47 protein-coding genes and 1 tRNA gene (2 of these 48 cut by a window edge) are annotated in these 57,671 nt (G+C 64.3%); 25 read left to right on the top strand and 23 right to left on the bottom strand.

Annotated elements, in window-relative coordinates:
* The 5 genes from T31B1_RS06760 to T31B1_RS06740 all read right to left on the bottom strand — a co-directional run.
* Positions 1–472: the beginning of a putative solute-binding protein gene (locus T31B1_RS06760; protein ID WP_353248672.1), read on the bottom strand. The gene continues 575 nt to the left of window position 1, outside the view; 472 of the gene's 1,047 nt are visible here — the first part of the coding sequence; the start codon lies at positions 470–472; its stop codon lies beyond the left edge, outside the window.
* A gap of 293 nt (positions 473–765) precedes the next feature.
* Complete coding sequence (locus T31B1_RS06755; protein ID WP_353248671.1) at positions 766–1,794, bottom strand: hypothetical protein; 1,029 nt, start codon at positions 1,792–1,794, stop codon at positions 766–768.
* A gap of 146 nt (positions 1,795–1,940) precedes the next feature.
* Positions 1,941–2,873, bottom strand: a complete 933-nt coding sequence (locus T31B1_RS06750) for an OmpW family outer membrane protein (protein ID WP_353248670.1) — start codon at positions 2,871–2,873, stop codon at positions 1,941–1,943.
* 76 nt (positions 2,874–2,949) lie between these two features.
* On the bottom strand, positions 2,950–6,777 hold the full coding sequence (locus T31B1_RS06745) for an Ig-like domain-containing domain (RefSeq protein ID WP_353248669.1): 3,828 nt from the start codon (positions 6,775–6,777) through the stop codon (positions 2,950–2,952).
* A gap of 338 nt (positions 6,778–7,115) precedes the next feature.
* Complete coding sequence (locus tag T31B1_RS06740) at positions 7,116–8,183, bottom strand: AraC family transcriptional regulator (RefSeq protein WP_353248668.1); 1,068 nt, start codon at positions 8,181–8,183, stop codon at positions 7,116–7,118.
* 698 nt (positions 8,184–8,881) lie between these two features.
* On the opposite strand from T31B1_RS06740, the gene T31B1_RS06735 reads away from it, so the two are divergent.
* A complete protein-coding gene (locus T31B1_RS06735; RefSeq protein WP_353248667.1) occupies positions 8,882–10,141 on the top strand; it encodes a lipase family protein in 1,260 nt (419 codons plus the stop codon).
* A 17-nt stretch (positions 10,142–10,158) separates the two neighbouring features.
* On the opposite strand, the gene T31B1_RS06730 is transcribed toward T31B1_RS06735, so the two are convergent.
* The 5 genes from T31B1_RS06730 to T31B1_RS06710 all read right to left on the bottom strand — a co-directional run bounded on the left by T31B1_RS06730 (position 10,159) and on the right by T31B1_RS06710 (position 14,442).
* Positions 10,159–10,950, bottom strand: coding sequence for a metallophosphoesterase (locus T31B1_RS06730; RefSeq protein ID WP_353248666.1), 792 nt, complete (start codon positions 10,948–10,950; stop codon positions 10,159–10,161).
* Positions 10,951–11,016: 66 nt separating this feature from the next.
* Positions 11,017–11,499 carry a DUF488 family protein, N3 subclade gene (locus T31B1_RS06725; protein ID WP_353248665.1) on the bottom strand — a complete coding sequence of 161 codons (483 nt, stop codon included), beginning with the start codon at positions 11,497–11,499 and terminating at the stop codon, positions 11,017–11,019.
* 322 nt (positions 11,500–11,821) lie between these two features.
* Entirely contained in the window at positions 11,822–12,229 is a 408-nt protein-coding gene (locus T31B1_RS06720) for a DoxX family protein (RefSeq protein ID WP_353248664.1), read from the bottom strand.
* Between the two features lie 51 nt (positions 12,230–12,280).
* Positions 12,281–13,861, bottom strand: coding sequence for a GMC family oxidoreductase (locus T31B1_RS06715; protein ID WP_502950934.1), 1,581 nt, complete (start codon positions 13,859–13,861; stop codon positions 12,281–12,283).
* Positions 13,862–13,878: 17 nt separating this feature from the next.
* Positions 13,879–14,442, bottom strand: coding sequence for a tat (twin-arginine translocation) pathway signal sequence (locus T31B1_RS06710; protein ID WP_353248662.1), 564 nt, complete (start codon positions 14,440–14,442; stop codon positions 13,879–13,881).
* 180 nt (positions 14,443–14,622) lie between these two features.
* Between T31B1_RS06710 and T31B1_RS06705 the strand changes: the two genes are divergently transcribed.
* On the top strand, positions 14,623–14,946 hold the full coding sequence (locus T31B1_RS06705) for a ribbon-helix-helix domain-containing protein (protein WP_353248661.1): 324 nt from the start codon (positions 14,623–14,625) through the stop codon (positions 14,944–14,946).
* A 21-nt stretch (positions 14,947–14,967) separates the two neighbouring features.
* Here T31B1_RS06705 and T31B1_RS06700 read toward each other — a convergent pair whose 3' ends face one another.
* From T31B1_RS06700 to T31B1_RS06690, 3 genes are read right to left on the bottom strand one after another with little or no spacing between them, the layout of a single operon-like run.
* On the bottom strand, positions 14,968–16,395 hold the full coding sequence (locus tag T31B1_RS06700) for an MATE family efflux transporter (RefSeq protein ID WP_353248660.1): 1,428 nt from the start codon (positions 16,393–16,395) through the stop codon (positions 14,968–14,970).
* 60 nt (positions 16,396–16,455) lie between these two features.
* Entirely contained in the window at positions 16,456–17,013 is a 558-nt protein-coding gene (locus T31B1_RS06695; RefSeq protein WP_353248659.1) for an asparaginase, read from the bottom strand.
* A gap of 43 nt (positions 17,014–17,056) precedes the next feature.
* Complete coding sequence (locus T31B1_RS06690) at positions 17,057–18,061, bottom strand: zinc-dependent alcohol dehydrogenase family protein (protein ID WP_353248658.1); 1,005 nt, start codon at positions 18,059–18,061, stop codon at positions 17,057–17,059.
* A gap of 222 nt (positions 18,062–18,283) precedes the next feature.
* Between T31B1_RS06690 and T31B1_RS06685 the strand changes: the two genes are divergently transcribed.
* Together T31B1_RS06685 and T31B1_RS06680 are read left to right on the top strand one after the other, a co-directional pair.
* Complete coding sequence (locus T31B1_RS06685; protein ID WP_353248657.1) at positions 18,284–19,423, top strand: hypothetical protein; 1,140 nt, start codon at positions 18,284–18,286, stop codon at positions 19,421–19,423.
* Positions 19,424–19,828: 405 nt separating this feature from the next.
* Positions 19,829–20,269 (top strand): MarR family winged helix-turn-helix transcriptional regulator, encoded by a 441-nt coding sequence (locus tag T31B1_RS06680; RefSeq protein WP_353248656.1) that lies wholly within the window; start codon positions 19,829–19,831, stop codon positions 20,267–20,269.
* Here T31B1_RS06680 and T31B1_RS06675 read toward each other — a convergent pair.
* A complete protein-coding gene (locus T31B1_RS06675) occupies positions 20,224–21,123 on the bottom strand; it encodes an EamA family transporter (protein WP_353248655.1) in 900 nt (299 codons plus the stop codon). The genes T31B1_RS06680 and T31B1_RS06675 overlap by 46 nt on opposite strands.
* On the opposite strand from T31B1_RS06675, the gene T31B1_RS06670 reads away from it, so the two are divergent.
* Both T31B1_RS06670 and T31B1_RS06665 read left to right on the top strand, forming a co-directional pair.
* Complete coding sequence (locus T31B1_RS06670) at positions 21,122–21,607, top strand: DUF6314 family protein (RefSeq protein ID WP_353248654.1); 486 nt, start codon at positions 21,122–21,124, stop codon at positions 21,605–21,607. The two genes, T31B1_RS06675 and T31B1_RS06670, sit on opposite strands and share 2 nt — an antisense overlap.
* A 472-nt stretch (positions 21,608–22,079) precedes the next feature.
* Positions 22,080–24,005 (top strand): sigma-54-dependent Fis family transcriptional regulator, encoded by a 1,926-nt coding sequence (locus T31B1_RS06665; protein WP_353248653.1) that lies wholly within the window; start codon positions 22,080–22,082, stop codon positions 24,003–24,005.
* Positions 24,006–24,089: 84 nt separating this feature from the next.
* On the opposite strand, the gene T31B1_RS06660 is transcribed toward T31B1_RS06665, so the two are convergent.
* From T31B1_RS06660 to T31B1_RS06650, 3 genes are all read right to left on the bottom strand, one after another.
* Complete coding sequence (locus tag T31B1_RS06660) at positions 24,090–26,246, bottom strand: PQQ-dependent dehydrogenase, methanol/ethanol family (protein WP_353248652.1); 2,157 nt, start codon at positions 26,244–26,246, stop codon at positions 24,090–24,092.
* A gap of 23 nt (positions 26,247–26,269) precedes the next feature.
* Entirely contained in the window at positions 26,270–27,715 is a 1,446-nt protein-coding gene (gene aldA / locus T31B1_RS06655) for an aldehyde dehydrogenase (protein WP_353248651.1), read from the bottom strand.
* Positions 27,716–28,109: 394 nt separating this feature from the next.
* Entirely contained in the window at positions 28,110–29,741 is a 1,632-nt protein-coding gene (locus T31B1_RS06650; protein ID WP_353248650.1) for a dihydroxyacetone kinase subunit DhaK, read from the bottom strand.
* Positions 29,742–30,001: 260 nt separating this feature from the next.
* Between T31B1_RS06650 and T31B1_RS06645 the strand changes: the two genes are divergently transcribed.
* From T31B1_RS06645 to T31B1_RS06610, 8 genes are all read left to right on the top strand, one after another.
* Entirely contained in the window at positions 30,002–30,361 is a 360-nt protein-coding gene (locus tag T31B1_RS06645) for a DUF427 domain-containing protein (protein ID WP_353248649.1), read from the top strand.
* Positions 30,362–30,454: 93 nt separating this feature from the next.
* Positions 30,455–31,783 (top strand): MFS transporter, encoded by a 1,329-nt coding sequence (locus tag T31B1_RS06640; RefSeq protein WP_353248648.1) that lies wholly within the window; start codon positions 30,455–30,457, stop codon positions 31,781–31,783.
* A 292-nt stretch (positions 31,784–32,075) separates the two neighbouring features.
* Entirely contained in the window at positions 32,076–33,773 is a 1,698-nt protein-coding gene (locus T31B1_RS06635; protein ID WP_353248647.1) for a PilZ domain-containing protein, read from the top strand.
* A 115-nt stretch (positions 33,774–33,888) separates the two neighbouring features.
* Positions 33,889–34,497 carry a rhomboid family intramembrane serine protease gene (locus T31B1_RS06630; protein WP_502950921.1) on the top strand — a complete coding sequence of 203 codons (609 nt, stop codon included), beginning with the start codon at positions 33,889–33,891 and terminating at the stop codon, positions 34,495–34,497.
* A gap of 10 nt (positions 34,498–34,507) precedes the next feature.
* Positions 34,508–34,720, top strand: a complete 213-nt coding sequence (locus T31B1_RS06625; RefSeq protein WP_353248646.1) for a hypothetical protein — start codon at positions 34,508–34,510, stop codon at positions 34,718–34,720.
* A gap of 96 nt (positions 34,721–34,816) precedes the next feature.
* Positions 34,817–37,084, top strand: a complete 2,268-nt coding sequence (locus tag T31B1_RS06620) for an FAD-dependent oxidoreductase (protein WP_353248645.1) — start codon at positions 34,817–34,819, stop codon at positions 37,082–37,084.
* Between the two features lie 61 nt (positions 37,085–37,145).
* Positions 37,146–37,221, top strand: a tRNA-Glu gene (locus T31B1_RS06615).
* Positions 37,222–37,308: 87 nt separating this feature from the next.
* Positions 37,309–37,572 carry a YrhK family protein gene (locus tag T31B1_RS06610; protein WP_353248644.1) on the top strand — a complete coding sequence of 88 codons (264 nt, stop codon included), beginning with the start codon at positions 37,309–37,311 and terminating at the stop codon, positions 37,570–37,572.
* Positions 37,573–37,575: 3 nt separating this feature from the next.
* Here the strand turns inward: T31B1_RS06610 and yccS are convergent, their stop codons facing one another.
* On the bottom strand, positions 37,576–39,738 hold the full coding sequence (gene yccS, locus T31B1_RS06605; protein WP_353248643.1) for a YccS family putative transporter: 2,163 nt from the start codon (positions 39,736–39,738) through the stop codon (positions 37,576–37,578).
* Between the two features lie 154 nt (positions 39,739–39,892).
* On the opposite strand from yccS, the gene T31B1_RS06600 reads away from it, so the two are divergent.
* From T31B1_RS06600 to gfa, 3 genes are all read left to right on the top strand, one after another.
* Positions 39,893–40,621, top strand: a complete 729-nt coding sequence (locus T31B1_RS06600) for a sulfite exporter TauE/SafE family protein (RefSeq protein ID WP_353248642.1) — start codon at positions 39,893–39,895, stop codon at positions 40,619–40,621.
* A 226-nt stretch (positions 40,622–40,847) separates the two neighbouring features.
* Positions 40,848–42,959: a carboxy terminal-processing peptidase gene (locus tag T31B1_RS06595; RefSeq protein ID WP_353248641.1), complete on the top strand. Its 2,112-nt coding sequence runs from the start codon at positions 40,848–40,850 to the stop codon at positions 42,957–42,959.
* A 393-nt stretch (positions 42,960–43,352) separates the two neighbouring features.
* The gene (gfa, locus tag T31B1_RS06590; RefSeq protein WP_353248771.1) at positions 43,353–43,964 is read left to right on the top strand and encodes an S-(hydroxymethyl)glutathione synthase; all 612 of its coding nucleotides are present in this window, start codon (positions 43,353–43,355) and stop codon (positions 43,962–43,964) included.
* Between the two features lie 882 nt (positions 43,965–44,846).
* Here gfa and T31B1_RS06585 read toward each other — a convergent pair.
* Positions 44,847–45,263, bottom strand: a complete 417-nt coding sequence (locus tag T31B1_RS06585; RefSeq protein WP_353248640.1) for a MerR family transcriptional regulator — start codon at positions 45,261–45,263, stop codon at positions 44,847–44,849.
* 73 nt (positions 45,264–45,336) lie between these two features.
* On the opposite strand from T31B1_RS06585, the gene T31B1_RS06580 reads away from it, so the two are divergent.
* Complete coding sequence (locus T31B1_RS06580; RefSeq protein ID WP_353248639.1) at positions 45,337–45,960, top strand: cation diffusion facilitator family transporter; 624 nt, start codon at positions 45,337–45,339, stop codon at positions 45,958–45,960.
* A 56-nt stretch (positions 45,961–46,016) separates the two neighbouring features.
* On the opposite strand, the gene T31B1_RS06575 is transcribed toward T31B1_RS06580, so the two are convergent.
* Positions 46,017–46,442, bottom strand: a complete 426-nt coding sequence (locus T31B1_RS06575; protein ID WP_353248638.1) for a YciI family protein — start codon at positions 46,440–46,442, stop codon at positions 46,017–46,019.
* Positions 46,443–46,655: 213 nt separating this feature from the next.
* On the opposite strand from T31B1_RS06575, the gene T31B1_RS06570 reads away from it, so the two are divergent.
* Positions 46,656–47,276 carry a TetR/AcrR family transcriptional regulator gene (locus T31B1_RS06570; protein ID WP_353248637.1) on the top strand — a complete coding sequence of 207 codons (621 nt, stop codon included), beginning with the start codon at positions 46,656–46,658 and terminating at the stop codon, positions 47,274–47,276.
* On the opposite strand, the gene T31B1_RS06565 is transcribed toward T31B1_RS06570, so the two are convergent.
* Both T31B1_RS06565 and T31B1_RS06560 read right to left on the bottom strand, forming a co-directional pair.
* Complete coding sequence (locus T31B1_RS06565; protein ID WP_353248636.1) at positions 47,221–49,161, bottom strand: MFS transporter; 1,941 nt, start codon at positions 49,159–49,161, stop codon at positions 47,221–47,223. The two genes, T31B1_RS06570 and T31B1_RS06565, sit on opposite strands and share 56 nt — an antisense overlap.
* A gap of 265 nt (positions 49,162–49,426) precedes the next feature.
* Positions 49,427–50,326, bottom strand: coding sequence for a LysR family transcriptional regulator (locus T31B1_RS06560; protein ID WP_353248635.1), 900 nt, complete (start codon positions 50,324–50,326; stop codon positions 49,427–49,429).
* Positions 50,327–50,437: 111 nt separating this feature from the next.
* Between T31B1_RS06560 and T31B1_RS06555 the strand changes: the two genes are divergently transcribed.
* Complete coding sequence (locus tag T31B1_RS06555; protein ID WP_353248634.1) at positions 50,438–51,604, top strand: mandelate racemase/muconate lactonizing enzyme family protein; 1,167 nt, start codon at positions 50,438–50,440, stop codon at positions 51,602–51,604.
* A 15-nt stretch (positions 51,605–51,619) separates the two neighbouring features.
* On the opposite strand, the gene T31B1_RS06550 is transcribed toward T31B1_RS06555, so the two are convergent.
* The gene (locus T31B1_RS06550; RefSeq protein WP_353248633.1) at positions 51,620–52,570 is read right to left on the bottom strand and encodes a D-2-hydroxyacid dehydrogenase family protein; all 951 of its coding nucleotides are present in this window, start codon (positions 52,568–52,570) and stop codon (positions 51,620–51,622) included.
* 224 nt (positions 52,571–52,794) lie between these two features.
* On the opposite strand from T31B1_RS06550, the gene T31B1_RS06545 reads away from it, so the two are divergent.
* The 5 genes from T31B1_RS06545 to T31B1_RS06525 form a co-directional block, all read left to right on the top strand.
* A complete protein-coding gene (locus tag T31B1_RS06545; RefSeq protein ID WP_353248770.1) occupies positions 52,795–53,718 on the top strand; it encodes an AAA family ATPase in 924 nt (307 codons plus the stop codon).
* A 3-nt stretch (positions 53,719–53,721) separates the two neighbouring features.
* The gene (locus T31B1_RS06540) at positions 53,722–55,269 is read left to right on the top strand and encodes a VWA domain-containing protein (protein WP_502950920.1); all 1,548 of its coding nucleotides are present in this window, start codon (positions 53,722–53,724) and stop codon (positions 55,267–55,269) included.
* Between the two features lie 271 nt (positions 55,270–55,540).
* Positions 55,541–56,971, top strand: coding sequence for an MATE family efflux transporter (locus T31B1_RS06535; RefSeq protein ID WP_502950919.1), 1,431 nt, complete (start codon positions 55,541–55,543; stop codon positions 56,969–56,971).
* Positions 56,972–57,038: 67 nt separating this feature from the next.
* Entirely contained in the window at positions 57,039–57,254 is a 216-nt protein-coding gene (locus T31B1_RS06530) for a TIGR02450 family Trp-rich protein (protein ID WP_353248631.1), read from the top strand.
* 124 nt (positions 57,255–57,378) lie between these two features.
* A protein-coding gene (locus T31B1_RS06525) for a hypothetical protein (protein ID WP_353248630.1) crosses the window boundary here: on the top strand, positions 57,379–57,671 show its start. Its footprint extends 514 nt past the window's final position; 293 of the gene's 807 nt are visible here — the first part of the coding sequence; the start codon lies at positions 57,379–57,381; its stop codon lies off the right edge, out of view.

Below are 57,671 nucleotides of genomic sequence, written 5' to 3'. Positions count from 1 at the left end.
GCCGGTCGCGTGCGAACAGAAAGGCCTTGCCCAACGGCACGACGCCGATGACTTCGTAGGGGCCTTGCTTCATGTAATGCGCGGCCTTCGGGCTGGACATCACACGAATGGCGGTCTTTTCTTCATCGTAGGTCTGCAGGCCACCAGCCATATCCAGCGAGCCAGCGAACTTGACGAAGTGGATCGTGCGCACACCGGTCAGCGAGGCGATATCGCACTGGCCGGCCTTCAGATCGCTCGCCGCCACCGCCTCATCGGTATAGGCCCGGGTCTCCAGCTTGTAGCCCCATGCACGCGCCTGCAACACGTAATCCTGCAGCGCCTGATAGATAAAGCCATTGGCCCCGATCGGATCGTAGATACAAAAGGTCCGTGTCTGCACATCGGACTGCGCAAACGCTGACGTTCCGAACGCGCTGCAGGCCAGGACCGCAATCGCGGTCGCGCAGCGCAGGATATTGATTCGTTTCATGACTATTGTTCCTTAACCAACCGATTGTTTTTCGTTGCAGATGCTGGCCGGTCGACGTCCACCACGGTCTGGCGACCACAGCCCGGGCACACACGCGCCACCATGCCGATATCCAGTACAACGGTTTTCAAACCACCCTCACCGCAGCGCACACAGCGTTCGACGTGTGGGCCGTCGGCGCCAGCGCATGGCGGCACCGCGAATGCGGTTCGACGAGATCGCTTCACCGACATGGCTCCAGCCGAGATGGACAACGGGCCGCCGTTCGCGGCGGCCCGTTGCCACGTCAGGCCCTACAGGAAATCCTCCGCATTGAAATCGCTTTCGCTGTTGTCGGAATCGCCCGGAAACGTGCCGAGCGCGAGCAACGGCGTGCGATGGCCGCTGTCGGCCATCCAGAGGCGGTCGCTCAGGTATTGCGCCTGGCTGTAGGCGACCTCATTGAGGATCTGGAACTCGCTTGGCCGGGTATCGCTGTTGTAGGTCCGGGCGACCCGTTCGATACCCACTTTCTCGCGTGCCGTATCGGATTGCCCGTAGGCGGCCAGCGCATACAGCATGGGCGCAAGGGCCATGCCCTGACGCTCGCCGATCGCGGCCGAGCGCTCCAGCTGTGCCCAGGGATCCGCGCCCTCCGGCGCATTGCCTGGCACCGACAGCCACACGATCGCTTCCAGCGCATCCGGCACGCCCCACCACTGCTGGTTGTCCAGACACTGGCTGGCACGTCCGGCGCGGGCGGCGATATCCTGTGGAATACCCACGGTGCTGTTGGCTTGAATATCGCTGAGCACGCCCTGTACCGAGGTCAGCGTCCCGACCAGAAACTGCAGCTTGTCCAGTTCCGTGCCCATCTCGTTGGTCAGGTCCGGACATCCCTGGCCACCCAAATCCCCGTAGGCGCGCTCGGTGTCCTTGAAGACCTGATACCGCCGCAACGCCGTGATGCGCTCCCAACGCTGGGCGATAATACGGTTGTCGCGGGCGGCATCGACATTGCCGTTATGCAGGTTGCGCAGTACTAGCAGGTGCGCGTCCTGCGCCTGGGACTCGGAGCACATCGCAGCCAGCGTATTGGTCGACAAAAGCGTACGTGCCGGGCGGTTGATCACCCTAGAAAAAGAGCCCATGAGCTGGCTCAACGCCAGCCCGGTGCCACAGGTCGTCTTGTTCAAGTCTCCACTGGCCAGGCTGTAGGGCACGGCCTCGTCCAGCGTGTAATGGTTGAGCACATGGCCGGTCGGTTTATAGATGAGCCCACAGCCCGACAGCAGCAACGCGCTCGCCGTGCCCACTGCCGCCCATTTGAATATGTTATGCATGATCTCTCTCCCGACGCGTTGGCGCGTCGATCGCAATTGAAAAGAAGGCCAGCAGCCGACAAACTGAAGACACAAGGGAGACAAGGCCTTCAGTGGTTACACGAGGCGATGTGTCGGTGCCGGCCAAACCGCAGGACCGGTGGAGCCTAGAACTGGATACCGAAAGCGGCCTGATACAGGATCGCTTCGAACTTGTTCTCGCTTGAAATCGTGCCGACGTCGATGGCGCCGAACTGATCCGACAGGTTCGGGGCTCGTACGCTTATATTGTTCAGCTTGGCCTTGACCGTTGCACAGCCGATGTACTCCGCCGACAGGGTGAAGAACAGCTGATCCGTGATATCGACGTCCACGCCGGCTTTTGCAGTACAAGCGACCGGTTTTTCAAGATATAGCTCGGGCTCGTTCTGCGAATTGAGAAATTCGTTCGATATGTCGGTATCGAAGGTGTAGAGATACATGGCCCCCACACCCACGAACGGGCGCACCGGGGTATCGACCCAGGGCCGGTAGACCAGGCTGATATTCGGCGGGAAAGTCTTGAGCGTTCCAATGTTCTTGCCGATCGCCGGCACACCGGTGGCAATGGCGTTGCCGGTACCGTCATCGAGCACCTCGGGCGCGAGCGATTCATTGGCGGCTCGACCGGTGACCTGAAAGTCGAGCTTGATCGGGGCCGAAATCGTGACCTCGGTCGCCAGGTGACGGCCGGTCCAGGGTACGTACAGCCCGATGGTGCCTGCCGGGAAAGTCTTATCGCCCAGCCCCGACCCGGTATTGTCGAGCTTGGATTCGCCCGGCCCGAACGCTTGGGCCGCCAGGCCTTGCGCATTTTCGACCTTGAGCTCGGATGAGCTGCCCTCATACGCCAGATGGCCCACGCCAAGACGGATGTAGGTGTTGTGCTTGATGAAGTCGAGCGCGTCGCCGAACAGGCTGTTGGTCTGTTCTTCCAGCTGCAGGTCGCGCATCGCCCCGCCGCCGCCCTGGGCGAAGACGGGCATCGCACAGCTCAGGCCGATGAGTCCGATGGCCGCCCCGGCGGCCACACGCGTACGTAATGAATGATGGGTCCCCATGGTTCTCCCCTCGTGTCTTGTTAAGGATTATTGAAGGGCCGCCCGGCCGGGCGGCCCTTGTGAGTTGCAGACGCCGCTAGCGCACCGGGAACGACAGACCGCCGTGGATGGCAGGGCCGATGAGTTGCAGGGATTGATCCCCGGCCTGCGTAGGCGCGGGCAACGGGGCCGGCGGGAAGTTGGGGCCCGTCGTGAGATAGGCGACGATCGCGAAGGCATTCGCATTCTTGGTCGAAATCACCAAGCGGCCGTTCTGTTCGAATGCGACAGGTCCAAAAACGCGGACATTCAGGTCCTGTTGCGGGATAGCCAAGTTCGTGCCCTCACTGCTTATACCGTCGTTGCCATTGACCGTGAGGCGCAGATTGGCCACGAAGCAGGGGGCATAATCATAGTCCTCGCCCTGAAAGCTTCCCTGGCATTCCGGCACGATATAACCACTTTGCGGCTTATCGGTCGACTGACCGTTGCCGTCAACGCCGTATGGGAAGCGCAGCAGTGTACGACCGGTCGGTGCGATATTGCCGGCCGCCAGACTCGTGATCGCAGTGAAACCGCCAGGCAACAAGTCGACGGGCAGACACTGGCTCGGCGCGCTATTACCGATCACCGACGTCCCATCGTTGAAGGTGACCTGATTCGCCGGCGCGCAGCTTTCTCCGTCGTTCAACTGCCGGATAGCGACCGGACGACCGCCCGAAAGGAAGCCGGCTTCGGCCCCCGCGCCAGGAAGCAGGCCTTGAAGGGTAGCGCTGAATACGATGTTCGCGGGCTGGGACCGTTCACGCCCGAACGAATCATCGAATACCTGGTTCGCGGCGTACGTGGTTTCATCCGTAAGCTGCCCCCCAATGTCGTTCATGCCCAGGGCGATGCGATCTTGTCCATAGGGCGTGTTATCGAAAATTCCGTTTCCATTCGTATCGGTCTCCGGCAACGCCAGAGTCGTCGCATAGAAATCCCGAGTGGCGGGCGCACCGTCGAACGGCATGACGATGTCGGGTCCGCCCTGGGCCCGGTTATCGTCGTAGCAATAAACGTTACCTCCGCCACTTGGTATATCGGTAATACCGGCGCCGCAAGTACCCGGCGGCGCAGGATTCGGCTGCCCGTTTTGGGTGCCACCAAAGGCACTGACCCGCGTACCGGTACCCAGAAGCGAATTGGTATTCAGCCTCAGGCCGTTTTGGCCTAGGACCGTCTTTCCGGTTGAGCAGTCGCTCGCCCCCGTGCCTTGTGTGTCGTCTGCGCTACCGCAAACGACGATCCAGTAGCGCTGGCCGGGCACGAACGCATCCGTCGGACGGAAACTGAAACCGCGCGTCAACGTGTCGCTTGGCGTCAGCAGTGCGAGAGCACCGGGTACAACGCCAGTACATTGGCCGCTTCCGTCCATGATCTGAACTGCAACCGTAGCGTCGCTGTTCGTATTGCCGCTACCGCCAATCAGACACCCATTGGCCATCTGAATGGTGCTGGCCTGAACCGGCTTGGAAAAATACGCATCGACGGTATTGTTGGCCGGCTCCTTGAATACCGGATACACGACCTTGGCACTGCTCGGCGCCGGATACTGCGTTCCGTCAGGAAAGGGGTTCGGCGTTGGGAAATCTCCCGATGCCGTCGCAGAATCGCCGACACAGCGCCCTGCGATATCCCCGCCACTACGGAAGTCCGATTCCGGCTCGTCCGAGGACTGCATCAACGGGCACGGCATACCGGGCGTCAAAACCGTGAGGAACGGCGCGGCTTGCCGTACGGCACGTCGCTGGGTGAGATCCTGGCTGACATCGGTCGGCTGGCCATCGGCTTCTCGCGGTATCACCATCGGTTCGGTGTTGAAGGTAATGTTCGACACGAGGGTGCTGCCGGGGAAGTTGCCTTCCAGGCCATTGCCCGCCAGATCGGTAATGCCCTGACCGACTTGAACGGTGTACTGCGTATCCGGCTCCAGCGCCTCGACCGGATCGATGACCACACTGGAGCCTTCGCTGCGAAGACGCACGGGTACTTCGGAGCTATCGGCATTGTTGGTGAGTGTGATATTCGCCCCGAGGCTGATCGGGTCGACCGGTTCGGAGAAAGTCAATGACGGGTTCGAACGCAACGGCAGGCTGTCCGCACGCGGCTCGGGGAAGTTAAGTAGCGCGTCCGGCGCCTCCATATCATCCGCGTTGAGAATCTCGCGCTGGCTCAGAACGCTAATGCAGTTGGCTTCGGTGTCGGACAGCGTCGTGGTGCCGTCGATACCGCCCACCACGGAACCGCTTTCAAACAGCGGATTGCCAGCGGCATCCTGCGTATTGAATGTATATAGACAGCCACTCGGATACTGCGCGGTAATGCGCGGCGCGGTGGTATCGGCGTCCACCGTGATCATGTCCGACGCACTCGGGTTCGGCAGGGTCAGCTCCAATTCGAAGTCGACGATCGCGTTACCCGTACGGTTCACCGACACCGGGAAACTGCCGAGCGTAGTGAGCTTGATATCGCCATTGGGCTGCGGCACGGCCAGGCCGGCGGCCACGATATCCATGGCGGTCTGGTTGAAGACGCCATTCGACAGCGCGGCGATCGGATTCCCCTGGGGAACGGCGGTGCTGATGCCGAGATCGAAGCGCAGCAGCACCTGGGTCGGGGCCTCGATGCCGGCCAGCGGCGCGTTGCTCACCAGATAGACATCGGCGTCGTTGGCGAAGCGCACCCGGATGTTGTCGGTGTTGATCGGCGTATCGACGTCGCCGTTGAGCTTGAGCGCCAGCGGCGTGAGGTCGAACTGCTGACCGGCGGGAATCAGGCCCGGGAAGGTGCCGTTGTAGCGCGAGCCGCTGGTGGTGCCCGCCAGACGCGTGAGAAGCCCACCGCGATCGTCGGCGTTCGACGCCGGCTGGTCGTTGCCGCCAATCAGCTGGGAGTTGATCTTGACGAGATTGCGCAAGCCGCCGTTGAGCGGGTTGTCGCCACGGCCACCCGTGATCGACAGCGCCTGAACGGTATCCACGCTGTCGCCTTCGCTGATGGCGACCGGGGTGACCTTGAAGCTGGTCGACAGTTCGTCGCCGAAGGCCGAGCGCACGCCGTCGAAGGCGACGGTGTAGGTCTGGCCGCCCACGAGATCGCTGCTGTCGTAATCGGCTGCATTACGGCTGCTCGGCGTGCCGTCGCCCAGATCGCTGCTGGGGTCGAAGGTCATATCCGAGCCCAGCACAGTCAGGCGGCCGGGTACGGCGCCATCGGGGCCGGTAACCGACACGGTGCAGTCGGTGCCCAGGGTTTCGCCGGCATCGCAGAGTTCGATACTGCCTTCGTCGACGGGGCTGGAAAAGCGAGCCCGAATGGGGTTGAACTCGGTGAACGGCACGTTGCGATCACCGATACGGGAGAGCCGCGCAACGCTGAATGCGCCCTCGCCGGGACGCCCGTCGTAAGCTCGCGTGGTGAACGAAAACAGCGTATCGCCGGCGCCGTTCTGCACGGTGTAGCTGGTGTTGGGCTCGAGGCCCGCGCGCTCGACGTCGCCGCCGCCCGGCACACTCAGGCGGAAGATGTTGGATTGATTGCTATCGCGCTCGACGTTGGTATCGACCGGCGTGCCGTCGACCGCCAGCGTGAGGCCGGGATCGCCATCGACATCGCCGCGATAGGCGACCGCGATCTGCGACTTGACGTAGACGTTGTCCTGGCCGTTCACCGGATAGCTGAATGCAACGCTCGGATCGGCACCGCCGCCGACCACATCGCCCGGATTGGGACCGTCGCCACCCTGGCCGCCGTCGCCACCACCGCCCGATGAGCAGGCGCTTAGCGCGCCCGCAAGACACAGCCCCGTGAATGCGCCGCGCAGCGCCAGGCCTGCGGCGTGACCGATGCCCGAAGCACCGGCTTCCCCTCGTTTAATTGTCATAGCATTGTCGGCCGTCGCAGGCCGCTCCCCGTTGGTTTGTCTTCTGGCCAACGCCCGTTGGACGTGCCCTATAACCAACCGGATTCGTCGCATTGAGAACAAGGACCGTACTGACGCACACGTTTGTCAGCGCGGTCCCCTTTCGTCTAATTTATTGATTTAAAGTTGAATTTATCGACGAAAAATTGGGAATTAATCCCGCGACAAATCAGCGTCCCGGCTTGGAAATACCGTTGAATGATCGTGACAACGCGCGCTGAAAAGTCCTGCCGAGAAACAAAGCCGCGTGGAAATTCGGCCGGCACATCGCGAAACCGATAGGCGATGAACTCGCTCGGTCAGCTGTCGATCTCGATCATCCGCGACAGCAGTTCGTAGGGGTCCTTGAGCGCATGGCGGTCGAGACGCTCCATCTTTCGGTACTCGGACGGCGTCAGCCCCGAAAGCGATTTGAAGGCACGTCGAAAGGCGCGTTCACCGGAAAAGCCGAGCAGGTCCGCGATCGCTTCGGTTGCCGCGCCCGAGTGGGAGAGCAGTCGACAGGCCATGTGGAATCGCACGCTTTGCACGAGCTTGCGAAAGGAGGTGCCGGCTGCAGCCAGTTCACTGCGGACATGGCGGCCGTTGTCGCCAACATCACCGGCGATATCGTCGAGCTCGATATCGACGCCTTCCGATCCGGGAAGTCGTCGCATGATGGCAGAACGCAACCGGTCGATCGTGTCCTGACTCTTCAAATTCGTGACTTCCCGGTCCGCATGTTCACGGTGAATCGCCAACATCTCCGGGTTGTGATACGCACTTTCCAGATCGAAAAGCTCGGCATCGAAGCGAATTTCGCTCGAGGTCTCGCCGAAACTCACGGGGCAGGCGAATGTGCGTTCGTAGTCGTCTCGCGCCAGACCGGGATCGCAGCACAGATGCACGCGTTCGGCTACGAAAGCGCCTTGAGTCATATGAGCGAGAAAATCGATCACGCCGTAGACGAAACAAACCTCCGAGTGGCGCAGGATCGAATCGCTACCATTGGTTCCGGTAATCCGCGCGACACCCACGCCGTCCTCGATATAGACCTCTCCATGAAACGCGTCGCTGATCAGCCGATCGTAGCGCAATGCCAGACGGCAGGCCTGGCCGAACGTCTTACAGCTGAGAAACAGATACTCGATCGCGCTGTTGCGAAAAAGCGGCAAATGCGGACATAGATGCACGCCGATGTCCGGATCACCCGAAACCTGTTCGACTGCGCGCCAGAAGTTGACCTGCCAGACATGACGAGCGCGCCGTGACGGGTCGCTCATCTGCTCGCAAGAAAACTCCAACACCTCGTCTACCGCATCGAGGTCAATACCAGCGCCGACCAACGCGCCATAGATCAGGCGCAATAACTCCTCCGAATCGCGCACGCCCACCTCCACATATTCTCGTTATCGTGGCGTGACAAATATATATCTCCATAAGCGCCGCGGATCAACAGTCTGTATCAAAACCATGTAAAACGGACGACTTTCCGAGCAGACGACGCAAAATGGGAAATTCAGACCAAATTGCATGATTTCTTCTCGGCTAGATCCCATGATCTCCAACCGCGACCTGCACGATAAATCTATTCTACGAGCGATATAACCTGCCCGGTGGTAATGAAATTATCCAGTTCCACAAGAGTCAGTGCCACGCTTGCAGGCTCGCCTGAAAGAAAGACAACAAGCGCGTTAATCGACGATCGGTCGTTCCGGAACCGTCACTTATCGAGTGTCGTAATGCCAACGAAAGGTTTTTTTCGTACATGACGGCGCCCGCACTTTTTATACGTGATCTTCGGCGATTGACACGCTCACTCCATGGTTGGTCTTGCTCGAGTACCAGAGCCAAGCCTGCTCTGTCTGCAGAACGATTCACTCACAGAGTGGCCGCGGGCTAAAATGATGTGGTTGCGCCAAATAGCGTTACTTTGGGTATTTTCCAATTGGCCATCAGCATGCTTATCAACTGCATGTCCGAGAGCCGGCGCGCTTCTGTTCTAGATAAAAATAACGCTAAAAATGAAGTTTGGTTCAATTTGCACTACTCAAACGGTTTGATTAGATCGTATGCCGCGTGTCTTATGGCACTGGCCGCCGGCTGCGCCTGGCAGCCGCCGGTCACCGATCAGGCCGTGCCGCCGGCTACGGTAGCCGATACCGCAGCGCGCTTTTCCGAGCCCGAAGCGCCGTTCGAGCCCCCCGCCGACGATGCCTTTCATGTCCAGCCTTCGGCTGCGGAACTGGCTGCGGTGGCGCCGGGGACGATACTGCGCTACCGGCCGATCGCGCCCGAGGCTTATTACTTTTTCGAGGTGAATGCGCGCGCCTGGCAGGTCGTTTATCGCAGCAATGACACCAACGGCAAACCACAGGCGGTGGTCGCCACGATCCTGGTGCCAGACGAGCCGAAACCGAGGCTTTTGTCCTATCAGGTGGCTTACGACGCGCTCACGCGCCGCTGTGCGCCCTCTTATGAAATCCTGTCCGGGTCGATGGTCGAACACCTGCTGATGAACAAGGCACTGCGCCGCGGCTGGGTGGTGGTGATTCCCGATTACGAGGGCCCGGAAACGCAGTTTCTGGCCGGTCGCAACGCCGGCCAGGGCGTGCTCGATGGCATTCGTGCAGCGCGTCGCTTCCTCCCGGATGCGTGGGTCGATGCGGATACTCCGGCCGCACTGTGGGGTTACTCGGGCGGCGCGTTCGCCAGTTTATGGGCAGCAGAAATCGCCGCCGACTACGCGCCGGAAACCAATCTGGTCGGTATCGCCGCCGGCGGGCCGCCGGCGGATCTGGCCAGCTCGGCCGAGCATGTCGATGGCGGGCTGTTCGCCGGCCTGTATTTCGCCGCCGTCATCGGCCTGTCGCGCGCTTACGACCGTATCGATGTCGATACCCTGCTCAACGAAAAAGGCCGTCGGATGTTCGAGGATCTGGATGCCAGCTGCGTCGGTCAGGAGCTGGCCTGGGTCAAGGATCCGGTGCTGTCGGGCTACAGCTTCGACGACATGCGCGACTATGTCACCGTCGACAACCTGCTGGCCGTCCCGGTGGTTCGACAGGTCATCGCCGAAAACCGCCTGGGCCAACGCGCATTCACCGCGCCGCTGCTGTACTACCACGCCCGGTTCGACCAGATCACCCCGACTAGCGACGCGCGTGCGCTGGCCCGCCGCTACTGTGAGCTGGGTGTGCCGGTAGTGTTCGAATCGGCGTTCGGCGAGCACATCACCGCCGCGATCACCCACGCCTCCCGGGCGGTCGATTTCCTGGCCGACCGGTTTGCCGGCCTCAGTCCCGCCGACGACTGTGCCCAACTGAGCCGCGACCGGAACCCGTGACTCGTCCGGTGCGCGGCTCAGCGCCTGCGATCCGAGACCACGCAACGCCATTGGTCACTGCAATGATCCAGATCGGATGCCAGGGACCATACGCAACCGTCCAGAGCCAGCTCGGCGACGGTGAGCCGGCGACCCATGAATGCACCCGTATCGAGCCAGCGGGTGTTCTCGCAGCGCGTAGGCGCGCTCATCGGCGTATGACCGAACAGCACCAAATCGATGCCGTGGACCACGATCGGCCGCCGGCGCCTGCGCCACAACAGGCCGCGGTCCCGTCGTTCGATCTCCGTAGCGCGTTCTCGTTGCCAGAGCAGCCGGTTGGCCAGTTCGGGCGTGACGGTATCGCCGGTCAGGCCGTCGACGACGTCGGCCCAATCGTCCGGCACATCGGCATGGGCCAGTCCGGCCCGGCGCCCGTCGTGTAACTCCACCTCCGCAGCCAGAGGCAGCGCCGAACAATAGGCCGTGAAGGTTTCCTGGTGCCACGGGCTCAGCTCGGCGAACCACTCGCCCCCGTTGACCTGCCAGAGCCGCTGCAGATCGCCGCCATGGCGGACGCTGTCGAGCAGCATTTGTTCGTGATTGCCGCGAATGGCATGAAACCAGGGCTCGTCGAGATAGGCCAGCGCGCGTTCACTGTCGGGTCCACGATCGATGAGATCACCGAGGCTGAACAAGCGATCGCAGTGCCGGTCGAAGCCGGCCCGGTCGAGCAGCCGGTCCAGCATGTAGAAACAGCCGTGGATATCGCCCACGACCCAATCACGACCGTAGTGATTGCGCTCGAAACTGCGAAACAATGCACTCAAAGACGAACTCCAACACGACCGATTCCATCCCGTCGTTCGTCCTGTCGCCGCGCGCGAGCTGCTCGACTAGACGCGCGGCTCGCCGTCCCGCAGGGCCTGGCGAGAAGCGCGCACCGCCTGAGTGTGCGTCGCACCGGCTGCACGTTGCTCGCGATAGGCGCGTTCGGCCACCAAGGCACAGTGATGGCCCGCCTCGGCAAGACGGCGATCGTCTGCGTCGGTCATGGCCACCAGATCGTCGATATAGCGTCGCAGCACGTGGGCAGGCAGCGCCCGACGGCTGATCAAGGCCAGCCTATCATCGCGGGCGCCGCGAATCAGCGTGGAGAAACGGGCCAGCGGTATCTGGTCCAGTTCCAGCTCGTAATCCGCAGTGAATGCATCCGTGCTGATCTGCTGTGCTTCGAGCGCCGCATAGAGTTCCGGCGAGGGTGCGAGTTCGTAGAAGCATTCGATATCAACCGTGGGGCCGTCGTGCGGCGGCGGATCACCGTCTACCCAGACGTTGACGCCACTGTCCGAGACCAAGCCAGCTTCCGGTTTATTCACTTTGATGATCATCCCAACCCATTACGCTCGCCGGGCCGTCGATCAAGCCGGCCAGAGAAACCCGTCGCTCGTCCAAACGCCCGGAGCCCTGTCTTGTCGTCGCGCCATCGGTGGCTGCCCTCATTCGACGCAGAGGTGCTGGGCACACGAGCGTGTGCATGGGTATTTAACGTTACCGACGGTTGTATGTGCAACAGTCGCCAGCCAACCGTCGACTGTAGGCAGTCGAAAGTCGCGCGAAACGGATAGACCGCACCCCTTGTCGGCTAAAGGGCTCGGCCTGAATGATTCAGCGCACCAGGCCGCACGCTTATGAATCGATCTAGAGGCTGGTGGCCAATCCCGCGCGCCGCATGGCATAGCCAACCCAGGCCAAGAGCACCAGCTGAAGCGGCAATCTCAGGTACAGGGCCCAGAGCGGGAAGACGTCGAACCGTTCGGGATGCTGGGCCATGAAGACGTTGGCAGGGAAGACGGCGACGATCAGCAGGAGCAGACCGATACCGGCAGCGCGCCGCGTACGCGGCATGAGCAGGCCGATCGCGCCCAGAATCTCGCAGGCGCCGCTGACGGCAACGGCCAGCACCGGCGTGGGAATATAGTCCGGCACGATGGCCACGAACCACGGCGACAACCAGAAGTGCGCGACTCCGCCGCCCAGGAAGAACAGCACGATGCCAATCAGGGCAATGAAATGCGCGCGTGAGTAGGTGGCAAGCGGGTATCGCATCCTCCCAGCGTGCCACAAACGCCGTTCGCCCGGCATGCGCCGGGCTTCGAATCAGATCGTGCGCGATTTCATCTGCTCGGCAATATAGTCGGCCTGCCGGATCGCCAGCGTCACGATGGTGAGCGTCGGGTTTTCCGCCGCACTGGTGGTGAACTGGCTGCCGTCGGATACGAACAGATTGGCCAGCTCGTGGGTCTGGCCATGCCCGTTGCACACGCCCTCGCCCGCGTCTGCGCTCATCCGGCAGGTACCCAGATTATGGGTGGAGGGGTATGGCGGGGTGCGATAGGTGCGTACGGCCCCGGCGGCGGTGTATACGGCTTCGCCCTGCGTATAGGCGTGTTCGCGCATGGCGCGGTCGTTTGCATGATCGTCGTAGTGAACATGAGCGACCGGCAGCCCGAAATCGTCCATGGCCTCGCCGCTGAGGGTCACGCGATTGGATTGCTGAGGCATGTCCTCGCCGACCAGCCACATGCCGGCCATGTAACGATACTGATCCATGGCTTCGGTGAAACCGCGGCCCCAGCCTCCCGGGTTGAAGAACGCGGCCATGAACGGCAGCCCGAGCGAAATGGTCTCCATTTCGTAGCCGCCGACGAAGCCACGTTTCGGATCATGGCGAGCTTCATCCAGAATCACGCCCGCCATGGTCGTGCCCTTGTACATCTCGACGGGCTCGTCGAATACACCCCAGACGGTGCCGGTGGTATGACGCATGTAGTTCCGGCCCACCTGATCGGACCCGTTGGCCAGGCCGCGAGGGAAACGAGCGGATTCGGAGTTGAGCAGGAGTCGCGGCGACTCGATCGAGTTGCCGGCGACCGCGACCACGCGCGCTTTCTGGCGCTGGCGGTTGCCGCCGGCATCGAAATACACCACGGCCGTTGCACGATCCTGATCGTCGTGCTCGATCCGTGCCGCATGCACCTGCGTACGCAGCTCGGCATGGCCGGTGGCCAGCGCCTGCGGAATCTCGGTATAGAGCGTCGACCACTTGGCCGCATACCGACAGCCCTGAAAACAGAATCCACGCTGCATGCAATGGTGTCGGCCATCCTTGTTGACGCTGTTGATCGCCATTCGACCGGTATGGCAGGTCTTGTAGCCAAGCTCGGTGGCGCCGGCATACATGACCTTGAAGTTGTTGTTCCCCGGCAATCCCGGCAGACCGTTTGTCCGCGTGACGTTGAGTTTCTTCTCTGCAGCATCGTAGTACGGTGCCAGTTCGTCCAGCGTCACCGGCCAGTCGAGCAGATTCGCGTCCGCCACGTTTCCGTAGGTGCTGCGAGCACGGAATTCGTGGTCTTCGATCCGCAGGCTGGCACCTGCCCAGTGCACCGACGTGCCGCCCACGGTCTTGCATATCCATGCCGGCAGGTTGGGAAAGTCGCGGGCCACTCGCCAATCGCCGGAGGTGGTGCGGGTATCGCTCCAGGCCAGCTGGTTGAACGATGGCCACTCATCGGCGATGAAGTCACCCGTGGTATGCAGATCACCGGCTTCGAGCAGCACCACGTCGATGCCTTTCTGAGCCAGCTCGTTGGCCAGCGTCCCGCCCCCGGCGCCCGAGCCCACGATCACCACGACGTTGTCGTCGTCGTGCGAAAACTGTTTGCGATTGTCGTACATGCCCATGCTCGACCTCCTCAGGCAGTCTCGGGAATCGGCCCGCTGGCCGATGCCGGCGGCTCGGGCAGCCAGTGCAGGTCGTTGAAACCGCGATGGATATACCCGGGATCGCCGCGCCGCCCCGGATACCCGAAATGCGCGAACGCCATGTCGTTGTCATAGAGCGAGACCACTGCCGTGCTGTGGACTTTGGCGAAGAACGGCGTCGGCTCCAACGCCTTGACCTGTACGAACTGCTCGTCAGCGCTGCGGCTCAGCCAATCGCCCTGCCCTGATCCGTCAAGCCGGTCGACCCCGTCGACCAACAGCGCATGCAGCGAGGCGTCGACGGCGGCCTCCCGGTCGAGATCCTTGACCACCAGTGCATAGACGGCGTCGTCGAGTGTCTCGTGCGGGAACACCTGCCGCGTGAAGGCCAGCACCGTCTGGCCCTGATGCCGATTCAGCGTTGTCAGCTCCAACGCCCAGCTGGACGTGGGTGCGAACAGCGCCAGCGCCCCGCTCGAAGCGGCCAGCGTCCCGGTAAGCAATGCACCGCCACCGCGCAGAAACGCGCGTCGGCTGACCATATAATCCGACATCGCCCATTCTCCCTCGACGTTCGCGGCGGGCTGAGCGCCCGTCTGCTGTTGTAGTCACTGCAGGCTAGCGCGCCCAAACCCGGTGCAGGTAACAGTCATTTACTACATTGCCGAGTGCCGGCGTGCGCGGTAGGTTCGTTGTACAAGAACAATCAAGACTTCCAACGATCCGGAGGAGCCATGTGCCAGATTTATGCATCGGCCGACCCTGCGCGCTATCGCAGCACCACCCGTTCGATCCGTCTGCAGGGATGTGTGACCAGCGTTCGACTGGAAAACGAGTTCTGGCAAATACTCGACCGGCTCGCCGCCGAGCAGGGGTATTCGATCGCCGAATTCATCGGCGAGCTCTACAGCGAGGTGCTGATCGATCGCGGCCGTGTAGCCAATCTGGCCTCGATGCTGCGGGTCGCCTGCGCCATCCATCTGGGCAATCGGCCCGACACCAACCGGCCGCGTACCCCAGCCAACCGATCGTTCGAAGCTCTCGCCGGGCAGGCCTGACGCCACAGGCGCCGGGGCGACCTAGCGAAGCGTCGTGTTGGTGATCTCGCCGGGTCGGTAGGTCGAGACCGCGCGCTCGGCGGGCGAGGCCTCGATCACATGTTGTTGTTTCCAGTTGCCACGAGCGAACCATATGGCCGCAATGGCTGCGGTGATGACATTCTGGATCGGATACGCGATCCAGATGCCGACTTCACCGAGCCCTGTGTTGTTCGACAACACCCAGGCAAGCGGAAACTGGAGCATCCATAGCGAGACCAGCGCGATGGCCATGGCCACGAGTGTGTTGCCCGAACCGCGAAACGCCCCGGTGATGACCTGCTGGGCGCCGATCAGGCCATAGGTGAGCGCGGTGATCCGCACGAACAGCGTGCCCTTGTCGATGACGTCGGGCGCATCGGGGACGAACAGCGTCACGATCGGGCGTGCGAACATGAAACCCGCCACCCCGAACGCGGACAGCGCGAGCAGCGCAATCACGGCACTGAGCCAGGCGGTTCGCTCGGCCCGGCCGATCTCGCCGGCGCCGATGTTCTGCCCGACCAGAGCGGAGGTCGCTTGACTGAGCCCCAGCGCGGGAATGATCACGAAACTAAGCATGCGCGTGCCGATCCCATAGGCGGCCAGCGTGACGGTGCCGAAACCGGCAACCAGAATGGTCATCAGCATCAGCCCGAGCGCCCGCGTGGACTGTTCCACCGCCGCCGGCAGCCCGAGCTTGAGCAGGCGCCACAGCAACGCCGGATCGGGCCGTAGATAGCGCGGCCGCAGACGGATGCCGTATCGGCCGGAAAACAGCATGGCCAGTCCGACCAGCGCGGCGAGCCCCTGGGTGATCACCGTGGCCAGGGCTGCGCCGCTCACGCCCATAGCCGGCACCGGGCCATAGCCGAGAATGAACAGCGGATCCAGCACGAAGTTGAGCACCACGGTCCCGGTGACGATGATCAGCGGCGTACGCGCATCGCCTACGCCCCGCATCAACGACTGGAAGATCACATAGGCGAACAAGAACGGCAGGCCCACGAACGACACTTGCAGATACTGCGAGGCCAGCGGCAGAACGTCCGCCGCCGCGCCCAGAAACGCCACGATATGCGGCGCACCGATAAAGCCCGCCACGGCCAGTACCAGCGATATGAGCACTACCCCGATCAGCGCCTGGGCCGAGACCTCGTTGACCGCGCGCGTGTTGCCTGCGCCCTGATACTGGGCCACCAGGATCGTACCCGCCAAGGCCAGGCCGAGCCCGAGCGAGATCAGGAAAAAGATCACCGGAAAACTCAGCGACACCGCAGCCACCGCCGCGGCACCGAGCCGGCCCACCCAGAAGGTGTCGATCAGCTGATAGGCGGTCTGCAACAGATTGGCGAACACGATCGGTACCGCCAGCCGCAGCAGTGCACGGACTATTGAGCCGCTGGTCAGGCTGGGTAGCGCGCGGGCCATCGGATCACCTTGTTCAACTGTATCAATACGAGGCCACGAGGACGGCCGTCGACCGGCCGATCAGGCAGGGGCGTCGGATGCCTCGACCAACGTGAGGCGATCGTAATCCTTGACCACGCGGTCACCGGGAATCACCCGCGAGTGAAATACCGCGTACACACCGGGCTCCACCAGACGGGCGGCCATCAGAGCCTGCGCCATGTTCTGGGCGGCATCGCTATCAGCCACACGCCAGGGCACCATCGCACCAGTGAGCAGTACCGGTATCGCCGGTGCGGACAGACCGTCCACCAGCGCAGCCGCGGTATCCGCCAGGGTATCGGTGCCGTGCGTGACGACAACCGCATCGCTATCGCCGCGATCGAGCGCCATACGAACCGCCTGAACGATCGCCTCGCGATCGCCATCGCTCATGTCGAGGGAGTCCTTGGCCATCACCCGTTCGACGCCGACCCGTATGTCCGGCTGGCGCAGGCCGTCGAGCAGCGATTGGATCACCGGCACATCGAGCGTCAACGCACCGCGCGCCGGGTCATAGGTCTTTTCGATGGTGCCACCGGTTGCCAACAGCCGGACGGCGAACGGCGAGCGGCCGTCACCCGATCGAGGATTGCTCATCGTAGAAATCTCCTGGCCAACGATCGTGCCGGTCCTGGGCGTGCTAGAGGGTGAGACAGATCTTGCCGAAGTGTTTCTGGGCCTTCTGATAAGCAAAGGCCTCGGCCAAGTCGGCAAGCTCGAATTCGGAATCGACCACCGGAACGATGCCGGAGGCCTCGATCGCGCGCACCATGTCCTGCTGCTGACAGCGGCTGCCCACGCTGATGCCCGTCATCGTGAGGTTGGCATAGAAGAACGCCGCCGTCGGGACCTCGCCCTTGACCCCGGTCAGCACGCCGATGAGGCTGATATGCCCACCCATGCGGCAGGCAGCGATCGATTGCCCGAGCGTATCCGGGCCGCCGATCTCCACCACCGCATCCACGCCGCGGCCGCCGGTGAGCTGCTTGACCGTTTTGCCCCACTTGGGATCCTCGGCATAGTTGACCACGTGCTCGGCGCCGAGCTCGGTCAGCCGGTCTGCCTTGGACTGCGAACTGGTCGTGGCGATCACTTTCGCGCCCGCGACCCGTGCGAACTGAAGCGCAAATATCGACACACCGCCGCTACCCAGTACCAGCACGGTATCGCCCGGCTTGATCCGTGCTTCGACCATCAGCGCGCGCCAGGCGGTGAGGGCCGCACACGGCAACGTCGCGGCCTGCACATGGCTGTAGCCGGCGGGTGCATGAGTGAACGCGTTCTCTGCCCCGGCGACGAACTGGGCGGCCATACCGGGGCCGCGGTCGCCGGGCGTGCCCGCGCGCTTGGCCAGGCTGATCGGCCCGTCGACCCAGTTCGGAAAGAATGTAGAGATGACACGATCGCCAACCGCGAATTGGGTAACGTCGTCGCCGATAGCCACCACCTCGCCGGCACCGTCCGACATGAGCACCCGCTGATCTTCGGTGGGAATGCCACCGATGGCCACGACATAATCATGGTAATTCAGCGAGCTGGCATGAACCTGCACCAAAATCTCGTGGGCAGCGGGCTCTGGCCGATCGCGCTCCACGATCTCGATGCGCTCGAGTCCGCCGGGCGCATGCAGTATCGCGGCTTTCATGCGTGTTCCTTGCAACAGTAATACGACACCGACGATAACAGTTTCGTTGCCCGATCGGCGCCGGACTAGGTGAGTTCACGGATCGCAAAACGTCTTTTTAACGTGCCTATAATGGTCGCTTGATCCGTCATCGCTCGATTTTCGCCGCGAGCTTTTATGTCTCGATCCGCTGCTCCCATGCCAGATGCCGGCCGAAGCGAACGACTCGTCTGGCTGCTAGTCGTGACGACGATATCCATCTTTCTGACCTGTCTGCACCTGACCACGACCCACCCGTTCGAACTCGTCACCTTTGAGCGGCTGGTCAACTTCAACGCCGTGGAGCCGTTCCAGCACCGCGTATTGCTGCCGGCGATCGTCGCCGGTATCCAGCACTTCCTGCCCTTGGGTGAAAAACTGCTGTTCGGCATGCTCGAAGTGTTCGGCTGGATCGCACTGATCGTGCTCTCGCATCGGGCACTGGTGATGTTCAACATCGGCCGTGACGATCTCATGCGACGAGTACTGGCCATCACGGTGGTGATTCCGATGGCCATGCATCTGATCGCCCCGGATCTCCAGCTGGCCAGCGCCTTCGTGGCCGAGGATCAACGGCTGGACCTGGGCACCTGGCACCCCGTGCCGCTGTTCTATTATGTTTACGACCTGCCGGCAGCCGTGTTCACCCTGGGCATGGGGCTGCTGTTGATCGGCCACGTGCAGGCGCCGCGGCGCGGCCTGATGCTCGCCTATCTGCTGGTTTTCGCCTTGGCCACGGTCAACCGCGAGACGACCGTTTTCATGCTCGGCTTTTTCGCGCTGCTGTTCGCCGGCCGCATGCCATGGTCGCGTCTGGCCTTGCTGCTGGGCATCCAGCTGCTGATATTCGTCACGATTCAGTGGCCGCTTAACTGGCTGTTCGCCGATCAGGTCAATCCGAACGCGCAGCTGGCCGGCACCCAGTACGAGAATCATCTCTGGGAAAATCTCGGTCTGCTGACCAGCCCGCTCTATCTGATCATCTTCGTTGCCCGCTTCGCGGCCGGACTCCATCTGCCCGTGCTGATGTGGCATCGGTGGCTCGACGTGCGACTGGTCGCCGCGCTGATCGGATTCTCGCTGCCGTTGATCGGGTTCGCGCTGCTGGCCGGTCGTGTCCAGGAGCAGCGGATCTTCATCGAAACGGTACCACTGATCTGGCTTGCCGCCCTGCAGGTGATCGCAGCCCGCAGCGAGGCCGGCGACCGGCGGCCGAACGCCGCGACGGCGACCGCGCCCTTGGGCACGCGGCAGACGTTGGTACCCGAGGCCGAGCCGGCGACGATGTCGAGCCGGCGAAAGCCGACGGGCGCTGAAGGCGCCTGCAACCGTCAACCGGACTAGACGACAACCGTCTCGATTCCGATGGCCCAGAATCGCTGAACATGCGGGTACCCGAACCGGGACCACAGACCGCTCGCTCGCGTAACGGCTGACGGGGACACGGACAACGGGATGCATCGGCTTGCAGGCGCACAGCCGCTGCTCGGACTGGCCTGGCTGCACGACCGACCACCACAGCGCGACGAGGCCGGTCGACCGAGAATCATATGGGCCGGTGTACGCCGCCCTGCCGACCCTCTCCCCGGCGGCGTCAGCGATCTGCACGCCACCTCGCCATCATTCCTATCGATGAATTGGGAAATTTGACCCTAATCTAACTGGTCGGAGCGCCGATACAGATAACGCACCGACAACGAATTGACCGTTTGGTCGGGCAGGCAAGACCTACCAAAGCGCCCCGGGGACATGAACCGCTTGAACGGTACCGCGACAATCAGCTGCACCCACCTGAAGTTGCAATGCGTCAGCCGGGTGGTGGCACGTCATTATGACGCCTATCTGGCCGACAGCGGCCTCCGGGGCAGTCAATATGCGTTGCTTTGCAACATCCAGCGTCACGAGCCGGTCCGGCCGAGCGATCTGGCCTCCCGACTGTTCGTCAATAACTCGACCATCACGCGCACGATACGCACCCTGCGTCGGCGCGGCCTGGTCGCGTGTATCGCCGGAAACGACGACCGTAGCCGCCATGTGAGTCTCACCGAAGAGGGTCGGCGCACCCTTCAGAGCGGCCAGCGCGACTGGCGGCGCGCCCAGCGTGCCCTGGCAGCCCGGCTCGGCACCGCCGACGTCGGCCAGCTTCATGAACTGCTCGATCGGGTGGCCGATCTGCTCGAACAGCCCTGAGATCGTCGTACGACCCACCAGCGGTTGCCGACCAGCGCGAGGGCCATCACCGCCGCACCCAGCGCAAGGCGGGATATATCGGCATCGTGGTTCCAGATCAACAGATTCACGGTCAGCCCGGCTGGAATCAGGGCGTTGTTCATCACGGCCAGGGTGCCGATGTCCACCTGTGTCGCGCCGCGGTTCCAGAAATAGTACCCGAGCCCGGAGGCGACCACCCCGAGCCAGGTCAGTACCCCCCATTGAGTCGCCGTCGTGGGCAAGCCCGAGAGATCACCTAACCCGAGCCATAACAGCGCGCTGATCGGCCAGGCGCCCACGAAGAACCAGCCGAACACGCGCCAACCCTTCACCCGGACGTCCAGCCGGTCGTACACATGCCGATAGGCCACCTGCCCGGCCGCAAAACAGAGATTCGACGCCTGTACGATCAGAAAACCGGTCCAGAAATCCTGGCTGATACCGTCGTAACGAATGATGCCCGCGCCGGCCACCGCCGCGGCGGCGCTCAGCAGATACATCGGTGTCCATCGACGGGCCAGCAGATCCTCGACCAGGGTCACATAGATCGGTGTGAAGATCGTGAACAGCAGAATCTCGGGCACGCTGAGCCATAAAAAGGACTGGTAGAAGAACGTGTACATGAGCCCGATCTGAATCGCACCGACGCCCATCAGCCCGAGCGCGTGGCGAACGGGCAGAGGCTGGCGCCACAACACCGGCGCGAACAGCAGACAAGCCAGCGTGAGGCGCGTGAATACGGCAAAATAGGGGTCGACCACACCGGCCAGATAAACCCCGATCAGGCTGAACGAAAACGCCCAGAGCACAGTCACGCCAATCAGATAGCTCATGAAACGGACGGCCGCCCTCTTATCGGATGAATCCGCGATTATAGATCTCTGGCGGCGCCTGCCGAGCGTGCGTCGTCTAACTTTCTCGGCGACGGCCGGCCCGGATTCGGTCACCGGCTGGACTGGCACCGGACTGGCAGACGTGGTCTGCGAGGAGGCCGGAGACGGTTTACGCTTCATCGAAACCGGACGGTTCACGTTGGTGGATACGACACATCCGCTGACGTTTCACAACGTCTTTCACTGGCGAGCCGCGCCGGGGCGTGTCGCCCTGGCACACGAACGGTTCGGCCGCGATGCGCCGGTCTGGCTGTTCGATCTAATTGCAGCCGCGCCCGGCGAATTGACCGCGGCCGAAAGTCATCTTTGCGGCAACGATCGCTACGACGCTCGCCTGCGGCTGGTCGACGACGGCTTCGATCTGCGCTGGACCATCAGCGGGCCACGCAAGGATGAAACACTGGCCTACCGGTATCGCTTCTAAGCGCTATCGAGCGGTGACTCGATCGACCCCGTCGCGTATCGATACGCGGCGTATGTAAAATTCGACAGCCCTGTCCACGCCTGCGTGCGCTGGGTCCGTCGCTGAATCGGGCGTGCCGTTCCTGGTGGGCCCGAGCGCGATCCGAGACCGTGCCGGCATACCGAAAGATATCCACCGGCGCTGGCCGATGTATACGAATCCGGTCCTGTATGCAGACAACCGTCCCCCGGGGCGATAGCCACGAGCGGACATCGGCTCGCACCGCAGCTGCCGCAGCGACCCTGAACTTCCGGCCTCGGCGGCGCGCCGAGCTCCATTGTCGACCGCCAATTGTTCTTCGCTAAGGGCCGGCTGAATTTGGTCGCGTGCGCACGCGGCCACGCCAGACGGGCCTGTGAGCAGCGGTTGCAGCAAACGCACGCGCCGGCAATAGTATGGCGCTGAATCGAACGCCGGCCGCCGGGACGCCGTAATGACACAGCCGCACAGTGAAACCGTCCGCCAGGTCATCGACTCCGGCCAGGTCGCCGTCCGCGAGAGCAGCGAGCGTCTCATCCGTGAATCGTGGCTGCGCTGTGCCCGCGAGTACGGCCTGCAGCCCGAGCACAACCCCGGCATTCGGGATGTCAGCGCAACCGATCTGCACGAGCGTCGTGAGCGGGTCGGCGAATATCTCGATATCGCGCGCACCGGCATGGACCAGCTCTATGGCCATATCGCGGGCCAGGGCTATGTCACCATGCTCGCCGATAGCGACGGCATCACCCTGGAATGCCGCGGCGGCGAACGCGCCGATCCGGCGCTGAAGGCCGCCGGGCTTCGTGCCGGCACGATCTGGGGTGAAACCGTGGTCGGCACCAACGGCATCGGCACCTGTATTGCCGAACAGCGAACGCTGACCTGTCATCGCACCGATCATTTCTATGCAGGCAATCTCGATCTGAGCTGTACTGCCGCGCCCCTTCACGACCCCTACGGCCGCGTGGCCGCGGTGCTCGATATCTCCGCACTGTCGGTGCCGGGCGCGCGTGAGGGCCAGCATCTGGCCTGGCACCTGACCTCGCTGTATGCGCGTCTCATCGAGGACAGTTATTTCAGCCATCATTTTCGCGATCACTGGCTGCTTCGCCTGGGCCGCAGTGCCGCATTCGTCGACAGCCATGCCGACCTGATCCTGGCCCTCGACGAAGACGGCACGATCGTGGGCGCGAATACCGGCGCGCGCCTGACACTCCAGCCACCCAGCGGCCAAAGCCCCGTGGGGCATGGCATCGGCGCTTTCTTTCGCGACGGCAACGCGCGCGTTCACGCACTCAAACAGGACCACGACGGCGTACGCCTGCGCAGCTGGTCCGACGCCACATTCCATGCGGCGTTGTCCCAACCGCGCCGCCCAAGCAAAAGCACCACTCGCCGACTGCCCGCTCCGGCACGCACGGGCACGCTGCAAGCCATGGCCGGCAACGACGCCACCATGCAGCGCCTGATCGCCCAGGCAGCACGCCTGGCAGGCAAGCCGATCGATCTGCTCATTCAGGGCGAAACCGGCAGCGGCAAAGAAGTGCTCGCACGCGCATTGCACGCCGCCAGCAGCCGATCGAGCGCGCCATTCGTGGCGATCAACTGCGCCGCCCTGCCCGAGTCGCTGATCGAAAGCGAGCTGTTCGGCTATGCGCCCGGCACGTTTACCGGCGCGCGCCAACACGGCATGAAGGGCCTGCTGCAACAGGCACACGGCGGCACACTCTTTCTGGACGAGATCGGCGACATGCCGGTCGCGCTACAAACGCGCCTGCTCCGCGTGCTGGCCGAACGCGAGGTATTGCCGCTGGGCAGCGATACGCCGGTCGCGCTCGACGTACGCGTCATTACCGCGACCCATCGTGATCTCACCACGCTGATCGCGGCAGGGACTTTTCGCGAGGATCTCTACTACCGCCTGGCCGGCGGTACGCTATCGCTACCTGCGCTGCGCCAACGCAGCGACGTCGACTGGCTGATTGACCGCCTGCTTGAAAGCGAAGCCGGGGCGCTGGGTTGCTGCGCCCGCCTCAAGCCGGACGTACGCGAGCGTCTGCTGGCCCACGACTGGCCCGGCAACATACGCGAGCTGCGTAACGTGCTGCGCTTCGCGCTTGCGCTGGCCGACGACGACGGCATCGAGATGGCCGACCTGCCGGCCTCGCTAGCGACGACCGATACAGCCGTTGCGCCCGAGGAACGGGCCGCGCCGCCGGCCGACGAACAAACCGCTACACCGCGTGAACATCTGCTTGCCCATCTGCGCAAGCGCGACTGGAATATCGCCCAGGTAGCGCGTGATCTGTCAGTTGCCCGTTCGACCGTCTATCGACGCATGGCCCGGCTGCAAATCGTCGACCCAAAATACCGGCACTAACGACAGCAGCAACCGCCGTGCTGTACGCATGAAAAAGGCCGCGTCGGATGACGCGGCCTTTGTTGCTACCACAGAAACAAGCGTTTACTGGTCGTCGCTGTATTCCTCGTCGAGCAGGTCGTTCGCCCGCTTGATGAGGTAGGCATGGATCTTATCGATCTGTGCCGGTTCGAGCACCCCGGCATAGGACGGCATGCCCTTGGTCAAGCGCGCGCCCATCACGATCGCCTTGAACTGATCGTGGGTATCGGCCGACAGACGACGCAGATCCGGTGTCACGCCGCCGCTCGCGGCATTCATGCCGTGACATTGGCTGCAATGGCCGTTCATCAGGTCCTTGCCTTCGGCAATATCCGCCGCACTTGCGGTCTGCTCCGGCGGTTCCGGCTTGGCCAGCGGCGGGAAATCAGGCTCGGCCAGCTTCTCGTCGCCGCCGATCTTGAAGGTCAACACCTCGGCATACGGGCGCACACCGGCGTTCTTGGACTGACCGCCCGCAAACGTGGAGAACGCGCCGCCCCAGCCCACCATGAAGGTGACGTACTGCTCGCCCCCGGCCGTATAGGTCACCGGCGCGGCCATCACGCCGCTGTTGGCAGGCGATTCCCATAGCTTCTTGCCGTCAGTGGCGCGATACGCCACGACGCGCCCGTCGGCCGTGCCCTCGAACACGAGATTGCCCGCGGTCGAGAGTGTGCCGCCGTTGAAGATGGTCTTGTACGGTACTTCCCAGACCTTTTCCTGCTTGACCGGATCCCATGCCAGCAGGCCGCCGGTCCAGCGATCCGCCCAGGACTGCATCTCCTCGGCATCGTCGGACATCGCCGCGGCCTTGGTGCCAAGCTGGTAGAACCCCTTCTGCGGTGTCCATTCCGGGTCCCGCACGTCTTCGTAGGTCACCTCGAAGTAGTGCTTGGGGATATAGACCAGTCCGGTGTTCGGGTTGTAGGACATCGGCTGCCAGTCGTGACCGCCCCAGAAACCGGGCTGCACGACGACCGGGCCGTCCTGCTCCCAGTACTTGGCATGGTCGGTGAACACCGGACGTCCGGTTTCCAGGTCCACCTTCTCGGCCCAGTTGACCGGCGCATATTTCTCGGCCGAGATCACCTTGCCGGTCTTGCGGTCGAGCACGTAGAAGAAGCCGTTCTTGGGCGCCTGCATGATCACTTCACGTGTCTTGCCGTCGATGTCGAGATCGGCAAGGATCATGTGCTGGGTCGCGGTGTAGTCCCAGGCATCGCCCGGCGTGGTCTGGTAGTGCCAGACATAGTCGCCGTTGTCGGGGTTGATGGCCACGATCGACGACAGGAACAGGTTATCGCCCTTGGCATCGGAGCGCGCCTTGTAATTCCACATCGAGCCGTTGCCGACACCGACATAAAGCAGGTTCAGGTCAGGATCGTAGGCCATGGAATCCCAGGCCGTGCCGCCGCCGCCCTGCTCGATCCAGGCATCGCCGTGCCAGGTCTTGGCAGCCATTTCGAGGGCTTCGTTTTCCTGCGGCTTGGCCGGATCGCCGGGCACGGTGAAAAAGCGCCAGGCCTGGTCGCCGGTTTCGGTATCGTAGGCCGTGATATAGCCGCGTACGCCGAACTCGGCGCCGCTGTTGCCGATGATCACCTTGTCCTTGACGATACGCGGCGCACCGGTGATGCCGTAGCTGCGATCGTGATCAATGATCGTATCGGCCGACCAGACTTCCTTGCCGCTGGCGGCATCGATGGCCACCATGCGCCCGTCCAGCGTGCCGAGAAAGACCTTGCCTTTCCACACGGCCACGCCGCGGTTGACCACGCCGCAGCAGAAACTGGCCGCCTTGGTGCGATCGACCTTCGGGTCGTGCTTCCACAACAGTTCGCCGGAGGCGGCATCAAAGGCATAGACGATGCTGTAGGCACCGGTGGTATACATCACGCCGTCGACCACGATCGGGGTGGCCTCGACGCCGCGATCGACATCCAGCTTGTATTGCCAGGTCAAACCCAGCTCATCGACGTTCTCGTCGTTGATGTCGTCCAGCGGGCTGTAACGCTGTTCGTCATAGGTCCGGCCGGTGCTCATCCAGTTGCCGGGTTCCTTGTCGGCATTGATGATGCGCTCGCCGTCGACATCGGCCGGCCCGCGGGTGTCACTGCCGGTTTCGGCGAACGCCCCGGGCTGGCAGAACGCGAACAACGCCAGGGCGAGCCCGGTGTGACGTCGCCAGGCATGCGGCGGGTGGAATCTCTGCGTATTCATAATTATTGCTTCTCCTGGCTACGTTAGCCGTGCTGCATGTAGACGACATGCGTCTCCATGAACTCGTAGAGGCCGTGCTTGCCGTCGGCACCGCCGATACCCGACTTGCGCCGGCCGGCATGAAAGCCCTGCATGGCTTCGAAATTCTCGCGGTTGATATAGGTCTCGCCGTATTGCAGTCCGCGTACCGCCTGCATCGCCGCGTTGATGTTCGTGGTGTAGATCGACGAGGTGAGGCCGTAGTCGGAATCGTTGGCGAGCGCGATGGCTTCATCCAGCGAATCGACGGTCTGCATCGGCAGAACCGGGCCGAAGATCTCGTCGCGCATGATCGCCATATCGGCCCGGCAATCGGTCAGCAGTGTGGGCAGATAGTGATAGCCCTGACCCAGATTGGCGGTCGTGCCGCCGGTGACCACGGTGGCGCCATCGGCCTTGGCCTGCTCGACCATGTCAGCGACCTTGTCCAGCCCCGCCTTGTTGATGAGCGGGCCCATGTCGAGCTCGTCTTCGGCCGAGGGGTCGCCGTAGCGGGTGGCCTTCAAATGAGCCGCAATCCTCTCGGCCAGCGGCTCGGCAACGCTTTTCTCGACATAGACCCGCTCCGCGCAGTTGCAGACCTGGCCGGTGTTGATGGTGCGCGAATCGCAGATCGCTTTCGCAGCCAGATCGAGATCGGCGTCGGCCAGCACGATCGCCGGCGCCTTGCCGCCGAGTTCCAGATTCACCTGCGTCAGGTTCGTTGCCGCCGTGGCCATGATCCGCGAGCCGGTCGCCACGCTGCCGGTAAAGGTGATCAGGCGCACGTCCGGGTGGGCACACAGCGCGTTGCCGGTCGTCGCGCCACGGCCGCCCACGAGATTGAACACACCGGCCGGCAAGTCGGTTTCGGCGACCAGCCTGGCAAACGCATACGCATTGAGCGGCGTTTCCTCACTGGGCTTGATGACCACGGTATTGCCCGTGACCAGCGCCGGCGCCATCTTGCGTGCGATCAGAAAGAACGGGAAATTCCAGGGCAGGATGCCGGCCACCACGCCCACAGGCTTGCGCAGCAAAAAGATGCTTTCACCGGCACGATCGCTCTCGATGACCTCGCCCTCGATACGACGCGCCCACTCGGCCATGTAGTCGATATAGTCAGCGGTGAAGTTGACTTCCACCTCGGCCAGCGCCCGTACCTTGCCCTGTTCGCGCACGATGAGGTCGGCGAACTCGGCCACCCGCTCACGCAGTTTCGCGCTGATCTGGCGCAGATAACCGGCGCGCTCGATCGCCGGACGCTTTTCCCAGTCAGGCTGGGCACGACGCGCAGCGGTCACGGCCGTGTTCACCACGTCTGCATCGCTGTCGGGGATATGGCCGATCGTGGCCTGGGTGGCCGGGTTTTCGACCGCGATCGATTCGCCGCGGGCGGCCACAAAGCCACCGTCGATAAAATTCTGCTCCGGGTCTGAAGGCTTGCTCATGGATAGCGCTCCTTGTCGAAAGAAGACGCTCGAGGCGGGAATCGACGTATCGGCACAAACGATGCGCCGACGGCCATCACAGCCGAAAAGCCATCGTTGGGGCACGCCGTTTGGGAATCTCCTCGAACGCCATTTTTATGCGGCTGTCTCGCAAACCGCGTTTTATCGACCACGACAGGAGCAAGCGACATGCCAGTGCCACCACGGGGATGCAGCCAGCCGTGTGACGATGGCGCGAGTTATTCCACACCCCTATTTTTTCAGGGTTTTTCAAATACAACGGGGCTTCGGACACCACGCGACACGCACCGCGCGGCGCGCATCAGCTGTAGCATCGCAACACTCGACACGCTTCATCTGTTGCAGCCTGTGCAACAGATGAAGCCAAGCGCCGCTAGGCTTCGGCCAGCCGCTGCCAGATGCGGGCGATGGCTTCCGCGCCCGGGTCGGCGAGATCGCGCAGTACGTTTTCGGGCACGTAGGCTGAACGCCCAGCCCGGGCACGGGTCATGGACCGCGTTGCATCGGCACCGTCGCGTGCGGCCTTGGCCGCCGCATGCAGATCGGCACCCGTGGCCAACGCCTCGACGGCAGGGATGAGCGCATCGAGCAGCGTACGATCGCCCCGGGCGGCGCCGCCGTAATGCTGCATGCGTTCGATGCCGTGCCCGAGCGCCTGGGCCCAGCGGCTGTCCTCGGCGAGCGCCGCGCCGGTGGCCGTACACAGGATGGACAGCAGCACGCCGCTCGAGCCGCCCATATCGCGCGCAAGGATATCGCCGATCTCGTGGGCGAGACGCGCGTCTTCGCCACTCGACAGGCGGCCCTCGTCAAGCGCGGCGGCCACGGCACGGGCACCGGCGGCAAACGTGGTGCCGGTATCGCCGTCGCCGACCCGAGCGTCCAGAGCATCCAGTTCGTCCCGTGCGTCCACCAGCATGTCGATCACCGCGCGCAGCAGCGACTCGCGCGTCGTGTCGCGCGCGCCGGTCTCGTCATGCGCGGAATCAGTGACGGCCGGCTCGAACGTCGTGACCGCACCCGGGGTGCGAATACCCGGCCAGCCGATCGCATCCACGGGCGATTCCAGCGCGCTGACGAAATCATGTTCGGCCGGCAGCAGCGTGACCGAGAAGCCGTGCATGTCCATCGATGTCATCAACGCCGCCGGTGTGACGACACGCGCGATGCGGGCGGCGGGTATGGCCGCGAGCAGGCTGTTCATCAGTACGCCCATTTCCTGAGTGGCACAGCCACCGAGGTTGTTGAGCAGCACGATCATCGATGTGCCTTCGTCGAAACGCGCATCGAATGCCGCCAGCAGCGGCTCGACCACGAGCTGGATCGCGGCGTCCGCGTCATGCGGATCGACCTCGCTAACGCCGGGCTCGTTGTGGATCCCGAGACCGAGCTCCGCATCGCGCCGGTCCACCGCGTGACCGGGCAGCGTACAGCTCGAAAGCGCCAGCCCCAGAGAGCACAGCGACGCGCACACGCGCTCGGCCATGTGCGCCACCGTGTCGAGATCAGCACCCGCGGCCGCGTAGTGGCCGGCGATCTTGTGTACCAGCACGGTGCCGGCCAGCCCGCGCTGCTGATCAGCGTCCGGCAGTGCCACGTCGTCGGCCACGATCACGCTGCGGACATTGTAGCCCTCGCCCACGGCCCGTTCGGCGGCGAGCCCGAAGTTCAGACGGTCGCCGGTATAGTTCTTGATGATGAGCAGACAGCCGGCCGGCCCACAGGTCGCGCGGATGGCAGCAAGGACCGCCTCGACGCTCGGCGATGTGAACAATTCACCGGCGACCGCCGCGGCCAGCATGCCTTGGCCGACGAAGCCGGCATGAGCCGGTTCATGACCGGCCCCACCACCCGAGATGATCGCCACCCGGTCGCCCCGCCACTGCGCGTCGACGGCCAGGCGAATACCGTGCTGCGGTTCACTCAGGGTGACCGGCGCGATTCGGGCCAGTCCGCGCAGGGTCTCGTCGACGACATCCTCGGGGCGGTTGTAGAAGAAATCCATGGTGGCTCCTGGTGTGATCGATATCGGGGCTGGATAGCGCGCCGGCCCATGATAAAGGCCGAGACGCCGACCGCCAGCACCCGCATTGGGCGCTGCCCATGGCCCACCTGGTCGCCGGCAACGCGTTGTGCGCAATTTTTTATAGAAAATTGCATTCATGCTCTTGAAAACGGGCGCCTGGCAACCAGCCTTAGCGCACGTCGGCCAAACCGGGACGACGCCAGACGCCTGCCGCCAGGTGTTTCCTTCTCGGAGTGCTCATGTCGGCTTTCTCATCGGATCGGATCCAGCTCGCTCGCCCGAACGCCCGGGTATGGGTGATGGCCGGCGAGACCATCGTGGCCGACACCCGTGCGCCGGTATGCCTGACCGAATGCGGCTATCCACCGCGCTGGTACTTTCCGCCGGCGGCGGTCGCCCGGGCGCGGCTGGTCCCATCGGCCACGCGAACCCGCTGCCCGTTCAAGGGCGAGGCCGATTACTTCAACGTGCAACACGGGGCGACTACGCTCGTGGATGCCGCCTGGCGCTACAACACGCCGATCGATTCGATGGCGACGATCGCGCGCCACGTGGCCTTCGACCATCCGCAGCTCCGGTTTCATATCGAGCACTACTGACCGAGCGCGGGCCACCCCGCCTTCGTTTCACATATCGGTTACCGCGTCGTGGTCCGGCCACGGCGGCTTTTCGTCATTCGTTCGAGTCCTGTCATGACCCGCCTGGCTTCCTCTCTGATCGCCCTCATCGCCAGCATCATCCTGCTGGTCGCTGGCAACGCCTTTCTGATGACCCTGCTGGGCCTGCGCCTGAGTCACGAAGGCTTTTCGACGTCGCTGATCGGCTGGATTCTGGTGTGTTATTCGGTCGGATTCGTGGGCGGGACGCTGTTCGCCGAACGCGTGGTCGAGCGGGTCGGCCATATCCGTGCGTTCGCGGTCTTCGCCACGACGCTGGCGATCTCGATCCAGATCTATCCGCTGGCGGTGAGCGCACCGCTCTGGGCCGGTTTGCGCGCCCTGGCCGGTTTTGCGATGGCCGGGCTGATGATCGTCATGGAGAGCTGGTTTTCCAGTCGCGCGACCAACGCCAACCGGGCGCGATTGTTCGCGGTCTATCAGGTGGTGTTCTTTCTTTCGACCGCGTCCGGCCAATTACTCATCAATATCGGCAGCGCCGATTCCGCGCTGCCGTTCACGCTGGCCACGATACTGGTGAGCCTCGCGGTCATCCCGCTGTCGTTGACCCGTATGCATGCCCCACCGATCGAAGGTGCCGAACGGCTGTCGCTGGTGGCGCTGTATCGGATTTCGCCCATCGGCGTCAGCGGCTCGCTGATTGCGGGCCTGTTGACGAGCGCCTTCTATGCGCTGGCGCCGGTCTATGCCGACCGCGTGGGTCTGCCTACCGACCGGCTGTCGCTGTTCATGGCCAGTGCGATCGTCGGCGCCATGGTCCTTGCCTGGCCGATCGGCCGACTGTGCGATCGCTTCAACCGGCGCCGCGTGCTGATGTTCGTGCTGGCGGTCGCAGCCGCGGCCAGCGTGGCGATCCCGTTGATCAACCCCGACCACGCCGTTCGCCTGATCGGCGTCGTGGGGCTGTATATGGGGTTGTCCGCGGCGCTGTACCCGGTATCCGTGGCGATCACCAACGACCAGATGCCCAGCCATCAGATCACCGCCGCCAGCACCACGTTGCTGTTGGCCTACGGGATCGGCAGCTGCATCGGGCCGGTCGCTGCATCTGCGGTGATGGATCGGGTCGGGCCGAACGGTCTGTTCTATACCAATACCGCGTTTCTGCTGGCTCTGGCGGTCTACCTGCTCTACCGGTTACGCCGACGGGCCGATGTCCCGGCCGAAGATCGCGTGGACTACTACACGACCTCGCCGTCCGGGGGCTACGCACTCTACGAGCTGGATCCGCGCAACACCGAGTTCCACCGAGGCCCCGAAGGCCCCGGCCGGGCGGGCCTGCGTATCGGCAAGATGCTGCTCGGTGCGGCCGGCCGCGCCCAGAGTGCCGTTCGCCAGTCCTGAGCGGCGTCGGGGCGACGCCCGGACGACATCGGCGACCGGCCCGTTCTCGACCTGCCGCCGGCCCAGGAGACGAGCGCACGACGCGCCGTAACACGCTTCGGGCCCTCCGCAGTGCCGTGACGCGGAGGGCTCGAACAGCGCCGGAACTCAGTGCGGGCTGCGCATGAAACCCGCCCCGCGTCGATCGATCCATCGACCGGCCGAGCGCAACCGTGACGCATATTAAACCCCGTCCCGATCCGGCCGATAGGTTTGCGGTGTTTTGCTATGCACGTCTGGAGGAGGCTGTCCGATGCATGCCGCGCGCCCCGTTGCCCCCCATCCGACCGAGCTGATCTCTAAACTGTGCGCGCTCGGCGATCGAGGCGACGATCTCTGGCTGTGCCCGATTCCCGAGGGACACGCACATGCGCTGCGCATCGTAAAGATCGAGACCGACGACGCCGCGGCCCCGCTGCTGCTGTGGGTGGCAGCGATGATCGAGGATCTGGGCGTCCTGCGGCGTGCGGACGCGCTGATGGTATGTTCTCGCCAAGGCAGCGATTTCGTTCGTTTCGAAGGCCTGATCGCGATCGAGTCGATCACCGGCGACCAGGCCGTGGGCCTGCGCTGCACCGCACCCGAGCGGATGCTCGGCGGCGACGGTCGCCAGAGCGCGCGTATCCCGCTGGGCGGTGAATTTTTTGCACGGGCGCAGGTCACTACACTGGAACACGACCGCCCCGTGGCCGCGGATGTCGGCAATCTGTCGCTGGGCGGCTGTCTGCTCGAGATCGATGTCCAACCTGCCCTGTTGTGGCGGATCGGCCAGCCGCTCGCCGAGATAATAATCGTCGGGCCACACGACCAACGCGTGTCCGCCTCCGGCGAGATCCGTCATATTCAGATCATGAACGACCGTCCCGCCGTGCAGGTGGGCGTATCCTTCGCGCGGCTGGAATTCTCACAACGCCGCCAGCTCGGCCGCATGCTCTCGGATATGGAACGCGGTCTGGCACTCAGACGCGGCAGTGGAGGCCGCATGCTCGCCGACTGTGCCCAGTTCACCGAGTTCACCGGTCGTCCGACGGACGCCGGCGAACGGCCACGACCGGTCGCACTACCGATGGTTGGCGCGCTGGGTGCCGTCGCGGCCAATCTCGGCAAACTGGCGATCGCACTGCGCAACGATCGCCCTGCACCGATCGAGGCGGTTGCCACCGACGCGCGCACGATCTGTCGGCTGCTGGCCGAGGATCGTCAGGCTCTGCTCTATGCGCTGTGTTGCCTGGGCGAATACCCGCTGCTGCTCCAGCATTCGATCGCGGTCGCCGGCCGCCTGGCGGACCTGGTCGGCGATACGCTCGCAGCCGAGCCGACCCATATCGTGCTCGCCGCCCTGGTACACGATCTGGGGCGTGCAGTGGTTGCCGGGCGCCGGCTCACCGAGGCTCACCTGTTCGGCGAACATCAGGGTGGGCCGGCTCAGCCGCATGTCTCGGCGTTGCTGCGCGTGCTTGGCCCCCGATTGCCGATCGCGATCGACGTCCGCCAGAACGTGATCGAGCGTATCAACGAGCGGCTCGACGGCAGCGGTTATCCGGCCGGCTACGACGCCTCCGCGCTCGCACCGCTGAGCCGCGCGGCCAGTGTGGTCGACGCCATCGACATGCTCACGCGCGCGAACAGCCAGCGCGATGCGTTGCCGCCACTGAGCGCCTATCGACAGCTCTACGAAGCCTCCGCGCGCTACGATCGTCAATGGGTGACGCGCTATGTCCAGCGACAGGGACCGCTGCCCGTCGGTACGCTGGTCCGCTACTCGGGCGGGTTCCTGGCCTGGATCATGGCGCTCGACGGCAGCGGACAACCGACACGCCTGCGTCTGGTACGTAACCTGTCCGGAGGCCAGCGGCCGGTCGACGAGATCGTCGACAAACGCCATATCGCGCAGCTCGGAGAACTCGAGCGCACAGTGCCGGCGCGGCAGTACGGTCTGCGACCGTACTGATCGCCGCCGGTGATTGATCTGGCGTAGGCTGTCCGGCCTGCGTCATCCTCCAGCTGGCGAGACACCGGCCGGCACGGCCGCTTGCCTTACGTCTATCACCCGGGCCTGTTCGATCATGATCGTCACGATAATCCTCATCGCAGTGACCTGCGCCGTTTCAATGACCGGCTTTCAGAATCCTGCCCAGCTCGATCGGTTCATCTTCTGGCCGCCGGCGATCAACCGTGGCGAGTACTGGCGGCTGATCAGCCACGGATTCGTCCATGCCGATGGCCAGCATCTGCTGTTCAACATGATCACGCTGTTCTTCTTCGGTCGGGTGATCGAGCAGGCGTTTGCCGGTTATATCGGGCCACTCGGCTATGCGGCGTTCTATATCGCGGCGATCTTGGTCGCGATCCTGCCGAGCTATTTCCAGCACCGAAACGATGCGCGCTATCGCAGCCTGGGTGCGTCGGGCGCGGTCTCGGCGGTACTGTTCGCCTACATACTGATCGCGCCATGGTCGACGATCTATGTGTTTTTCTTCCCGGTGCCGGCAATCGTCTACGGCGGCCTGTTCACCGCCTACGGCCTGTACGCGAGTCGTCTGGGCCACGATCACATCAATCACAGCGCCCATCTCTGGGGGGCCGGCTTCGGCGTGCTATTCACCCTGTGTCTCGAACCACGGCTGGGCCCGGTGTTCCTCGAGCGCCTCATGCAGCCCGGCGCAGGCTTCTGAACCGCTCGCCATGAAGTTCCTGTTCGGCCTGCTGGTGTTCGCTTTTCTGGGCTGGCTCGCAGTGCGGCTCGTGATCCGCCGGCTGCGGGTCATGCGCGGCGACGTGGTGCCCGAACAGAAAGGGCCACATACGGTGACAATCGTCTGCATTGCATTGATCGCGATCTACGCGCTGCTGATCGTCTATCGGCTGTCTACCGAGGGCTTTGCCGCCCTGCACTGATCCCGTGCCGGGCCATGGCCGCCGTGCCCGACTCGTCATATGATGTGCTGACCGCAGGCGTCGGGGCGCGCAAGCGGGTCAGACACAGAGACAGCGATGAATGACCGGCATATTCCGCAGGCGCTGGAACTGGTGCTGGCCGGCGGCGGCCATGCGCATGTCGGCGTGCTGCGTCGACTCGGCCGGCGCCCGGTGCCCGGCTTGCGGGTCACCGTGGTCTGCGATGAGTGGCAGACACCCTATTCCGGCATGCTGCCCGGCCTGATCGCCGGCCATTATCGTCACGAGACGACCCATATCGACCTGCGCCGTCTGGCCCGTTTCGCCGGTGCGGCCATGGTGCATGCGCCAGTCATAGGACTCGATGCCGACCGCCGGCAGTTGCAGATCGCCGATCGGCCGCCGCTCGACTACGATTTATTGTCGATCAACACCGGCTCGACCCCGGCCTGGCGGGATGTGCCCGGCGCGGCCGAGCATGCAATTCCGGTCAAGCCGGTGGTCGTACTCATGCAGCGGCTGCGCGAGCTCAGCCGACGATGGGGCGGCGCCGAGACCGCCCAGCACATCGCGGTGGTCGGCGCGGGCGCCGGCGGCGTGGAACTGGCGCTGGCACTGGCCTATCGATTGCGGGGCCTGCCCCGTCCGCCGACGGTGACCCTGTATAACCGCAGTAAGACGATCCTGAGCGAACACAACCGGGCCGTTCGACGTCGCTTCGAGACCGTGCTCGCCGCGCGCGGCATCCGCGTGATCGCCGGCCAGGCCGTGGCCGCGGTCGATGCCGACGGCCTCACCCTGGCCGATGGCCGACGGATGGACGCCGAGGCGGTGTTCTGGGCCACTGATGCCAGTGCCCCTCCGTGGCTGGCCGAGTCCGCGCTGGCACAGGATGCACAAGGCTTCGTGCGCGTACGCACCACCTTGCAGTCGGTGTCCCATCCGCAGGTCTTCGCCGCGGGCGATGTCGCCCGGCTACCGGAGCCGAGGCCCAAGTCCGGCGTCTACGCGGTTCGTGCCGGTGCGATTCTGGCCGAAAATCTGCCGCGGGCCGCGCGCGGCCGCCGGCTCAAGCATTTTCGTGCGCAGACGAACGCGCTGGCGCTCATCAGCACCGGCGATCGCTGTGCCATCGCGTCACGCGGGCGCTTCACCGTCGCCGGGCCCTGGCTGTGGCGTTTGAAAGACCGCATCGATCGGCGCTTCATCGCACGTCACCAAGGCACCGCGAAGACCGTCGAGCCCGAGCCGGCGATCGAACCCATCGATGGTTGCCTGCCCGGTTCGCCGCAGGGCGGTCACCGCGATGCCGGCAGTGCCGGCGCGCTACCGTCTGCCCGGATTGATCGCGTATTCGAGCGGCTCGCCGGCCATGCGGGAGTCGATCGTCCGCGGCTCGCCCGGGCCGACACATCACGGCCGATCGCATTCTGTGCACCCGAGCACCGCGTGAGCGCCTGTGTCGAGCGTCTCACCGACTTGGTCGGCGACCCGTTCGTTTTCGGCGAAATCGCCGTCGAGCATGCCCTGAACCCGGTATATGCCGCCGGGGCGACGCCGCGTATCGCCACCGCCCAGGCCGCGATTCCGCTGGCCGCGGCCGCACTGATGGACACAACGCTCTTCCAGCTGTTGGCTGGGACCGCGGACGCGCTGGCTCGGGCCGGCGCAGTGCTGGCCGACGGCCGGGCCTGGGAGAGCGTCGAACTGGCACTGAGCCTGACCGTGCTCGCCGACTGCGACGATAATCAACCTCATTCGTGGCCGATGTCGACAGCGCCAATGGGGCTGGTCGTCACCGGCCCGGTCGGCACCGGGGTCGTATCGGCCGGCGATCTTCGCCAGCGAGCCGAGGCGGCCTGGGTTACCGGGGCCATCGCGGCCATGCGCCAGTCTCGGCAGGAGGCCGGCCGCCTGCTGTATGCGCACGGCGCCCGCGCGGTCGCGGCCATCAGCGCCGGCGGGTTCATCGAAGCGCTCGACCGGCTGCGGCAGGCCTGTCGCGCAACCGCCACGCTTGGCCTTGATGACCTGCCCTGCCTGGCCGGCGCCCGAGTGCTCGCGGCCACCGGCATACGAACCCGGCTCGAGGCCGCCAATCGCCGGCTCTACCAGCCGACGTTCGATGGGGTGCCCGGCGATCACCCGGCCTGGCCGCTGCTGTTCGATCCTCAGTCTGCCGGCCCCTTGCTGGCTGCCGTACCCGGCACCGCGGTTCGCCAGTGTGTCGCATCGCTGCAGCAGGCCGGCTACCGTGAGGCTCGATGCGTCGGCGAGTTGAGTCCGCAGCCGCAGGCCGATACCGCCGACATCCGCTGGCTGCGTGTGCTGGGCAGCGATGGAGGCCGACGTGTACAAGCCTGATTTGACGAAACCCCTTGAGGCTTTGTCAGACCTCTATATACTGTGCGGCCACGATCGCGATGCTCCCTTCGTCTAGCGGTCTAGGACGTCGCCCTCTCACGGCGAAAACAGGGGTTCGAGTCCCCTAGGGAGCGCCATCGTTTTCCTGCCCGATCGCGCCCAGCGCGCAGGCCCTGCTTGAACGCGCCGTTGCGATACGGCGAGTCCTGCACGAGGCATTCATCATGGCAAAACCCTTCGAAGTCGACAAAGATGCGTCGCAGCTGCATCGCAAGGTGTATGGCCGTTACGAAAAGCTCTACACGCTCAACGATTTCTTCGCCGCGCTGTTCTTTCTGGTCGGCTCGATCATGTTCTTCTACGAAAGCCTCATGATCCCGGCGACCTGGTGCTTCACACTCGGCTCGGTCAATTTCATGCTGCGACCGACGATCAAGGTCGCACGCGAGTTCCATCTGGCCAATCTGCCACTGCCGGGCGACGACTGACGATCAACGGGTCAGCGCCTGGCCCAGACGCCGCAGGCGGGGCAATTCGTCCAGCAGATGACGCAGTTGGCCGGCAATCAGCCGTTGCGCGCTTTCCTCACCCGCAGGCATGGCCGCCAGCGCATCGCGCAGGTCGGCTTCGCGATCGCTGTCGACCGGAACCGGTTCGGAGCGGATCAGCGCATGCGCGGCTTCGTCCAGGCTGTCCGCGACATAGGTCACCGCCTGGCCCAGCAGTGCATTGCGCGGATCCGGCGCCAGCGTCTGGCGATGCGCGCCAAGCGTCGACAGATGCCCGATCAGGGTCTGTGCACAGGCCAGCACCGCCAGCGCTTCCCGGCTGTCCGAGCGCGCTCCGTGCGGGTCCTTGAGAGCGCTCGAGACGTGCATGCTGACTCCGGCATCGGCATTGTGCGCGTCCCGGCGCGCGATGCGGTAGGCCAGATCGTCCTGGCGGGCGCTGGTGTACTGGGCGAAGATCGCCCGCAGATAACGACTGTGGGCGGCCAGTGCATCGGCCAGGCGCTGATGCAGTTCGCGTTCACGCCAATCAGGCAGTACCCACAGCATTACAGCCGCGGCGATGGCTGCGCCCAGGATGGTGTCTACCAGCCGGGGGAGAATCAGCTCGAAGCCGTTGCCGACCTGGTTGAACGACAGCAGCACCAGCACGCTGATTGCGGCTGCCGCGACCAGATATCGCCGGAAGCGGGCAGCAAAGAACACCACGCCGGCGGCGATCAGCAACAACAGCTGCAATTCTGGCGCCGGAAACAGACGCAGCAGCGCCCAACCGATCACCAGGCCGAGCGCGGTCCCGCCGACGCGCTGGACAAAGCGCAGACGCGTGGCGCCGAAGTTCGGCTGGCACACCAGCATGGTCGTCAGCACGATCCAGTAGCCCTGGTCCGGATGGATCAGACACAGCACGGCATAGCTGGCCGCCATGGCCATCGCCAGGCGAAGGGCATGGCGAAAACGCGACGACGTGGGCGTGAGTTCGACGCGGATCCGCTGGAGCGCTTCGGCAAACGTGCCCGGGCCCGGATTCTGCAGTGCGCGCTCGGCGGCCGCTGGTGCGGCCTGCCGGGTATCGGTACCGATACGCTCGGCCAGCCCGCGTAGATTGTCGGCGAGTTCGTCCACGGCCTGCATGAGCGGCGCAGAGGGCGCCGGCGCGGCATGCCGCCGATAGGCGATGGCCCGCTCAAACTCATCCAGCGCGATCGTCATGGGCCGGCCGTCGAATGGCCGGCCGTATCTGAGCGCATCGGCGCGATCGCGACAGGCGCGGGCGAGCACGTCCAGCAAGCGCTCGCCCCGGAACATCACATCGCTATGGAAAAAAGCGGACACCAGCGCCTGGTACGGATAATGGGCCGAGCTGGCCCGCTCGTGGATATCCTGAGCGGCCAGGTAGAGCTGCAGGTTCTCATCCATCGCCGAGCGCGAGCGGCGTCCGTCGAGCCGATCAATCAGCGCCAGCCGCGTGTCATTGAGCGCGGCCACCACGCGAGCATTGACGTGGGCCAGATCGGTTCGGCGGGCCGCCACGTCTAGCGTGCCGGTGGGTTCGAACAACCGCGCCTTGCACGCCAGATAATCGCCGAGGGTGACGTACAGCCGGGCCAGGGAATGGCGTACCGGGCGATGCACGAACACCGTGCTCCAGACCAGAGCGAGGCCCCCGTACCAGGCTGCCCCGGCCACCAGTAGCGCCGGTTGTTGCCAGAACGGCGCCCCGGCGACGCTGTGCTGGTCGACGCCGATCATCGTATAGACCGCCAGCAGCAGCGTCGCGTTGGTGATGGTCGCATAGCGCGGGCTGATCGCGCCGAGCATCACCAGTACGAAGCTGCCTGCGGTGAGCGCGGCCCCGAACGCCCAGGGCCAGTCGAACAGCAGCTCCACCGCGCAGGCGGCCAGCGAGAAACACAGCAGCGTGACCGCCAGCGCTCGCGCGCGCTTACGCCAGCTGTCGTCGGTTTCGGCGATGGCACTGGCGATCACGCCCAGCACCAGCGGAATCATCTCGTGCGGATTATCGCGCACGCCGGCATAGCCAATCACCCCGGCCAGGGCGATGAGCACGCGCAGGCTGTCGGCGAACCGGTCAAAGGCGACGAACTGCGACAGACGGGCAAGGGCGACGGAACGACTGGGCATACCGCAGAATCAAGGGAGTGCCCGTGCAAGGATAATCCCTGAACCGCTTCCGATGCAGGATACCCGCGACAGGCGGCAGCGGGCCGGCGAACCGGTTACCCTGTCGCGCTTTGCGCGCGGGCCACGGGCGCGCCCATCCGTTCGGGAGATCGTGTTGCAGCTACTGCTTTTCAATCTGGCTGCCCTGGCCGGTTCCACCGCTCAGGGGCTGACCGGCTTCGGATCGGGCACCTTGACGGTATCGCTGCTGGTGATGCTGTTCCCGTTCCGGGAGGTCATCCCGGTGGTGGCCATGGTCGTGCTCGTGCCCAACATGATCCTGACCTGGCTGACCCGTCACGAGATGGAATGGCGACGCGGGCCGATCGCGGCCGTTGGGTTGTCGGCGGGCGTGCTCGTCGGCGCGCAGCTGCTGGCGGTGCTGCCCGCTGAGGTGCTGCGGCAAGGCCTGGGCGCGGCCATTCTGGTTTATGTCGTGCTGATGCTCGCACGTACACCGACGCCGGACGCGCCGCCGCCGCAATCGGCGTCAGACTCGCTGGGCCTTGGCCTGTGTGGCCTGGCATCCGGCGTGATCGTCGGTGCGATCGGCGTATCGCCGATCCCCCTGTTGATATACGTAAGTCTGCGCTACCCCAAGCAGGTCGCGCGCGCGGTCCTCACCCAGGCGTTTCTGCTGGGCACCTTCACTCAGGTGGCGATCTATGCGCATCTCGGCCTGCTGAGTCCCAGTCTGGCCTGGACGGCGCTGCTGACCGTACCGGGGATCGTCGCCGGCGTGCTGATCGGCCATCGGCTGCACTACCGCATCAATCAGAAGACGTTTGCACGCGCGCTGGCCCTGATCCTACTGCTTCCGGCGCTCAGACTGGTGTTGAGCTGAACCGGCGCGCCGGCGGCTGAACATCCCGCGAGTACGAGTGTCGGACCCGCACACGTGAAAAAAGCCCGTGCTGCGTGCAAATACGGTCCGATCATCGGTCGCAAATCGTGTATCGTGAAAGTGGCACGACCCTAGGCTGCGCCAACACTTTGTTTACTACGCCGATTCGCGGCATGATCGTCGCGCCTGTCGCGGGCTCGACACGGCTCAAACAGCGAGTGATTCGATGCACAAGTTCGCTTTGTCCCTGCTGCTGGTTCTGACTCTGTTCGCTCAGGCGGGCTGCGCGTCGGATACCAGCCCCGAACCGGTACCCGACGCGGGCGCAGGACACGCCGAGGGCTATACCCCGCTCAAACCCGACGACAACCAGGACGAGATCGACCGCGAGATCGTGCGCCAGCTGCAGGACAACCACTACAACAAGGTGGACCTGGACGACGCCTTCTCGCGCAAGTTCTTCGAGGCCTATATCGAGGAACTGGACGGCACCCGCGGCGTGTTTCTGGCCTCCGATATCGAGCGACTGCGCGAACGCTATGCCGACAAGCTCGACGACGAGCTCAAGGACGGCCAGACCCAGGCCGCGTTCGATATCTACAACACGTACCAGAAACGCAGGATCCAGATCGATCAGTGGGCGCTCAACAAGATCGAGGCCGGCATCGACAAGATCGATATCACCGACGACGAAAGCTTCGATGTTGATCGCGAGGACGCGAACTGGCCGGCCAACGCGGCCGAACGGGAAGCGTTGTGGACCAAGCAGCTGGAAAACCAGATCATCAATCTCAAGCTCGACGATCTGGACGACGAGGAAATCGCCAAGCGGCTGACCCAGCGCTATTCCAACGAACTCAAGCAGCTGCGCCAGACCGAGCCGGTGGATGCGTTCTCGGCCTACATGGACGCCTACACCCATAGCTACGACCCGCATACCGACTACTTCTCGCCGCGGCGCTCGGAGGATTTCAGCATCGACATGAACCTGCAGCTGCAGGGTATCGGTGCCGAACTTCGTTCCAAGAATGGCTATGCCGAACTGGTACGGCTGATCCCGGGTGGGCCGGCTGCGAAATCCGGAAAACTCAAGCCGACCGATCGCATCACCGCCGTTGGTCAGGGCGCTTCCGGTGAATTCACCGATGTCGTGGGCATGCGCCTGGACGAGACCGTGCAGCTGATCCGTGGCAAGAAAGGCAGCACTGTCCGACTGCAGATTGCCCCCGCGGACAACAGCCAGACCAAGACCGTGACGCTCGTGCGCGACAAGATCGAGCTCAAGGATCAGGCCGCCCGCAAGCAGATCATCGAACTCCAGCGCGACGGCCAGACCGTCGACGTCGGTCTGATCACTCTGCCGTCGTTCTACAACGGTACCGCGGCCGATGTGAAGAAGCTGCTGGTCGACCTCAAGAAGAACGACAAGCTGGCCGGCGTGGTACTCGACCTGCGCAACAATGGCGGCGGCGCGCTCGGCGAGGCGATGAAACTCACCGGCTTGTTCATGAACTCGGTGCCGGCAGTTCAGATCCGCGATGCTGAAGGCAAGGTTCAGGTACTGGGCGATCGCAACAACGGTCCGGTCTACGACGGTCCGCTGGCCGTCATCACCAACCGGCTGTCCGCCTCGGCCTCCGAAATCGTAGCCGGTGCGCTGCAGGATTACGGCCGCGCCATCGTGCTGGGCAGCCAGACGTTCGGCAAGGGCACGGTCCAGACATTGCTGCCCCTCTCGGAAGGCCAGATCAAGCTCACCCAGGCCAAGTTCTACCGGGTGACCGGCAAGAGCACACAGGACCGCGGCGTGACGCCGGACATCACGTTCCCACCGGCCATCGACCCGGAAAAGATCGGTGAATCGGCGCTGCCCAACGCCCTGCCCTGGGACACGATCGAACCAACCGCCTACCCGTATTCCGACGAGATCGCGCAGTTGCTGCCCACGCTCAAGCGTCAGCACAGCGAGCGAGTGGCCACCGATGCGGACTACCAGTACCGGATCAAGCGGATCGATCTGGCCCGCGAGCAGAGCCAGAAGACCGAGGTGTCGCTGAACCTCGATAAGCGACGCCGCGAGCAGGACCAGCTCAAGGCACGAAGCCTGGCGCTGGCCAACGAGCATCGCAAGGCCAAGGGCGAGGCGCCGTTCGAGAACTACCAGGCGTTCGAGGACAGCGAAGACGATGCCGATCCGGCCGAAGAGGAACTGGGTGCTCACGCCGGCGGCAATGAGGATGAGGAAGTCGACGCCTATCAGCGCGAGGCCGCCCAGATCCTGATCGATCTCGTCGAGGCCTTTCTGGCCGATGAGGCGCCCAAGGCTCAGTCGGTCTGAGACCCGCTGCCCGCCCCGGCCGTCGGCCGGGGCGGTCGTCATGAATAAGCGCCGGTTATGGGCCGGGCGCGCGATTCCTATTGGACAACCACGTCCATCCGGCCGATAGTGATCGGCAACGGATGCGCATCGTCGTGCGCGCTGTCTGCCCGGCGCCAAAAGCGGTTCAACCGGGTCGGCTCCGCCGGCGACGATATCCGGGTCAGGGCGCGTCAGGCGTTATGGATCGACCACCGACCACATCCTGCGCGCTCGCCATACCAATAAATAATCGCGAGTTTCGGAACAAAGGAGATCCCCATGCTGAAAAAGATCATCGATGCCTTGACCGGCAAGAAAGACGATAAACCGGCTGCACGGAACAACACCCCGCCCTCGGCACGGGCCGAGCCCATGCGCGATCGCGGCGGCAACGCCGGCCAGACAACCGACGGCAAGCCGAGCATTCACCCGGCCATCGATAACGGCATCACTCCGGGCAACGGTGACTTCTCGGGCGGCACGCTCAGCTGCAAATGCACCAGCAAGCCGGTGAAGGTACGAGTGGGTGCACAGACCGCCCACAATCATGCATGTGGTTGCAGCAAATGCTGGAAGCCTCAGGGCGCACGCTTTTCGCTGGTGGCAGTCGTATCCCGCGAAGCGGTTTCGGTGGCCGAGAACGAAGACAAGCTGGCGGTCGTGGATAGCAGCGCGCCGATACAGCGCCATGCCTGCACCGAGTGTGGTACGCACATGTTCGGTCGGATCGAAGACGAGAGTCATCCATTCCACGGGCTGGATTTCGTCCATACCGAGCTGTCGTCGGAACGCGGGTGGAGCGAGCCAAAATTCGCCGCGTTCGTCTCGTCGATCATTGAAACCGGCGAGAAACCGGACAATATGGACAAGATTCGCGGCCGACTGCGCGAACTGGGTCTGACGCCCTACGACGTGCTGGCGCCGGAGCTGATGGACGCCATCTCGACCCATAAGGCCAAACAGAGCGGCGCCCTGCCGGCCTGAGCGCCGATCGGCGCGTTCGTCGAACCGGGCTTCGTCTCGGCGGGCGCGCCGTGGGTTCTATCACTCGGAAACCGGCGAACCCGAATCCATGGCCAGTCGACAGCTGCTCCCAGCCGCGGCCGGCATCGTCCGCATGGATCGGCTCGCCGTGCTCGCGGATATCCACGATACGGTGTACCACGCCGTGGACGATGGACTGCCGCCGCTCGAGGTACCCGATCTCATGGCAAGTCTGATCGCGCCCCAGGATTGCAAGACGGTCGAGGATGCCACCGCGCGATCACGGCCTGTGGCATCGCACGCGCCAGGCCGAACCGGCCGACGGCGAACCGACGTTCATCGACCCCGATACGCAGGTGTGCTGGCTATAGGCCGGCGACTGGCATGCCGACCTGCGCATGCCGATCGACCGGCCAGATCACCTTTGCCGGGCTGACCCGGGTCGAAAGCCGGTTCTGTACCTGGCATCGGCTCGTCTAACTCGCCCCGAGGCCGGATAAGGAGATCGGCGAGAGGCGTATAGTCGACCAAGATACTCTCGAACCACGCCCCTCGGGCGGACTATACCGCACACGCTGCCAGCCAGTGATGCCGCCCCGTTCGAGCACAGCTCACATCGGCCCCGACGCTGCGGGCCTGCCGTACTGGCTGTCGTTCGGCGATCACGCCATGTCCCTTGAGCGACTTGAACCGATCACTCCGATCCATGATCCGCGCGAACCGGCCGAAAGGCTGTCTACCCCGTGCTCGTCGAACGCGTATCGCTGGAGATCAGCCTGCTGCGTGCCGGGCCGCACGGCGGGCGATATGGCCCATCCGGCACTGGCGGGAAGGCCACGCCGTGATCGGCCCTATGCTCTGATGCGCTCGACTGCGCGCGGATCAACCGGCGGCATCGGGCGGGCCATCGCCACCGAGAGCCGCGAGAATGCCGCAGTCCCGCATGGGGTGGCCGCCTGCGCAGACGCTCTGTAATTCGGCCAACCGCATACGCAAGCACTGCAGCCGATCCAGGCGCATGTCCACGTCGGAGAGCTGATGGGCGAGCAATCGATCGACCGAATCACACGGCGCCTCAGGGTGATCGGCCAGACACAACAGATCGGCCACGGCCGACACCGGAAAACCGAGCGCACGGGCACGCGTGACAAAGCCGAGCCGCTCGACCTCGCGTTCGTGATAATAACGATAGCCGTTGTGGCCGCGATACGGCGGCGGCAGCAGGCCCGCGCGTTCGTAATAGCGGATCGCCGAGGCGCTGCAACCGGCCCGCCGTGCGGCTTCGGATATAGTGAGCATGGAATGACGCGGATTTGACCTTCAAGTCACTTTAACCTTCATGCTGGCATGGATCACTCCCCGGAGCCTGGCCATGGCTCATTGCTGCAATGAAGACGATGCCCATATCGCGCGCCTGCGAGAACGTCAGGCGCACATGCTGTGGCTGGTACTCGGCCTAAACGCTGCGCTATTCGTCATCGAATTCAGTGCCGGCTGGCTGGCCGGCTCGTCCGCTCTGCTCGCCGACTCGCTCGATATGCTGGGCGACAGCCTCGTCTACGGGCTCAGCCTGTTCGTGGTCGCCCGGAGCGCGCGCTGGAAAGCCGTCTCGGCTGGCTTCAAGGGCAGCCTCATGCTGCTGTTCGGTGTGATCGTACTCGCTGAGGCCGCGTTCAAGGCCATCAGCGGACAACCACCGCAACCGGCCGTGATGGCGGGCGTCGGACTGCTTGCACTGAGCGCCAACCTGCTCTGTCTGCTGCTACTGACGCGCCACCGCGACGACGACGTCAACATGCGCTCGTCGTGGGTCTGTTCACGCAACGATCTGCTGGCCAACGGCGGCGTGCTGCTGGCCGCCATGCTTGTGGCCGCAACCGGCCGCGTCTGGCCGGATGTCGTCATCGGGCTGTTGATCGCCGGCGTGTTCGTACACTCGGCGATCGGGGTATTGCAGGATGCGCGTTCGAGCCTTCACCCTGCCGCGCCGCACTGACCCAGCCGATACGCAATATGGGGCCATGCACCGGCTGAACCGGTACGCCGGTTCGTTCAAAGCGCGCCGGTGTCATCCATCGGCGACTGCATTTCCGGGAAGCCGGGCACCTGTTGTACATCGGCCGCGAAATCCTCGAAGGCCTGTACCTGACGCACTTCGATGATTTCGTGCTCGCCGGCCGGACAGCGCGACGCCCAGGCGATCGCTTCCTCGCGCGAGGCGACGTCGATCAACCAATAGCCGCCGAGCGTCTCGGCGGCCTCTGCGAACGGCCCATCGCTGACCTGCGGCTGGCCGTCGATAAAACGAACCCGTGCGCCCATCGACGGCGGATGCAAGCCGTCCAGGCCGAGCAGTACACCGGCCGCCTGCAGACGATGGTTGTATTTCATCATCTCGGTCACCGCTGGCGCATCCGGCATCGTACCGGGCTCGGCGCTCTCGTAGCCCTTGGGAATCATCAACAACATGAAGCGCATGACACTGGTCTCCGTTGTCTATCCGCGAACGCAGGCACACACCCCGCCAGACCCAGCAACCGAGCCAATGCCGGCGACGGCGATGTCTGAACAGTATCTGCCAATCGGGGTAAACAATCATCCGCCGAGTCCGGCGCGGGCGCCCGCCGATCCTGCGATGAACGCCGTTCGATGCGATCATGACCGCCCGATCCGCTTGCTCTTGTGTCGCCCATGGCCCGCCGTAGCGAACATACCCGCGAACAGCTGACCGAACTCATTCTGGATGCCGCCGAACGCCTGATCGCCGACAAGGGCCTGACCGGCCTGAGCGCGCGCGCGATCGCGCGGGCAATCGGCTACACCCCGGGCACCCTCTACCTGATATTCAAGAACCTCGATGACGTCGTCCTGCACGTCAACGCACGCACGCTCGATGCATTGGGTGCCCAGCTGTCAGGCGCCGTGACAGACGAACGCAATCCAAGGCGGCAGTTGATCAAGGCCGCGCGTGCCTATGCCGCCTTTGCACGCGCTCACCCAAACCGCTGGCGCGCGTGTTTCGAACATCGTCTGCCCGAGGACATGGTCGGCCCGGACTATGTCGATGCGCGTATACAGCGGCTGGTAGATCTGATTCTGCCGCCACTGGCCGCGGCCTCGCATACCGAAGGTGCGGCGCTCGCCGCCGCGGCCCAGGCGCTGTGGAGCGGCGTGCACGGCATTTGCATACTCAGCCTCACACACAAGCTCCACCTGGTCGGCGGCCGGGCCACCGAGCATCTGACCGACGACCTGGTCATTCACTATCTCGACGGACTGGTTGCGTCTCATCGTCCGCCGCCGGGTCACTGACCGGCCGACCGGTGTCGAGCATGATCTGCACCCGGCGTTGCAGATCGTCGGCGTTGACTCGCTGGGCGGCGACCGGGGCGCCGGCGATAAGCTCGATACGCGACCAGAAACGGCGCGGCCAGCCCGACATCGCCTGCCCGGACGAACGCGAAAACCAGCTGCCCCACATGCCGCGCAGCGCCATCGGCACTACCGGCACCGGTGTGCGCGCGACCACGCGTTCGACACCCTTGCGGAATTCGCGCATGGCTCCGTCGTGGGTGATCTCGCCTTCCGGAAACAGACACACCACCTGCCCGTCGGCCAACTCGCGCGCGATCGTGTCGTAAGCCACCGCCAGTCGTTCCGGATCCTCCTTGGCCGGCGCGATCGGAATCGCCCGACCTGTGCGGAAGACAAACGACAGTAGGGGGATATCGAATATCGTGTGGTACATCACAAACCGGGTGGGTCGCCGGATCACGCCACCGAGGATCAAGCCATCCATGAAACTGACGTGGTTGCACACCAACAGCACGCCGCCGGTCTCCGGAAGATTCGCCATTCCCCGTACTCGCACCCGGTAGATCGTGCTGACCAGCAGCCACACGATGAAACGCATCGTGAACTCGGGCACGAGCTTGAAGATGAACAGTACGACCGCAGCGGTCATGACAGCCACGGTGAGAAACAGCTGGGGAATGCTCAGCCCCAGCTTGAACGCAGCCACGGCATACAGCGAGGCGATCACCATGAACAGCGCGTTGATCACGCTATTGGCCGCGATGATGCGCGACAGCCGTTCGCGCGGTGCCCGCTCCTGAATGAGCGCATACAACGGCACGATATAAAAGCCGCCGAATAGCCCGATCAGCCCGAGATCGAGCAACACGCGCCAGCTGCCGTCCAGGCCGAGAAAGCCGATCACGCCGACCGGCACCGGGTGCGCCGCTACCTTCGCAAACGCCAGATGCAGGCCGAAGACCACCAGCCCGGCGGCACCGAAGGGCACCAGCCCGAGTTCGATCCGCCCGCCGGACAGGCGGTCGCAGAACATGGAACCAAGGCCGATCCCCAGAGAGAACAACGCCAGCAGCAACGTGACGACCGTCGCGTCGCCGCCCAGGTCGACCTTTACGTAGTTGGGCAGCTGCGCCAGATAGATCGCCCCTACCGCCCAGAACCAGCTGATGCCCATGATCGACAGGAAGATCGTGCGATCGACGCGCGCGAAGCCCACGATACGCGCGGTCTCGGTGATCGGGTTCCAGTTGAATTTCAGCCCGGGCGCGCTGGCCGGCGTATGCGGAATGCCCAGACTCACCAGCCAGCCCAGTAGCGCGATTACCAGTACGCACGCACCGATGATCAGTGTGCGGTCGCCGACCACATGCACGAGTTCGCCGCCGGCGATCGTGCCCAACAGAATCGCGAGGAACGTGCCGAGTTCGACCATACCGTTGCCGCCGGTCAGCTCGCGATTGTCCAGATGCGCCGGCAGATAGCCGTATTTCACCGGCCCGAACAAGGTGCTCTGTGCCCCCATCAAGAACAGCAGCGCCATGAGCAGCGCCAGACTGTCCAAGGCAAAGGCCGCCGCGGCACCGGCCATGATCACGATCTCGAGCGCCTTGATCCACCGCATCAGCACCGCCTTGTCGTACTTGTCGGCGAACTGTCCGGCGCTCGCCGAGAACAGAAAGAACGGAAGGATGAACAGACCCGCTGCCAGGTTGACCAGCACATCGGCGCTCATGCCGGTACCCGCCATCGACGAGCCTTGAAACGCAATGAGAATGACCAGCGCGTTCTTGAACAGGTTGTCGTTGAACGCGCCGAGAAACTGGGTGAAGAAGAACGGCGAGAAGCGTCGCTGTCCAAGCAGCTGGAACTGTCCGGAAGCCATGGCGCGAAACCTCTTAATTAAACACTGTTCAATTTATATCAGCCGCTTTTGCGGGCAGCAAGCTTTGTGTATTCAGTATTGCTCGGACTGGCGGCCTCCCGGCAACCGCCGCGCGCGTATCAGCACGCCATTTCGCCACCCGGGGCCGCCATCGCCGGACCGGACGATAAAGTACAAGGAATTCAATCGCGCCGCTGCGACTATCGGCAGCCACCCTGCACAGGTGGCGAGCGACGGCGCACAGTTGCCTCCCTTTCCGGTTGGCTCAGGCGTGCGCGTCGCGCCAGAACGCCTCACTGGCCGCAGCCAGCGGACCGTGGCCGCGATACAAACGCACCTCCAGTGCGACATGCCAGCCGGCGTCTGCGGCCACGCTCAGACGCCCGGCGGCCAGATCGTCGGCGATCAGCGTCCGCGGCAGCCAGGCGATACCGCGGCCGTCGAGGGCCATGGTGCGCAGGACCGACGCCAGGTGGGCGGTGAAGACACGGGTCACCGAAGCATGCTCGAGCGCGTCGCCCTTGAGCATGTGCAGGATACGGCCGATGCCGGATTCGTTGCTGTAGCCGAGCACGGCGATCGGCGATCCCGGTGAGGCATGCGTCAGCAAATAGCGCGGCTCGCCCGCCGCATTTGCTGCAGCCACCGGCAGCAGGACGTCGTCGCCGATAAGAAGCGACGGACAGCTCTGGGCGTCGAGTTCGCTGGGTGCCTGCGGGTGGGCATGGCCGAGCACGAAGTCCACCTGCCCTGCGAGCAGCATCTGTGCACAGCGTTGGCGCACATCCGAGACCAGACTTACCCGGCCGACCGCGGCTCGGCGTTCCATGCGTTGCAGCCAGCCGGGGACGAACGTGAACGACAGGGCATGGGTTGCCGCGAAGCGCAGCTCGCCCGCGTCGGCCGCCGCAACCGCGCGTGTCTGAGCGGGCACCTGCGCGATGCGTTCGAGCAGTTCCACCGCGGTGTATTCGAACCAATCGCCGGCCGCCGTGAGCCGTGCGGGCTGGCTGGAGCGATCGAACAGCTCCGTGCCCACCCATTGTTCGAGGGCACGAATACGCCGGCTGAAGGCCGGCTGGGTCATGTGCCGTGACGCAGCCGCGCGCGAGAAGTTGCCGCTGGCCGCCAGCGCCATGAAATCCTCGAGCCAGGACAGATTCATCGAACTCATCGGCCGGTGCCATGGCGGCATAAAATACTAGAAAAATAGCATTGGCATCGCCGACGCCGGATGCCGATGATGGGCATTCGTTCCATCGACTGACCGCTCGCCATGAAAATCGTCGACATCCGCGAAAAGACCGTTCCGATCAGCTCGCCGATACGCAACGCCTATATCGACTTTTCACATATGACGCTGAGCCTGGTGGCCGTGATCACCGATGTGATCCGCGACGGTCGGCCAGTAGTGGGTTACGGCTTCAACTCCAACGGCCGTTACGGGCAGGGCTCGCTCATGCGGGAACGCTTTATCCCCCGTGTCCTGGCTGCCGACCCGGATACGCTGGTCGACGACACCGGTGACAACCTCGATGCGCACCGTATCTGGAACGCCCTGTTCACCAACGAAAAGCCCGGCGGGCACGGCGAACGCTCGGTGGCGATCGGCACCATCGATATGGCGGTCTGGGACGCGGTCGCGAAAATTGCCGAGCGGCCGCTGTTCGACCTGCTGGCCGAGCGCTACGGCGACGGCCGGGCGAACCGCGAAGTGTTCGTCTATGCCGCTGGCGGCTACTACCACCCCGGCAAGGGCCACCAGAAACTCAAGGACGAGATGCGCAGCTATCTCGACCGCGGCTACACAGTGGTCAAACAGAAGATCGGCGGCGCGTCGCTCGACGACGACCTGCGCCGTATCGATGCTGTTCTAAGCGTGCTCGGCGACGGCCAGAAGCTCGCTGTGGACGCCAACGGCCGCTTCGATCTCGATACCGCGATCGCCTATGCCAAGGCGCTGTCGGCCTACGACCTGTTCTGGTACGAAGAGGCCGGCGACCCGCTGGACTTCGAGCTGCAGGCCATGCTGCGCAACTACTATCGTAACCCCATGGCCACCGGCGAGAACCTGTTTTCCATGGCCGATGCGCGCAACCTCATCCGTTACGGCGGCATGCGCCCCGACCGCGACTGGCTGCAGTTCGACTGCGCGCTCAGCTACGGCCTGGTGGAATACCTGCGCACGCTCGACATGCTCGCGGAGCACGGTTGGTCGGCGAGCCGCTGTATTCCCCACGGTGGCCATCAGATGTCGCTGAACATCGCCGCCGGCCTGGGCCTGGGGGGCAACGAAAGCTATCCGGACCTGTTTCAGCCGTTCGGCGGTTTCCCGGACGGCGTCGAGGTCCGCAACGGTCATGTGACCCTGCCCGAACTGCCCGGTATCGGTTTCGAAGGCAAGGCCGACCTGTATCGCCAGATGAAGGCGCTGTCGGATTGAGCCGGCCGTGTTGGCTCAGGCCGTGATCTCGCGGATCGGCCGGCCGGCGTCGAAGGCCAGTATGGCTTCCAGCGTACCTTGATAGAACAGCTCGTAGGTCGGCTCGGTGACATAGCCGATATGCGGGGTCAGCAGCAGTTTCGGATGGCCGCGCAGCGGACTGTCGGCAGGCAACGGCTCGATATCGAATACATCCAGGGCGGCCGCACCCGGTCGGCCAGCCTCGAGCGCGGCCAGCAGGGCACCGGTATCCACGATCGGCGCACGCGAGGTATTGATCAGACAGGCGCGGGGCCGCATCAGTGCGAACTCGGGCGCCCCGAACAGGCCGGCGGTCCGCGGCGACAAGCGCAGGTGGATGGACAGGTAATCGGCTTCGCGCAGCAGCCGATCCTTTGATACTGCCTCGACCCCGTTTGCCGCGGCATGCGCACTGCTCAGGTGTTCACTCCAGGCGATGACGCGCATGCCGAACGCCCGGCCCAGGGCGGCGACTTCGCTGCCCAGCCGGCCCAGCCCGGCCAGTGCCAGGGTTGCGCCGCGCAGATCACGCCCCACCCCGAGCTGCCAGCCACCACGGGCCACCGAATTGGCTTCGCCCACCAGATTGCGTGCCAGCGCCAGCATCAGCGCCATCGTGTGTTCGGCCGTGGCAAAACCGAGCGAGTCGGTGCCGCAGACACATATGCCGCGTTCGCGCGCCGCCGCCACGTCGATCGATGCATTACCCGTGCCGGTCGTCACGATCAGGCGCAGATCCGGCAGTCGTTCGATCAGCGAGCGTGTCAGGGGCGTTCGTTCACGCATGACCCCGATCACGTCGAACGCGGCCAGGCGGTCAACCAGCGCATCCTCGTCGGCCAGATGATCGTTGAAGACCGTTAGACGTGCACCGTCGGGCAGCCGGTCCCAGTCCGCCAGGTCACGGGCGACCTGCTGATAATCATCGAGTAGCGCGATACGCATCCGGCCTGTCCTGGTGACCGTGAAACGCCCATGCTGCCGCGGCACCAGGCGTGTCCGCAAACCTCGTGCGCACGAACAGCGCCCGGGCCGGGCCGACTCGAGCTACCGGTCGCGTTGGTCGGCACTGCGTACGGGCGGCTATGATGGCCGCCATTATCGATACGGCCGATCTTCCACCGGAGCCCTGTGTGACCGAACCCTTAGTTGCCCCGTCCAGCGCAGCCATGGCCTCTGTCGATCAGGTATCGGCCGGCCTGGCGCAACACGCCTATATCGGTTCCAGCCGCATCGCTACCGTGGTCTACCTGGCGTTTCATCTGCGCAAGCCGGTACTGGTCGAAGGTCCGCCCGGCGTCGGCAAGACCGAACTCGCAAAGACCACCGCGCGCATGCTCGGCCTGCCGCTGATCCGGCTGCAATGCTACGAAGGCATCGATGAAGCCAAGGCGCTGTACGAATGGAAGTACGGCAAGCAGCTGATGTACATCCAGGTGCTCAAGGACCAGATCGACGATGCGCTGGGCGGGGCGCGCGGTCTGGCGGAGTCCGTGCAGCGCCTGCATCAGCACGACGATATATTCTTCTCCGAGGCCTTCCTCGAGCCACGGCCCTTGCTCAAGGCTTTGCGCGAGCGCGAGGGCAGTGTGCTGCTGCTCGACGAGATCGACAAATCCGACGAAGAGTTCGAATCGCTGCTGCTGGAGATGCTGTCGGACTATCAGGTCACCGTGCCCGAGATCGGCACCATTGCCGCCGCCGGCCCGCCGCCGATCGTTTTCCTTACGTCGAACAACACGCGTGAAGTCTCCGATGCGCTCAAGCGCCGCTGTCTGCATCTGTACATCCCCTTTCCGGACGCGCGACTGGAGGAACAGATCATCCGTACGCGCGTGCCCGAAATACCGGCGGCATTACGGGGCCAGCTGGTGGCCTTCGTACAGGCGCTCAGGGAGATGGATCTGCGCAAGGCGCCTGCGATCAGCGAAACGATCGACTGGGCGCGCACCCTGCTGCTGCTGCATGTCGAACAGCTCGATGCCGAATGGGTCAGCGAAACGCTCAACGTGCTGCTGAAGTTCCAGGACGACATCGATCGGATCGAACTGCAGCTGCCCGCGATGATCCGACGCGCGGTCGGCGCTGGCTGAGCCGTGGAGGCCACGCTCGCCCGATTCGTGCGCGCTTTGCGCATGGCCGATGTTCGCGTGTCCACGGCCGAAACCCTGGACGCGTTTCGCGTTGCCGAGCTGGTCGGCTGGCACGACCGCCAGCAACTCAAGGAAGCCCTCGGCGCTACACTGGCCAAGAGCGAAGCCGAATCCCGTGCCTTTGACGGGTGTTTCGAGCGTTTCTTCCGTTTCGAGGATTTTACCGCCACGCCCGCTATCGCCGACGATGAGCTGCCCGGCACAGACGAGCGGTTCGAAACCAAGACGGGCACGAACACCCCGCCCGCCGCGGCCAACGATTCGGGCGACGCCATGGCCGGCGATCAAGCCAACGGCCACGGCCAGGCCCAGGGCGGCAGCAGTGGCGGTAATGCCCGTCGTCACGGCGGCCAGGCCAGCGACACGCTGGCCGAGGATCGGTCGGACCCGACAGGCGCCGGAGAGCCGGCACCGCTGATGAGCCAGCCGTCCTCGTCGCTCGGGCGGCTGCTCGTCGCCGACGATCCGGTCGCACTGTCGATGGCCATTGCCGGCGCTGCTCGGGAAGTCGCACTCGAGGATATCCAGCTGTTCACCCAGCACGGGCTGTACACGCTGCGGCTGATGGACCGGCTCGGCCGGCCCGAACTCATGGATGAGATCACGATGCGGGCCGCCTCCGCGGAACCGGCAGACCGGCGGCTGGCCGCCGAACTGGACCGGCGCCGGGAGCGCCTGCGCCGACAGATACGTGAACACGTCGAAGCCCAGTACGCCCTGCATGCCGACACGCGCGGCCGCCGGCTTCGCGAACGGCGGCTACGCAGCACGCGCCTATCCAGCGTGCAGCGCCACGACGATGCCATCATGCGGCGCATGATCGAGCGTATGGCCCGCCAGCTCATCGCGGCCCATTCCCGCCGGCGCCGTGTCACCCAGCGCGGCCGCTTGAACCTGCCCCAAATGCTGCGCCGGAACATGCGCCATGACGGCCACATGATCGAGCTGGCCTGGAAGTCGCGCCGTGTCGAGCGGCCTCGCGTGTTCGTGATCTGCGACATCTCCGGGTCGGTTGCCCACTACGCACGCTTCATGCTGATGTTTCTATACAGCCTCGGCGAGGTGCTGTCCCAGGTACGTGCATTCGTGTTCTGTTCGCGCCTGGCGGAGGTGACCGATCTGTTCCGACAGTACGATCTGGACGAGGCGGTCCGCCGAACGCTACACGACCACGGCCAGGGATCCACCGACTATGCCCAGGCCCTGGCCGATTTCAACGCAATGGCGCTGAACGATATCGATCGGCATTCGACCGTCCTGATTCTGGGCGACGCGCGCAACAATGGCGGCAACCCGCGAACCGACCTGCTGCGGCGCATCTACGAACGCAGCCAACGGCTTATCTGGCTCAATCCCGAACCGCGCACGGCCTGGGACAGCGGCGATTCGGAAATGGGGCGCTATCGGGCCCACTGCCACCAGGTCGCCCGCTGCGGCTCCCTTATCGACCTGGAACGAGTGGTCTCGGAGCTGCTGCGCAACGTCGCCTAGCTCGCCGCCAGCCGCATGGTCATCCCGGGCGCCTGCCGGCCCTACCCGTGCCACCAACCGCCCATCGCCGTGAGTTATGCCCATTGCGTGGCCGACCCCGACCCGACACCGCATGGTTTCCAGCCCACGGATGACCGCGGCGCCCGACGCGGCGAGTGCGCGCCGTGCAACGCCGGCCGGGCCTCAAACAGGCTAGAATCCCGCCGCGCTCGTGTGGCTCCGACAACCCGTCCCGCCCGAGTTATCGTTCATACCCTCAAGGTTGGTGACCGTGTCTTTCGTCCGCCGCGCCCGGCTCAGCCGAATCGAGAGCGCACGCCTGATGCGACTGGCGCTGCCGGTGCTCGGTGCCCAGCTCGCACAGGTGGCGATGAGCACGGTGGACGTGGCCATGTCCGGCCATGCCAGCGCGCTGGATCTGGCCGCGGTGTCGGTCGGTTCCAGTCTGTGGTTCCCGCTGGTGCTGTTCATGATCGGTACCCTGATGGGCCTGACGCCGATCGTTGCCCAGCACGTCGGCGCACGCCGGTTCTCTGCGATCCGGCCGTCGGTGCATCAGGCGCTGTGGGTGGCGCTGGCCATGGGCCTGCTCTGCGCGCTCGCCACCCGTACGCTGGCCATGCCGCTGTTCGAGTTCATGTCGGTGCCGTCGGACGTGGCGGTGTTGGCCGCGCGCTATCTGCAGGGGGTTTCGCTGGGCCTGCCGGCCATCGCACTCTACGAAACGCTGCGGTTCTATTCGGACGGCATGGGCCATACGCGAGCCTCGCTGCAGTTCGCCCTGCTCGGCCTGGCCGTCAACATCGTCTGCAATTACACCCTGATCTACGGCGGCGCGGGGCTGGCGGGACTCTTCGGTCAGGCATTGCCGTCGATACTGCACGATCTGCCGGCGCTGGGTGCGGCCGGCTGCGGACTGGCCACCGCTACCTCGATGTGGGTGATGTTCATCGCGATGCTCGCCTACACGCGTCTCGCGCCGGTCTATCGGCATGCCCGCGTGGGCACCCGCTTTTCCTGGCCGTCGCCGCCGCTGATCGGGGAGTTGCTGCGTGTTGGTCTGCCGGTGGGCGTGGCGATCTTCGCCGAAGTGTCGCTGTTCACGTTGATCGCACTGTTTCTGGCCGGCTACGGCGAGATCGTGATCGCGGCGCACACGGTGGCGCTGAACTTCAGTTCCGTGCTGTTCATGTTGCCGTTGTCGCTGGGCATGGCACTGACCGTGCGGGTCGGCCAGGCACTTGGCCGTGGCAAATACCGCCACGCGCGCTTCGTGGCGTACAACGGTCTGAGCTGTGCGCTGGCAGCGGCTGCGGTCGTTGATATCATTCTGGTGCTGGCCGGCCCGGCGGTGGTGTCACTGTACAGCGGTGATACCGCAGTACGCCGCCTAGCGGTACAGTTGCTGCTGATCGCCACTCTGTTCCAGTTTTCGGATGCGCTGCAGGTGAGCATCGCCGGCGCGCTGCGCGGCTATAAGGACACGCGCATCATCATGGCCGTGACCCTGATCTCGTACTGGGGCGTGGGCGTCGGGCTCGGGAATATGCTCGGCCGCGGTGTCCATGGCTGGTTCGACGGCCTGGGCGTGTACGGCTACTGGATCGGACTGGTGGCCGGGCTGAGCGTGGCCGCCGTACTATTGGGCTGGCGGCTGATGATTACCTCTCGCCTGCGTCGACTGTCGGCGGCCGGTCCCTGAGCCATATCCCTGCCGCCGAGCGAACGCGCCGCTGGAACGGCTCGGCGATCGCGACCAGTGAGCTTCCATGAACCGTATCCACCCCAACAAGCTTGCAAACAGCAAATGGACGGCGCTCGCCCCGCAGCGTCGGGAAAAGCATTTCATAGTGATCGAGGTCATTCGCGACGACCGCGAGCAAGTGGCCGATGTCGTACTCGAGGCCGTGCTTACCCGGCGCAGGCTCACGCTGGCCTGGCGTGCTTTGACCGATGACGACACCTGGCAGATGGGCTGGCAATAGACGGTCCTCGGTCGGCAAAGACGGCCCTATCCGGTAGAACACCCGGCCATGCTGCTCCCTGCGCGCTCGATGATTTAAACTCGCGCGCTGAATTCAGCCAGCCAACAGCGTCCGAGGAGCCCGCATGCTGGTGTCGAACCCCATCGATCCGCCGTGCCGGATCGAGGCGCCGAAGGTCGTTCCGGCGCGTCATGGCCTGCTCTGGTGGCGCGATAGCTTCGCACTCTTCCACACAACGTCCGGACGCTGGCTGATCGCCGCACTGCTGCTCATTCTGGTCTCGGCCGCGGTGGTATCTGGCTGCTCTCTAGTACCCCGGGTCGGCGGGATTCTTTCCACGATCGTGCTGCCTTGTCTGGCGATCGGCCCGGCCGTGCTGGCCCACCGGCGTCTGCATGGACGGCCGTTCGGCTACCG

The organism is Salinisphaera sp. T31B1 (assembly GCF_040361275.1).
In the GTDB taxonomy this organism is placed as follows: domain Bacteria; phylum Pseudomonadota; class Gammaproteobacteria; order Nevskiales; family Salinisphaeraceae; genus Salinisphaera.
The sequence above is the reverse complement of the archived record's forward strand: the minus strand, read 5'-3'. Positions and strand labels throughout refer to the sequence as shown.

What these genes read in the sequence shown, in the direction of transcription:
- aldA (WP_353248651.1), bottom strand. Translation starts at nt 27,715, where the DNA reads ATGAGCAAGCCTTCAGACCCGGAGCAGAATTTTATCGACGGTGGCTTT.
- T31B1_RS06680 (WP_353248656.1), top strand. Translation starts at nt 19,829, where the DNA reads ATGAACCGCTTGAACGGTACCGCGACAATCAGCTGCACCCACCTGAAG.
- T31B1_RS06640 (WP_353248648.1), top strand. Translation starts at nt 30,455, where the DNA reads ATGACCCGCCTGGCTTCCTCTCTGATCGCCCTCATCGCCAGCATCATC.
- T31B1_RS06745 (WP_353248669.1), bottom strand. Translation starts at nt 6,777, where the DNA reads ATGACAATTAAACGAGGGGAAGCCGGTGCTTCGGGCATCGGTCACGCC.
- T31B1_RS06670 (WP_353248654.1), top strand. Translation starts at nt 21,122, where the DNA reads ATGAAACGGACGGCCGCCCTCTTATCGGATGAATCCGCGATTATAGAT.
- T31B1_RS06635 (WP_353248647.1), top strand. Translation starts at nt 32,076, where the DNA reads ATGCATGCCGCGCGCCCCGTTGCCCCCCATCCGACCGAGCTGATCTCT.
- T31B1_RS06715 (WP_502950934.1), bottom strand. Translation starts at nt 13,861, where the DNA reads ATGTACGACAATCGCAAACAGTTTTCGCACGACGACGACAACGTCGTG.
- T31B1_RS06610 (WP_353248644.1), top strand. Translation starts at nt 37,309, where the DNA reads ATGGCAAAACCCTTCGAAGTCGACAAAGATGCGTCGCAGCTGCATCGC.
- T31B1_RS06620 (WP_353248645.1), top strand. Translation starts at nt 34,817, where the DNA reads ATGAATGACCGGCATATTCCGCAGGCGCTGGAACTGGTGCTGGCCGGC.
- T31B1_RS06565 (WP_353248636.1), bottom strand. Translation starts at nt 49,161, where the DNA reads ATGGCTTCCGGACAGTTCCAGCTGCTTGGACAGCGACGCTTCTCGCCG.
- T31B1_RS06545 (WP_353248770.1), top strand. Translation starts at nt 52,795, where the DNA reads ATGGCCTCTGTCGATCAGGTATCGGCCGGCCTGGCGCAACACGCCTAT.
- T31B1_RS06580 (WP_353248639.1), top strand. Translation starts at nt 45,337, where the DNA reads ATGGCTCATTGCTGCAATGAAGACGATGCCCATATCGCGCGCCTGCGA.
- T31B1_RS06750 (WP_353248670.1), bottom strand. Translation starts at nt 2,873, where the DNA reads ATGGGGACCCATCATTCATTACGTACGCGTGTGGCCGCCGGGGCGGCC.
- T31B1_RS06660 (WP_353248652.1), bottom strand. Translation starts at nt 26,246, where the DNA reads ATGAATACGCAGAGATTCCACCCGCCGCATGCCTGGCGACGTCACACC.
- T31B1_RS06710 (WP_353248662.1), bottom strand. Translation starts at nt 14,442, where the DNA reads ATGTCGGATTATATGGTCAGCCGACGCGCGTTTCTGCGCGGTGGCGGT.
- T31B1_RS06735 (WP_353248667.1), top strand. Translation starts at nt 8,882, where the DNA reads ATGGCACTGGCCGCCGGCTGCGCCTGGCAGCCGCCGGTCACCGATCAG.
- T31B1_RS06720 (WP_353248664.1), bottom strand. Translation starts at nt 12,229, where the DNA reads ATGCGATACCCGCTTGCCACCTACTCACGCGCGCATTTCATTGCCCTG.
- T31B1_RS06560 (WP_353248635.1), bottom strand. Translation starts at nt 50,326, where the DNA reads ATGAATCTGTCCTGGCTCGAGGATTTCATGGCGCTGGCGGCCAGCGGC.
- T31B1_RS06690 (WP_353248658.1), bottom strand. Translation starts at nt 18,061, where the DNA reads ATGAAAGCCGCGATACTGCATGCGCCCGGCGGACTCGAGCGCATCGAG.
- T31B1_RS06705 (WP_353248661.1), top strand. Translation starts at nt 14,623, where the DNA reads ATGTGCCAGATTTATGCATCGGCCGACCCTGCGCGCTATCGCAGCACC.
- T31B1_RS06695 (WP_353248659.1), bottom strand. Translation starts at nt 17,013, where the DNA reads ATGAGCAATCCTCGATCGGGTGACGGCCGCTCGCCGTTCGCCGTCCGG.
- gfa (WP_353248771.1), top strand. Translation starts at nt 43,353, where the DNA reads ATGCGCGATCGCGGCGGCAACGCCGGCCAGACAACCGACGGCAAGCCG.
- T31B1_RS06650 (WP_353248650.1), bottom strand. Translation starts at nt 29,741, where the DNA reads ATGGATTTCTTCTACAACCGCCCCGAGGATGTCGTCGACGAGACCCTG.
- T31B1_RS06570 (WP_353248637.1), top strand. Translation starts at nt 46,656, where the DNA reads ATGGCCCGCCGTAGCGAACATACCCGCGAACAGCTGACCGAACTCATT.
- yccS (WP_353248643.1), bottom strand. Translation starts at nt 39,738, where the DNA reads ATGCCCAGTCGTTCCGTCGCCCTTGCCCGTCTGTCGCAGTTCGTCGCC.
- T31B1_RS06575 (WP_353248638.1), bottom strand. Translation starts at nt 46,442, where the DNA reads ATGCGCTTCATGTTGTTGATGATTCCCAAGGGCTACGAGAGCGCCGAG.
- T31B1_RS06595 (WP_353248641.1), top strand. Translation starts at nt 40,848, where the DNA reads ATGCACAAGTTCGCTTTGTCCCTGCTGCTGGTTCTGACTCTGTTCGCT.
- T31B1_RS06755 (WP_353248671.1), bottom strand. Translation starts at nt 1,794, where the DNA reads ATGCATAACATATTCAAATGGGCGGCAGTGGGCACGGCGAGCGCGTTG.
- T31B1_RS06555 (WP_353248634.1), top strand. Translation starts at nt 50,438, where the DNA reads ATGAAAATCGTCGACATCCGCGAAAAGACCGTTCCGATCAGCTCGCCG.
- T31B1_RS06530 (WP_353248631.1), top strand. Translation starts at nt 57,039, where the DNA reads ATGAACCGTATCCACCCCAACAAGCTTGCAAACAGCAAATGGACGGCG.
- T31B1_RS06585 (WP_353248640.1), bottom strand. Translation starts at nt 45,263, where the DNA reads ATGCTCACTATATCCGAAGCCGCACGGCGGGCCGGTTGCAGCGCCTCG.
- T31B1_RS06645 (WP_353248649.1), top strand. Translation starts at nt 30,002, where the DNA reads ATGTCGGCTTTCTCATCGGATCGGATCCAGCTCGCTCGCCCGAACGCC.
- T31B1_RS06550 (WP_353248633.1), bottom strand. Translation starts at nt 52,570, where the DNA reads ATGCGTATCGCGCTACTCGATGATTATCAGCAGGTCGCCCGTGACCTG.
- T31B1_RS06625 (WP_353248646.1), top strand. Translation starts at nt 34,508, where the DNA reads ATGAAGTTCCTGTTCGGCCTGCTGGTGTTCGCTTTTCTGGGCTGGCTC.
- T31B1_RS06630 (WP_502950921.1), top strand. Translation starts at nt 33,889, where the DNA reads ATGATCGTCACGATAATCCTCATCGCAGTGACCTGCGCCGTTTCAATG.
- T31B1_RS06700 (WP_353248660.1), bottom strand. Translation starts at nt 16,395, where the DNA reads ATGGCCCGCGCGCTACCCAGCCTGACCAGCGGCTCAATAGTCCGTGCA.
- T31B1_RS06675 (WP_353248655.1), bottom strand. Translation starts at nt 21,123, where the DNA reads ATGAGCTATCTGATTGGCGTGACTGTGCTCTGGGCGTTTTCGTTCAGC.
- T31B1_RS06665 (WP_353248653.1), top strand. Translation starts at nt 22,080, where the DNA reads ATGACACAGCCGCACAGTGAAACCGTCCGCCAGGTCATCGACTCCGGC.